General features: G+C 47.0%; 48 protein-coding genes and 1 tRNA gene (2 of these 49 running past the window's edge). 21 read left to right on the top strand and 28 right to left on the bottom strand.

All coding sequences use genetic code 11. The features are described 5' to 3' along the window. The 7 genes from HMPREF0658_RS00450 to pyrB form a co-directional block, all read right to left on the bottom strand. Nucleotides 1-395, bottom strand: partial view of an HAD family hydrolase gene (locus HMPREF0658_RS00450; RefSeq protein ID WP_006947751.1) — the 5' portion only. Its footprint begins 322 nt before the window's first position; only the first 395 of its 717 coding nucleotides appear in the window; its start codon is at nt 393-395; the stop codon falls past the left edge of the window. Nucleotides 396-417: 22 nt separating this feature from the next. Next, the gene (locus HMPREF0658_RS00455; protein WP_006947752.1) at nt 418-1,350 is read right to left on the bottom strand and encodes a CDP-alcohol phosphatidyltransferase family protein; all 933 of its coding nucleotides are present in this window, start codon (nt 1,348-1,350) and stop codon (nt 418-420) included. Then, entirely contained in the window at nt 1,313-2,158 is an 846-nt protein-coding gene (locus HMPREF0658_RS00460) for a hypothetical protein (RefSeq protein ID WP_006947753.1), read from the bottom strand. Before HMPREF0658_RS00460 ends, HMPREF0658_RS00455 begins: the two co-directional genes overlap by 38 nt. Continuing rightward, nucleotides 2,155-2,877 carry a nucleotidyltransferase family protein gene (locus HMPREF0658_RS00465; RefSeq protein ID WP_006947754.1) on the bottom strand — a complete coding sequence of 241 codons (723 nt, stop codon included), beginning with the start codon at nt 2,875-2,877 and terminating at the stop codon, nt 2,155-2,157. The genes HMPREF0658_RS00460 and HMPREF0658_RS00465 overlap by 4 nt, the downstream gene beginning before the upstream one ends. A 438-nt stretch (nt 2,878-3,315) precedes the next feature. Beyond that, on the bottom strand, nt 3,316-4,596 hold the full coding sequence (gene glyA, locus HMPREF0658_RS00470; protein ID WP_006947755.1) for a serine hydroxymethyltransferase: 1,281 nt from the start codon (nt 4,594-4,596) through the stop codon (nt 3,316-3,318). Between the two features lie 17 nt (nt 4,597-4,613). Then, the gene (pyrI, locus tag HMPREF0658_RS00475; RefSeq protein ID WP_006947756.1) at nt 4,614-5,069 is read right to left on the bottom strand and encodes an aspartate carbamoyltransferase regulatory subunit; all 456 of its coding nucleotides are present in this window, start codon (nt 5,067-5,069) and stop codon (nt 4,614-4,616) included. Nucleotides 5,070-5,083: 14 nt separating this feature from the next. After that, entirely contained in the window at nt 5,084-6,031 is a 948-nt protein-coding gene (gene pyrB, locus HMPREF0658_RS00480; protein WP_006947762.1) for an aspartate carbamoyltransferase, read from the bottom strand. Nucleotides 6,032-6,153: 122 nt separating this feature from the next. Here pyrB and HMPREF0658_RS00485 point away from each other — a divergent pair, with 122 nt between their 5' ends. The 7 genes from HMPREF0658_RS00485 (at nt 6,154) to HMPREF0658_RS00520 (ending at nt 16,433) form a co-directional block, all read left to right on the top strand. Beyond that, nucleotides 6,154-8,463, top strand: coding sequence for a transglycosylase domain-containing protein (locus tag HMPREF0658_RS00485; RefSeq protein WP_006947763.1), 2,310 nt, complete (start codon nt 6,154-6,156; stop codon nt 8,461-8,463). A gap of 448 nt (nt 8,464-8,911) precedes the next feature. Then, nucleotides 8,912-10,528, top strand: a complete 1,617-nt coding sequence (locus HMPREF0658_RS00495) for an ABC-F family ATP-binding cassette domain-containing protein (RefSeq protein ID WP_006947780.1) — start codon at nt 8,912-8,914, stop codon at nt 10,526-10,528. A gap of 51 nt (nt 10,529-10,579) precedes the next feature. After that, nucleotides 10,580-11,161, top strand: coding sequence for a nucleotide exchange factor GrpE (locus HMPREF0658_RS00500; RefSeq protein ID WP_006947781.1), 582 nt, complete (start codon nt 10,580-10,582; stop codon nt 11,159-11,161). Between the two features lie 80 nt (nt 11,162-11,241). Next, on the top strand, nt 11,242-12,405 hold the full coding sequence (gene dnaJ / locus HMPREF0658_RS00505) for a molecular chaperone DnaJ (RefSeq protein ID WP_006947782.1): 1,164 nt from the start codon (nt 11,242-11,244) through the stop codon (nt 12,403-12,405). Nucleotides 12,406-12,471: 66 nt separating this feature from the next. Beyond that, nucleotides 12,472-13,764, top strand: a complete 1,293-nt coding sequence (locus HMPREF0658_RS00510) for a bifunctional folylpolyglutamate synthase/dihydrofolate synthase (RefSeq protein WP_024990924.1) — start codon at nt 12,472-12,474, stop codon at nt 13,762-13,764. A 214-nt stretch (nt 13,765-13,978) separates the two neighbouring features. After that, complete coding sequence (locus HMPREF0658_RS00515) at nt 13,979-15,067, top strand: aldose epimerase family protein (protein WP_006947784.1); 1,089 nt, start codon at nt 13,979-13,981, stop codon at nt 15,065-15,067. A gap of 52 nt (nt 15,068-15,119) precedes the next feature. Next, nucleotides 15,120-16,433: an MFS transporter gene (locus HMPREF0658_RS00520; protein WP_024990925.1), complete on the top strand. Its 1,314-nt coding sequence runs from the start codon at nt 15,120-15,122 to the stop codon at nt 16,431-16,433. Nucleotides 16,434-17,157: 724 nt separating this feature from the next. Here the strand turns inward: HMPREF0658_RS00520 and HMPREF0658_RS00525 are convergent. The 8 genes from HMPREF0658_RS00525 to tsaB form a co-directional block, all read right to left on the bottom strand. Further along, nucleotides 17,158-18,087, bottom strand: coding sequence for a hypothetical protein (locus HMPREF0658_RS00525; RefSeq protein ID WP_006947786.1), 930 nt, complete (start codon nt 18,085-18,087; stop codon nt 17,158-17,160). A gap of 38 nt (nt 18,088-18,125) precedes the next feature. Next, nucleotides 18,126-18,590, bottom strand: coding sequence for a MaoC family dehydratase (locus tag HMPREF0658_RS00530; protein WP_006947787.1), 465 nt, complete (start codon nt 18,588-18,590; stop codon nt 18,126-18,128). A 55-nt stretch (nt 18,591-18,645) separates the two neighbouring features. Beyond that, nucleotides 18,646-20,022, bottom strand: a complete 1,377-nt coding sequence (rseP, locus tag HMPREF0658_RS00535; protein WP_006947788.1) for an RIP metalloprotease RseP — start codon at nt 20,020-20,022, stop codon at nt 18,646-18,648. 15 nt (nt 20,023-20,037) lie between these two features. Further along, nucleotides 20,038-21,201: a 1-deoxy-D-xylulose-5-phosphate reductoisomerase gene (locus HMPREF0658_RS00540; RefSeq protein WP_006947789.1), complete on the bottom strand. Its 1,164-nt coding sequence runs from the start codon at nt 21,199-21,201 to the stop codon at nt 20,038-20,040. A gap of 6 nt (nt 21,202-21,207) precedes the next feature. Beyond that, nucleotides 21,208-21,732 (bottom strand): ribosome maturation factor RimM, encoded by a 525-nt coding sequence (rimM, locus tag HMPREF0658_RS00545; protein ID WP_006947790.1) that lies wholly within the window; start codon nt 21,730-21,732, stop codon nt 21,208-21,210. Nucleotides 21,733-21,829: 97 nt separating this feature from the next. Next, nucleotides 21,830-23,140 carry a UDP-N-acetylglucosamine 1-carboxyvinyltransferase gene (murA, locus tag HMPREF0658_RS00550; RefSeq protein WP_006947791.1) on the bottom strand — a complete coding sequence of 437 codons (1,311 nt, stop codon included), beginning with the start codon at nt 23,138-23,140 and terminating at the stop codon, nt 21,830-21,832. Nucleotides 23,141-23,154: 14 nt separating this feature from the next. Continuing rightward, nucleotides 23,155-23,751: a DUF4290 domain-containing protein gene (locus HMPREF0658_RS00555; protein ID WP_024990926.1), complete on the bottom strand. Its 597-nt coding sequence runs from the start codon at nt 23,749-23,751 to the stop codon at nt 23,155-23,157. 70 nt (nt 23,752-23,821) lie between these two features. Further along, on the bottom strand, nt 23,822-24,514 hold the full coding sequence (tsaB, locus tag HMPREF0658_RS00560) for a tRNA (adenosine(37)-N6)-threonylcarbamoyltransferase complex dimerization subunit type 1 TsaB (RefSeq protein ID WP_006947793.1): 693 nt from the start codon (nt 24,512-24,514) through the stop codon (nt 23,822-23,824). Between the two features lie 90 nt (nt 24,515-24,604). On the opposite strand from tsaB, the gene HMPREF0658_RS00565 reads away from it, so the two are divergent. The 3 genes from HMPREF0658_RS00565 (at nt 24,605) to nadD (ending at nt 26,697) form a co-directional block, all read left to right on the top strand. Continuing rightward, complete coding sequence (locus tag HMPREF0658_RS00565; RefSeq protein WP_006947794.1) at nt 24,605-25,480, top strand: YicC/YloC family endoribonuclease; 876 nt, start codon at nt 24,605-24,607, stop codon at nt 25,478-25,480. 69 nt (nt 25,481-25,549) lie between these two features. Next, nucleotides 25,550-26,122 carry a guanylate kinase gene (gene gmk / locus HMPREF0658_RS00570; RefSeq protein ID WP_006947795.1) on the top strand — a complete coding sequence of 191 codons (573 nt, stop codon included), beginning with the start codon at nt 25,550-25,552 and terminating at the stop codon, nt 26,120-26,122. A 2-nt stretch (nt 26,123-26,124) separates the two neighbouring features. Further along, nucleotides 26,125-26,697, top strand: coding sequence for a nicotinate (nicotinamide) nucleotide adenylyltransferase (gene nadD / locus HMPREF0658_RS00575; RefSeq protein WP_006947796.1), 573 nt, complete (start codon nt 26,125-26,127; stop codon nt 26,695-26,697). A 125-nt stretch (nt 26,698-26,822) separates the two neighbouring features. Here the strand turns inward: nadD and nrdG are convergent, their stop codons facing one another. Next, entirely contained in the window at nt 26,823-27,332 is a 510-nt protein-coding gene (gene nrdG, locus HMPREF0658_RS00580; RefSeq protein WP_006947797.1) for an anaerobic ribonucleoside-triphosphate reductase activating protein, read from the bottom strand. Continuing rightward, a complete protein-coding gene (locus HMPREF0658_RS00585) occupies nt 27,329-29,545 on the bottom strand; it encodes an anaerobic ribonucleoside triphosphate reductase (protein ID WP_024990927.1) in 2,217 nt (738 codons plus the stop codon). The genes nrdG and HMPREF0658_RS00585 overlap by 4 nt, the downstream gene beginning before the upstream one ends. Before the next feature lie 738 nt (nt 29,546-30,283). Here HMPREF0658_RS00585 and HMPREF0658_RS00590 point away from each other — a divergent pair. Further along, nucleotides 30,284-30,778, top strand: a complete 495-nt coding sequence (locus HMPREF0658_RS00590) for a pyridoxamine 5'-phosphate oxidase family protein (RefSeq protein WP_006947800.1) — start codon at nt 30,284-30,286, stop codon at nt 30,776-30,778. Nucleotides 30,779-30,822: 44 nt separating this feature from the next. Here the strand turns inward: HMPREF0658_RS00590 and HMPREF0658_RS00595 are convergent, their stop codons facing one another. The 10 genes from HMPREF0658_RS00595 to HMPREF0658_RS00645 form a co-directional block, all read right to left on the bottom strand. Further along, nucleotides 30,823-31,575, bottom strand: coding sequence for a polyprenol monophosphomannose synthase (locus HMPREF0658_RS00595; RefSeq protein WP_006947801.1), 753 nt, complete (start codon nt 31,573-31,575; stop codon nt 30,823-30,825). A 108-nt stretch (nt 31,576-31,683) separates the two neighbouring features. After that, nucleotides 31,684-32,421, bottom strand: a complete 738-nt coding sequence (locus tag HMPREF0658_RS00600) for a lysophospholipid acyltransferase family protein (protein ID WP_024990928.1) — start codon at nt 32,419-32,421, stop codon at nt 31,684-31,686. 9 nt (nt 32,422-32,430) lie between these two features. Then, entirely contained in the window at nt 32,431-33,600 is a 1,170-nt protein-coding gene (locus tag HMPREF0658_RS00605) for a metallophosphoesterase (RefSeq protein ID WP_006947803.1), read from the bottom strand. A 59-nt stretch (nt 33,601-33,659) separates the two neighbouring features. Further along, entirely contained in the window at nt 33,660-34,982 is a 1,323-nt protein-coding gene (locus HMPREF0658_RS00610) for a dihydroorotase (RefSeq protein ID WP_006947804.1), read from the bottom strand. A 44-nt stretch (nt 34,983-35,026) separates the two neighbouring features. Beyond that, nucleotides 35,027-35,839 (bottom strand): DUF4369 domain-containing protein, encoded by an 813-nt coding sequence (locus HMPREF0658_RS00615; protein WP_006947805.1) that lies wholly within the window; start codon nt 35,837-35,839, stop codon nt 35,027-35,029. Between the two features lie 144 nt (nt 35,840-35,983). Next, the gene (locus tag HMPREF0658_RS00620) at nt 35,984-36,967 is read right to left on the bottom strand and encodes a lysylphosphatidylglycerol synthase transmembrane domain-containing protein (RefSeq protein ID WP_006947806.1); all 984 of its coding nucleotides are present in this window, start codon (nt 36,965-36,967) and stop codon (nt 35,984-35,986) included. 13 nt (nt 36,968-36,980) lie between these two features. Beyond that, nucleotides 36,981-38,099 carry a PdxA family dehydrogenase gene (locus tag HMPREF0658_RS00625; protein ID WP_006947807.1) on the bottom strand — a complete coding sequence of 373 codons (1,119 nt, stop codon included), beginning with the start codon at nt 38,097-38,099 and terminating at the stop codon, nt 36,981-36,983. Between the two features lie 48 nt (nt 38,100-38,147). Beyond that, nucleotides 38,148-39,122: a DUF4837 family protein gene (locus tag HMPREF0658_RS00630; RefSeq protein WP_006947808.1), complete on the bottom strand. Its 975-nt coding sequence runs from the start codon at nt 39,120-39,122 to the stop codon at nt 38,148-38,150. After that, the gene (gene rlmN / locus HMPREF0658_RS00635) at nt 39,109-40,149 is read right to left on the bottom strand and encodes a dual-specificity RNA methyltransferase RlmN (protein WP_006947809.1); all 1,041 of its coding nucleotides are present in this window, start codon (nt 40,147-40,149) and stop codon (nt 39,109-39,111) included. The genes HMPREF0658_RS00630 and rlmN overlap by 14 nt, the downstream gene beginning before the upstream one ends. A 1,000-nt stretch (nt 40,150-41,149) precedes the next feature. Beyond that, nucleotides 41,150-41,971 carry a DUF6261 family protein gene (locus tag HMPREF0658_RS00645; RefSeq protein WP_006947811.1) on the bottom strand — a complete coding sequence of 274 codons (822 nt, stop codon included), beginning with the start codon at nt 41,969-41,971 and terminating at the stop codon, nt 41,150-41,152. A 1,215-nt stretch (nt 41,972-43,186) separates the two neighbouring features. Here HMPREF0658_RS00645 and HMPREF0658_RS00650 point away from each other — a divergent pair. The 6 genes from HMPREF0658_RS00650 to HMPREF0658_RS00675 all read left to right on the top strand — a co-directional run bounded on the left by HMPREF0658_RS00650 (nt 43,187) and on the right by HMPREF0658_RS00675 (nt 48,986). After that, nucleotides 43,187-44,920 (top strand): bifunctional metallophosphatase/5'-nucleotidase, encoded by a 1,734-nt coding sequence (locus tag HMPREF0658_RS00650; RefSeq protein ID WP_024991112.1) that lies wholly within the window; start codon nt 43,187-43,189, stop codon nt 44,918-44,920. 33 nt (nt 44,921-44,953) lie between these two features. After that, entirely contained in the window at nt 44,954-45,736 is a 783-nt protein-coding gene (nudC, locus tag HMPREF0658_RS00655; protein WP_006947815.1) for an NAD(+) diphosphatase, read from the top strand. 12 nt (nt 45,737-45,748) lie between these two features. Continuing rightward, nucleotides 45,749-47,047, top strand: a complete 1,299-nt coding sequence (locus HMPREF0658_RS00660) for an NCS2 family permease (RefSeq protein ID WP_006947817.1) — start codon at nt 45,749-45,751, stop codon at nt 47,045-47,047. Nucleotides 47,048-47,065: 18 nt separating this feature from the next. Then, a complete protein-coding gene (locus HMPREF0658_RS11550) occupies nt 47,066-47,254 on the top strand; it encodes a FeoB-associated Cys-rich membrane protein (RefSeq protein WP_006947818.1) in 189 nt (62 codons plus the stop codon). A gap of 59 nt (nt 47,255-47,313) precedes the next feature. Continuing rightward, nucleotides 47,314-47,384 (top strand) — tRNA-Cys (locus HMPREF0658_RS00670). Nucleotides 47,385-47,477: 93 nt separating this feature from the next. Beyond that, on the top strand, nt 47,478-48,986 hold the full coding sequence (locus tag HMPREF0658_RS00675; protein WP_040557594.1) for a glycoside hydrolase family 10-like protein: 1,509 nt from the start codon (nt 47,478-47,480) through the stop codon (nt 48,984-48,986). An 81-nt stretch (nt 48,987-49,067) separates the two neighbouring features. Here HMPREF0658_RS00675 and HMPREF0658_RS00680 read toward each other — a convergent pair whose 3' ends face one another. Then, nucleotides 49,068-49,505 carry a hypothetical protein gene (locus HMPREF0658_RS00680; RefSeq protein WP_006947820.1) on the bottom strand — a complete coding sequence of 146 codons (438 nt, stop codon included), beginning with the start codon at nt 49,503-49,505 and terminating at the stop codon, nt 49,068-49,070. Between the two features lie 470 nt (nt 49,506-49,975). Between HMPREF0658_RS00680 and hflX the strand changes: the two genes are divergently transcribed. The 4 genes from hflX to HMPREF0658_RS00700 all read left to right on the top strand — a co-directional run. Then, complete coding sequence (gene hflX / locus HMPREF0658_RS00685) at nt 49,976-51,229, top strand: GTPase HflX (RefSeq protein ID WP_006947821.1); 1,254 nt, start codon at nt 49,976-49,978, stop codon at nt 51,227-51,229. A gap of 32 nt (nt 51,230-51,261) precedes the next feature. Further along, nucleotides 51,262-53,082, top strand: coding sequence for a DUF4954 family protein (locus tag HMPREF0658_RS00690; RefSeq protein WP_040557783.1), 1,821 nt, complete (start codon nt 51,262-51,264; stop codon nt 53,080-53,082). 37 nt (nt 53,083-53,119) lie between these two features. Next, nucleotides 53,120-56,023, top strand: a complete 2,904-nt coding sequence (locus HMPREF0658_RS00695) for a M16 family metallopeptidase (protein WP_006947823.1) — start codon at nt 53,120-53,122, stop codon at nt 56,021-56,023. Nucleotides 56,024-56,140: 117 nt separating this feature from the next. Further along, nucleotides 56,141-57,671 carry the 5' portion of a fumarate hydratase gene (locus HMPREF0658_RS00700; protein WP_006947824.1) on the top strand. Its footprint extends 119 nt past the window's final position, so only the first 1,531 of its 1,650 coding nucleotides appear in the window; it begins with the start codon at nt 56,141-56,143; its stop codon lies off the right edge, out of view.

The raw sequence follows: 57,671 nt of genomic DNA on the forward strand, positions 1-57,671 counted from the left end.
ACCAGCACCATGGGATACCGCGCATGTAGCGTCGTCAATACTTGTTTGCTGTGCGCCACCGTGGTTTCTACTTTCTGATACAGGTCATTCCATACGGCGAGATGTTTGGCGCGAAACTCTGCCTCGTCTGCGTCCCACGCACCGGAGGTCATAAGGTGTTCCATTTCTATGCGTATCTTCACCTCCAAGGTCTTGCGAAACGTATCGCTTGGACGTATGAGGGGGGATTGGCTTAATGTCTTTTCAGCAAACACGTATGCTGCTCTGAACTGCGCTTCGCTCACATTTACGCCCTGTCTCTGGTAAGCATGCCAGAGCATTTTCCCCCAATGACAGCCTGCGGTATCAATCGTGCCGCCGTAGTCGAAGATGTATCCTTTGATTGTTTTTCCCATTTTATGTTTTGATTGTTATAGGTCAGAGTGTTTTCGCAATATCGACACACAAATCCTCATGGCACTTGTGCATGTAGATGTATAGACAACTCATTACCGTTATTTCGATGAAGAGATATACCCACGGACAGTTGAGTAGGCAGGTGACATAGATGCATACTGCTCTGGTATTGAATGTAAGGATGTTGGTATATTTCATCAGGGGTCTGCTGCCGTTTAAGAATTGTTCTCTCACGTGCGGAGGTATGGCGGCAGACGTCCCGAATTGTTCTTTCAATAGCGCAAATAAGCGTTGGAATGCGGGGGTGCGCCGCTCTTGACTTTTACAATAACAGGCATAGTTATAATGAAAGGCTTTCGCCCAAAAGTTTCCTTTTCCGGATAACGACTTGTAGATAGAATGTTGCTCTGCGTAACTGTCTAATTCACTGCCGGCCTCTCCTTTTAAGAAGAACAGATGTATCTGCCGGTAGTAATCGCTCAGTGAACTCTGGGGTGAATGACAGAGAAAACCGGCGATGGCAGCGAGCATCCATATCCATATTCCCCAATTCGTGTGTGTATAAGGCATTGGTTGATGTTGCAACCGCAAACAGATGGCTAAATAGATGCAGAAGAACCATACGTCGCCTGCAAAACCATCGAGAATGCGTCCCCAAAGGGTTTTCTTTCCCGTCATGCGCGCTAATTGTCCGTCCGTAGAGTCACAGAAGTTGGCCAGCATGAGAAGCACTATGCCACCGAGATTGTGGCAAAGGTCGGTGAAGTAAAACATATAGCCTGCTCCCATGCCAAAAAACATTGATAAGATGGTAACGGCATTAGGGTGTACACCGAGCTTCTTCCACATGAATGCGAAAACAAGTCCGATGGGACGCGTGAAGTACACGTCGAGCCATTCTTCCGTATCATTCGATTTAAAAGAGGTCTGTAATAGCTCTTTGAATTGATTCATTGTCTTGTTTCTTTCGTCTTTCCCAATCGGCCTGCACTTTATTTGCAATGGCCTCGGCCGCCTCTTCCCTGCATCGTGAAAAACTTGGCCAGTCGTTAAAATCAATGATGCTGTATGTACCGTCTGACGCAACAATACAGTCGCCGCCGTAAACCTCGGTGTGCAGCAGGCCGGCCAGCCTTTCGGCGTCGCACTGCAAACGTTCGACGGAGAAAGCGTAGTGCAGGGGAACACCGTTGCGTGCTTCATTGCCGAATTTAGAGATACCATCGTCGCCCGGATAGAAGCAACGAAAGAATGCTGTTTTCCGCACACCGTAGAATTTCACCACATCTCCTTGTATATTCGCACTGACCACCATATCTGTTATGCCGCGGTTCCGAAAAGCCGATTTTGCCTGAGCAAGTTCTTTGTCGTTACGGCAGTACACCACATCGTCTCGGGTCTGCGCCGAGGTATCTCCCCGCTTCAACCAATAGCCATGCGTTCCTGTCGTAGGTGGCATCGGAACACCATGGCTCCGCATTATTTTATCGACATGGCTACGCTGACAGGCCTCCACACCATAACCGCTGTTTACAACCAACACACCCTCGGTTTCTTTGTCTTTCAACCATTTCACCGTGAGCGGCTGCCTGCCCATCGACAAGATGATGTTCGCAGCGAAGTCATCGTCCACTTCGGTCTCGTTCACCATTCGTTTCTCCCCCTCCATGCGTTCCATAACGGCTTTCAGGATGGCCATGTCTTGCGCTTCCGACTGAGGGGAGTATTGCGGTGCGCGTGTGATACCGAGAATACGTGTCATGTGGTCAAAAACGTTTTGGCCTTGGGTATGTCGGCCGCATGGTCTATATCTAATATCTTCGAAAAAGGGTATGCTTTCAGCTTCCGTCCGTCGGCCACAAGGGCACGTTGGAAATTTCGCATACGATTCTCGCCCCTTTCCACACACGCACGCAACGTTTGCAGCACACCGGGGGTAAACCCGTAGATACCACCCGAGATAAAACGGCAGTCGTGAGGTTCGTCATAGAATCCCGTGATATTCATGTCGGCATCCGTACCTACATAGAGTGGACTTTCGTCGTCGATGTAATCGGTTACGCCCATCACGCCTTCTGCATTGCCATTGTTCGCAAGGCCGGAGAAATATTCCACGTAACGGGCGAACTCATTTTCGTGAAATACCGTGTCTACGGTAGTCAGGCAAAAGGGTTCATTATCAAGATACTTACTTAACTCAAACAAGCTATGCATGGAGCTTTGCGTACTCTTAACGATAAATCTTAAGGGAATGGGGCGTCCCTGTAAGCCATTGTTTTGTATATCCGTAAGATGCTGCCCTGTGAGGGCTGTCCGGTCATTACAAATGACAATCATTTCATGAGCGTCATTATCGGCGAAGATGCGCAGAAGTCTGTCTATCAACATTTCGCCATTTACATTTACCAAAGGCTTGGGTACCGTAATGCCCTCTTGAGAGAGGCGCGAACCCTCGCCGGCAGCTATCACGGCATATTTCATTTGCGTTCGATTATATACTTCGCAAAGGTACGAATTTATATTTGAATGCGCGAAAACTTCTATTTTATTTTAATTCTACCATCATCAGCGAAATGACTACAAAGCGACTGATTAAATCAGGCTCCCAGAGTGTCGAACGGTGCCGGCAGAGACTAAATCCGGACTCCCGGAGCGCCGAGCAGTGCCGGCAGAGACTAAATCGGGCTTCCGGAGTGCCGAACGGTGTCGGCAGAGACTAAATCGGGCTCCTGGAGCGCCGAACAGTGTCGGCAGAGACTAAATCCGGACTCCCGGAGTGCCGAACAGTGCCGGCAGAGGCTCTGCCAAGTCCTTTAAGAAGTATGGAGTGCTCTTTTATGCCATATTCCCATAATGAATGAACCCCAAAAGTTTGGTTTAACTTTCGGGGTTCACTACAAACGGTATGGAGACCGAAGATTAATAAGCGAAGAGAGGATAGTTCTTCATCTTCTCATTTACGCGTGTGCGAACGCTGGCAATCACTTTCTCATCTTCAGGATTGTTGAGTACCTCTTCAATCAGTTCTGCAATAAGAATCATGAGGTCTTCCTTTGCACCGCGGGTGGTAATGGCGGCTGTACCGAGACGGATGCCCGAGGTCTGGAAAGCACTGCGGGTATCAAACGGCACCATGTTCTTATTGACGGTGATGTCGGCAGCTACGAGGGCGTTTTCGGCTACCTTACCTGTCAGTTCGGGATATTTAGAGCGCAGGTCTACGAGCATAGAGTGGTTGTCGGTTCCACCGCTGACGATGCCAAAGCCGCGTTTCACCAGCTCGTCTGCCAATACGGCAGCATTCTTCTTTACCTGCTTAGCCCACTCTTTGAACTCCGGTTGTAATGCCTCCTCAAAGGCTACTGCCTTGGCTGCGATGACATGCTCCAATGGACCGCCTTGAATACCGGGGAACACGGCACTGTCGAGCAATTGGCTCATCATCTTTACTACGCCTTTGGGTGTCTTCTTGCCCCATGGATTCTCAAAGTCCTGTCCCATGAGGATGATACCGCCGCGCGGACCGCGTAGCGTCTTGTGGGTTGTAGAGGTAACCACGTGGGCATATTTCACGGGGTTTTCGAGCAATCCGGCTGCAATCAGGCCGGCGGGGTGTGCCATATCTACCATGAAGATAGCACCCACTTCGTCAGCTATCTTGCGAATACGTGCATAATCCCACTCGCGACTGTAAGCCGAACCACCGGCAACAATGAGTTTAGGCTTGTGCTCGCGGGCCAATTGTTCCATCTCATCATAGTCTACACGACCTGTTTCTTTTTTCAAATTATAGCCTACCGGCTTGTAAAGAATGCCGGATGTATTGACTGCGGAACCATGAGAGAGGTGGCCGCCGTGGTCGAGGTTAAGTCCCATAAACGTGTCTCCGGGATTGAGACAAGCCAAAAATACGGCGGCATTGGCTTGTGCTCCGGAGTGAGGTTGCACATTGGCATACACAGCACCAAAGAGTTTCTTCACGCGTTCACGCGCCAAATCCTCTACTTGGTCTACCACTTGGCAGCCGCCATAGTAACGTTTTCCGGGCAGTCCTTCTGCATACTTGTTGGTGAGATAGGAGCCCATGGCTGCCATTACCTCGTCACTTACGAAGTTCTCTGATGCGATGAGCTCAATTCCTTTGAGCTGTCTCTGATGTTCTTTTTCGATAAGATCGAAAATAACCTGATCTTTTTTCATGTTGTAGATGTTAGAAGTTATATTAATTGTACATTGTTAATGTCTTGCTCTTTGTCGCAATAATGGCATTTCAGTGTGGTTTGCGTCTTGTTTATGACGTGGAATACGGTCTGCATGGGCTCGTTGTTCGTGATGCACTTTGGATTGTTGCACTTCACGATACCTCTTATTTCATCAGGTGTTTCTACCGTCTTCTTTTCAATCACTTCGTAGTCCTTGATGATATTGAGAACGATTTTGGGCGCAACAACGGAAAGTTGCGATATTTCGACCGTCGTGAAATATTTGTTTTCCACTTTGATAATACCTTTCTTGCCTAATTTTTTAGAGGTGTAATTATTGCCAATGGTAATAGGAGTTTCTAAATTCTGTAATCCTAACAATGTGGCCACTTGATAAGTTTTCTCCGCTGGTATATGGTCTATGACCGTTCCGTTCTCTATAGCGGCAACGATTCTCTCTTTTTTACTCATCGCGTTTCTTTCGTTTAATCTATGATTGTCTTATCGTTTACCACCTCGTCATATCCGATACCTAATACATAGCAGAAAATAGCTTCGCGAGCATACAATCCGTTTTGCGCCTGCTGTATGTAGTAAGCATGCGGATTCTCGTCTACGTCGTAGGCAATTTCATTGACGCGGGGTAGCGGATGCAAAATTTTCATATTCTCTTTCACATGGCCGAGCATGTCGTTTTTCAGGATATAGACGTTCTTCACGCGTTCGTATTCCATGAGATCCGAAAAGCGTTCTTTTTGAACACGCGTCATATAGATAATGTCAGCATCGGCAATCACTTTCTCATTGAATGCTGTATGCTCCTGAAATTTGATACCATGTTCCTTGCAATACATCTTATATTCATTCGGCATTGCCAATTCTTTGGGAGCGATGAAGTGGAAAGTGGGTGAAAAATGGCGCATGGCGGTAATCAACGAGTGTACGGTTCTTCCGTATTTAAGGTCTCCAACAAGGTAGATGTTGAGATTGTCGAGCGTTCCTTGCGTCTTGTAAATAGAGTATAAATCGAGTAAACACTGAGAGGGATGCATATGGGCACCGTCTCCTGCATTGATAATAGGCACGGGCGAGGTCTCAGCTGCATAGAGAGCTGCTCCTTCTATATAATGTCGCATGACAATGATATCGGCATAGTTGGATACCATTAAGATGGTGTCTTTCAGCGTTTCCCCTTTACTTACGCTGGAGACAGTGGCATCGGAGAAGCCGATGACCCGTGCTCCGAGCCGATTGGCAGCTGTTTCAAAGCTGAGACGTGTGCGGGTAGAAGGTTCGAAAAATAAGGTAGCAACCACTTTACCTTTCAATAATTCTCTGTTAGGATGTTTTTCAAACTCCTTTGCCAGCCTGAGAAGATAGAGTAAATTGTCTTTCGAAAGGTCTTCGATGGTAACAAAGTTATGTCTTTTCATGCACCCCTTTTGTGTTAATTTAGATTCAGGGTGCTAAGGTAAGCATATTTTTTAATCTATTGGTCATAATTCCGAGAATTATTGTATTTTTGCAAAGATAATTTACGATTTATCTCAGAATCATGAGAAAGGTTTTTGTTCATTTCCTCTGGGGAACGCTTGTCACTGCTGTTTTAGTTGTACTTTTGGCATTTACAGCCATTTGGTTTGGTTGGATAGGTTACATGCCGCCTATCGAAGATTTACAAAACCCCATTGACCGCTACGCTACTCAAATCTATTCGGCTGACGGAAAGGTCATCGGGACATGGAATACAAACCGTGAAAACCGTATTCGCGTAAGTTATGATAATCTATCTCCTTATCTCGTTCAAGCATTAGTTGCTACGGAAGATGCACGCTTCTATAGCCATTCGGGTATTGATTTTATCGCTCTCGGAAGAGCTTTGGTCAAGAGAGGACTGATGGGACAAGAGAGTGCAGGCGGTGGTTCTACGATTACACAACAGCTTGCCAAACAGCTTTATTCCGGTGTGGCTCACAGCACGATGGAGCGTCTTCTTCAGAAGCCTATCGAATGGGTCATAGCAGTAAAGCTGGAACGTAATTATACCAAGGAGGAAATCATTACCATGTATCTCAATTATTTCGATTTCCTTCACAATGCCGTGGGTATTAAGACAGCTGCCAATACTTACTTCAATAAAGACCCGAAGGATTTATCGTTGGATGAAGCTGCCACACTCATAGGACTTTGCAAGAACCCCTCATTCTTTAATCCTGTCCGTTATCCCGACCGTTGTCGGGAACGTAGGAATGTGGTCTTGGCACAGATGCAGAAAGCAGGATATATCTCTCCTGCTGAATACAACCGATATTGTGATTCACCCCTCACCCTCAACTTCCACCGTATCGACCACAAAGATGGTACTGCCACTTATTTCCGTGAGTTCCTGCGCCAATACCTTATGGCTAAACAACCGGAGAAGAACGATTATCCCTCATGGAATGCCCAGCAGTATTACATAGACTCTATTGCATGGGCTACCGACCCGCTCTATGGTTGGTGTAATAAGAATGTGAAGAAGGACGGCACACCTTATAATATATATACAGATGGATTGAAGGTATATACTACCATTGATTCTCGTATGCAAAAGTATGCGGAAGAGGCTGTTTACAAACATGTAGCCCGTTATCTGCAGCCCGAGTTCTCACGAGAAAACAGAACGAAGCCCAACGCGCCGTTCACCAATGCTCTAACTACCGCAGAGGTACGTACCATCCTTGACCGTTCTCTCCGTCAGAGCGACCGATACCGAGGTATGAAGGCCTCGGGAGCATCAGAAGAAGAGATACGAAAGGCATTCCGTACCCCGACGGAAATGACTATCTTTACTTATCATGGAGACATAGACACTGTGATGACGCCATTAGACTCTATCCGCTACATCAAGTCGTTTCTGCGGGCAGGTTTCATGAGCATGAGCCCTAAGACCGGCGAGGTGAAAGCGTACGTAGGTGGGCTTGATTTCTCACATTTTCAGTACGATATGGTCATGGCAGGAAGACGACAAATAGGGTCTACCATCAAACCTTTCCTGTATGCTTTGGCCATGGAAAACGGTTTCTCACCCTGCGATGAGGCACCGAACGTGCAGCGTTCTTATATTGTTGCGGGGCAACGGTGGACACCTCGTAATGCGAGCCATAGCCGCTATGGTTCGATGGTTACGCTGAAATGGGCTTTGGCACAGTCGAATAACTGGATTTCGGCATACCTTATGAGTAAGCTCAACCCACAGCAATTGGTACAACTTATCTATGAATTCGGTATCCGTACCCCCAACATTCATCCCTCAATGGCACTCTGTCTCGGTCCTTGCGACGTATCTGTGGGGGAAATGGTAAGTGCTTATACCACCTTTGTCAATCGTGGAATAAGATGCGCTCCCTTGTTTATTACCAAGATTGAGGACAATGAGGGAAACGTTATTGCACAGTTTCAACCACGTATGAACGAGGTCATCAGCGAAGAGAGTGCCAATAAGATGCTCGTATTGCTGAAAGCCGTCGTGGACGGGGGCACTGCCGGTCGATTACGCTACAAATACCACCTCACCGGAGAGATAGGCGGTAAGACCGGAACTACCAACCGAAATGCCGATGCTTGGTTTATGGGCTTTACACCCGAGTTAGTGAGTGGTTGTTGGGTTGGCGGTGAAGACCGAGACATTCACTTTGATTCCATGCGAATGGGGCAGGGGGCTACCATGGCGTTGCCCATCTGGGCATATTATATGCAGAAAGTGTATGCCGACCGTACGTTAGGCTACGATCCTAAGGCCAAATTCAAATTACCCGCAAGTTTCAATCCGTGTACGAGTGAAGAGACTGTTGAAATGAACGGAATCGACGAGGTCTACGAATAACTCTCTCATCCTTACGACCATCTATCAGAGGTGTTGCTCCTGCTATTGTAGTGTGTGCTTGCAGGACTTTTCTTGGTTACATCGGCAAATGCAATGTGGACGGAGAAAGGTTGCCGACCTTTCCCTGTACAAACCGTATCTGTACCATGCACAAACGCGATCTGTACATGGTATGAATGCCGACTTATCAATCGTAACTTTATGACCCTTAGAAGTTACAACCTCGAACTTTTGAGTATCGAATACCCAGAAACTATTACAAAAACGGAGGAAAAAGTTACGAATGAGAACCACTTGTTTCTGTGACTTCCCACCTTTTTGTTTCTCTGTCGCGTAGGCTTGTAGCGGTCCTTTATCTCTATTCACATAAATATTCCCGTTTCTTTCGGCTTTTAGCGTGATTTTATGTAATTTTGCCCCCAAAATCAATATTATAACAACGATATAAATGATAACAGTAACCAACCTCGCTATTCAGTTTGGTAAGCGAGTACTCTACAAAGACGTAAACATTAAATTCACATCAGGTAATATATATGGTGTCATCGGTGCCAATGGCGCAGGCAAGTCAACCCTGCTGAAAGCCATCAGCGGTGAACTGGAACCCAATAAAGGAACTGTAGAGCTGGGCGCAGGAGAGCGTCTTTCGGTATTAGACCAAGACCACTTTAAGTTCGACGGATACAGTGTGATGGACACCGTGCTCATGGGGCATCAGCCTCTTTGGGATAACATGAAGGAGCGCGAACAGATTTACATGAAAGAAAACTTCAGCGATGAAGATGGAAACCGTGTGGCCGAATTAGAGGAGAAGTTCGCAGAGATGGACGGTTGGAATGCCGAGAGCGATGCTGCCCAGATGCTTTCCAACCTCGGTATTAAGGAGTCACTGCACCAAAAGCAGATGAGCGAACTGTCAAACAACGAGAAAGTGAGGGTCATGTTGGCCAAAGCTCTCTTCGGTAAACCCGATAACCTGCTGCTCGACGAGCCGACCAACGACTTGGACTTAGATACGGTGAACTGGTTGGAAGAGTATCTTGGAAATGTGGAACAGACGGTTCTTGTGGTGAGCCACGACCGTCATTTCCTCGACTCGGTGAGTACCCAGACAGTAGACATCGACTTTGGAAAGGTGACGGTATTCTCCGGTAACTACTCATTCTGGTATGAGAGTTCACAGCTTGCTTTGCGTCAAGCGCAGAATCAGAAGCAGAAAGCCGATGAGAAGCGTAAGGAGTTGGAAGAGTTCATCCGCCGTTTTTCTGCCAATGTGGCAAAGAGCCGACAGACAACAAGCCGTAAGAAGATGTTGGAAAAACTGAATGTAGAGGAGATTCGTCCCTCATCCCGCAAATATCCGGGTATCATCTTTCAAATGGAACGTGAGCCGGGGAATCAGATTTTAGAGGTAAACGACCTAAAGGCTGTCGACACCGATGGCACGGTACTCTTCGACCATGTGAACTTCAATATAGAGAAAGGACAGAAAGTGGTATTCCTTAGTCGCAACCCTAAAGCCATGACGGCGCTCTTCGAGATTATTAATGGGAATCGTGAGGCACAGAGCGGAGATTACAAATGGGGCGTAACGATAACAACCGCCTATCTGCCTTTGGACAATACGGCTTTCTTTGACACTGAGAAGAATCTGGTAGATTGGCTGAGCCAGTTTGGCCCCGGCAACGAAGTACAGATGAAAGGTTATTTAGGACGTATGCTTTTCTCGGGCGAAGAAGTACTGAAAAAAGCCAATGTGTTGAGCGGAGGTGAGAAGATGCGGTGCATGATAGCACGCATGCAGTTGAAAAATGCCAACTGCCTTATCTTGGACACACCTACCAACCATCTTGATTTGGAAAGCATTCAGGCCTTCAACAACAACCTGATTACCTTTAAAGGAAACATCCTCTTTGCCAGCCATGACCATGCCTTTATTGGGTCGGTGGCCGATCGCATCATCGAATTGACCCCTAAAGGTATCATCGACAAGCTGATGGCCTACGACGATTACATCTACGACGAAGGCATCAAGGCACAGAAAGATGCCATGTATGCCCAATAACGCTTTGGCAAGCTTTTTGTAACAGGTGATACTGATTAAACGAACAAAGTGATGAAACATCAGAGTAAAAACAACGAAAAAGAAATAAATGTTGAGGACGGACGCAGGAATGAACCTGAATGTACCGACAAACAGCCGGTGGAAGAAGGACAGCCTGTTACCGATAAGAGCGACGGCAATGACGATTCATTGGAGGATATGCATGCCAAAATAGCCGATTTACAGGATAAGTATCTGCGCACAGTTGCAGAATTTGACAACTATCGAAAACGTACTATCAAGGAAAAGGCCGACCTCATATTGAGTGGATCTGAGAAAGCGGTCTCAGCCATATTACCCATTTTAGACGATATGGAACGCGCTATTGACAATGCCGGTAAGACGGAAGATGTACAAGCTTTGCGCGACGGTCTGGAACTTATCTATAAGAAATTCGAGAAAACACTCGAAGGAATGGGGGTAAAGAAGATAGAAACAGCCGGAAAAGATTTCGATACCGAGGTACACGAAGCTGTGGCCATGGTTCCCGGAATGGGGGACGAAAAGAAAGGGAAAGTAGTGGATTGTGTGCAAACAGGCTATACGTTGAATGATAAAGTGCTGCGTCACGCCAAAGTGGCAGTGGGGCAATGATTGACTAATATACATGCAAGATATGGAAAAGAGGGTACAAACTGCGGTCTGCCCCTCTTTTCTTTCATTGAAAGATTATCATGGCAAAACAAGATTATTACGAAGTTCTCGGTGTCGATAAGAATGCATCGGAAGAAGAAATTAAGATAGCTTATAGGAAAATCGCTATTAAATACCACCCCGACCGCAATCCGGGGGATGCAGAGGCCGAGGAAAAATTCAAAGCTGCGGCAGAGGCCTATGATGTGTTGCACGATGCGCAGAAGAGACAACAGTATGACCGGTTTGGCTTTGACGGCCTTTCCGGAGCGAGTGGTTTCGGAGGCTTTGGCGGTGGAGGTGGCTTCTCTATGGACGACATCTTCTCTATGTTCGGTGACGTTTTCGGAGGTCATGGCGGTTTTTCCGGTTTTGGCGGAGGAAGTGGACGCCATCAGCCACCCAAGTATCGTGGTGCCGATTTGCGTTTGAAGGTGAAACTCTCTTTGTTGGAAGTAAGTAAAGGTATTACCAAGAAGTTTAAAGTACGCAAAGATGTTCAATGTTCTCATTGTCACGGAAGCGGTGCTGAGGCCGGCAGTCATGCCGAGACCTGTCCCACGTGTCATGGCAGCGGTGTGGTTACACGCACCACGCAAAGCATATTCGGCATGATGCAAACACAAACATCCTGTCCGACATGCAATGGCGAAGGTACTGTGATTAAGGAGAAATGCCATGAATGCCACGGAACGGGTGTGGTAAAAGGAGAAGAAGTTGTGGAAATCAACATCCCCGCAGGTGTACAGGAAGGTATGGTAGTCAATGTTCCGGGTAAAGGAAATGCAGGACCTCGTAATGGAGTTAACGGCAATATTCAGGTCTTTATAGAGGAAGAAGAGAATGATACTTTTATACGCGATGGAAATGACATCATCTATAATCTATTGTTGGATTTCCCTATGGCCGCACTCGGTGGGCAAGTAGAAGTGCCTACAATAGAGGGTACAAATGTGAAGATACCGATAGAACCCGGTACACAACCCGGAAAAACACTTCGACTGAAAGATAAAGGTCTACCAGCTGTGCAAGGTTATGGCACGGGAAAGGGAGACCTTGTAGTCAATATAAGCGTATATGTTCCGAAAACACTCGACAAGGAAGAGAAGAAACAATTGGAGGAAATGCAGAAAAGCGACCACTTTAAAGGTGATAAAGCTACAAAGAAATCTATCTTCAATACGTTTAAGAACTATTTCAACTAAAGGAATTTTATGAATGAAGAATGTTGCACAGGGAGCATTCTTCATCGTTTTATAGGGGCATACGACATGACTTACCGACAAACAATTGAGTATTTGTTCAACAGTACACCCGTTTTTGAAAATGTGGGAGCGACAGCTTATAAGGAAGGATTTACGAATACGCATCTTCTGGATAGACATTTCAATCATCCGCACAGTCGGTATAAGACAATTCATGTGGCCGGAACGAACGGGAAAGGGTCATGTTCCCACACGTTAGCAGCAATTCTTCAAAGTGCGGGCTATCGGGTAGGACTCTACACGTCTCCGCATCTTGTGGATTTCAGAGAACGCATCCGTATCAACGGGAACTGTATTTCCGAACAGTATGTAGTGGATTTTGTGGAGCAGGAACGTGCTTTCTTCGAGCCTCTTCATCCTTCTTTCTTTGAACTCACTACTGCATTGGCTTTCAAATACTTTGCCGACGAACAGGTGGATATTGCCGTGATAGAAGTGGGCTTGGGCGGTCGTTTGGACTGCACAAATATCATTCATCCATTGTTCTCTGTCATTACGAATATCAGTCTTGACCATACACAGTTTCTTGGAGATACATTGGAAAAGATTGCAAGTGAGAAAGCTGGTATCATCAAACGCGATACACCTATTATAATAGGTGAATATCTTCCTGATACAAAGCCTGTTTTCCAAGCAAAGGCTCAGGAGATGAATGCGCCTCTTTCCTTTGCCGAAGACGAGAAGGAAGTGCTCGCTGCCCATCCGAATGCAGATAGGGGCATCACTTATCAGACGAAAAACTTCGGGACGGTTGATGCTGAATTGGTAGGCGATTATCAGAGGAAAAATACCAACACCGTGCTTTGTGCTGTCAGAGAGTTGCAAAAAATGCGGGTAATCAGAGATACAGACTGTGTGAAGCAAGGCTTCCGTCATGTTGTGGAATACACCGGATTGCAAGGGCGTTGGCAGAAAGTACGGTCGACTCCTACGGTTATTTGCGATACAGGGCATAATGTAGGAGGTTGGGAATACCTGAGTCGACAGTTGCAGGATGTCTCTTGTCTGGGTGTGAAGCGTATTGTTTTCGGTATGGTAGACGATAAAGACATTGACGGAGTGATGCGCATATTGCCCCATGATGCTGTTTATTATTTTACGAAAGCCTCTTCCCATCGTGCTATCTCCGAATATAAGGTTGGGGAAAAGGGTATGACATACGGGTTGAAAGGGCGTTGCTTCCCTTCGGTAAGTGCGGCGTATCGGCAGGCGTTAGCCGATGCTGTGCCCACTGATTTTATTTTTGTGGGAGGGAGTAGCTATATCGTTTCCGATTTCTTGTCGGGATTGAAAGAATAAAATATATCTTCTGTCAATTTACTGACGGGAAACGGGAGATATAAAAGTTAGGGAATCCCTTATGTTTATTGCGATTTACCCATCAATAACATGACGTTTGGATTAAAAGTTTTTAACGTCTTTGCCACAGACAATTTTTATTGTTTCATTCGTTATATTCGTTTTTTTTCGTTTACTTTGCAATACATACCAATAACTAAAAACAATTTAATCAATGAGCACTATGGAAACAGAAAACATCTGTGGTCTGAAAAGAAAGGACTTTCAGACTACAATCAACGGAAAAGATACAGATTTATTTATCTTAAGAAATGAGAGAGGTAACGAAGTAGCCATTACCAATTATGGAGGAGCTATCGTAGCTATCATGGTTCCGGACAAGAACGGGAAACGGGCTAACATCGTGCAAGGACATGATAATATTCAGGATGTTATCAACAGTCCGGAACCTTATCTCTCAACGTTGATAGGAAGATATGGAAACAGAATTAACAAAGGACGTTTCAAATTGCATGGAAAGGAGTATCAGCTTGCCACCAATAACGGTCCGAATGCACTCCACGGAGGTCCGAAAGGCTTTCACACCCGTGTTTGGGATGCCCAGAAGATGAATGACAAAAGCCTTGTTCTCAATTACATTTCTGCTTATGGCGAGGAAGGATATTCGGGCGAACTAAAAGTAACGGTAGTCTATACTTTTAACGACGACAATGAATTGGTTATCGACTATATGGCAACTACCAACAAAAAAACAATTATCAACCTCACCAATCACGCATTTTTCTCTCTCGCGGGTATTGCGAACCCCACTCCCTCTATCGATAATCTTATTTGCGAAATCAATGCAGATTTCTATCTGCCTATAGACGAGACATCCATCCCCACGGGTGAGATACGTTTTGTTAAGGGAACGCCGTTTGATTTCCGTGCACCTAAGTCTGTAGGGCAAGATATTGATGCTGCCGACGAGCAGATAAAGAACGGTTCGGGCTACGACCATTGTTTCGTATTAAACAAGGAAGAAGAGGGTGAACTTAGCTTTGCTGCCCGCATCACAGAGCCTGTAAGCGGCAGAACAATGGAAGTCTATACCACCGAACCCGGCGTTCAGCTGTATACAGACAATCATGCTGACGGTTACAAGGGACAAAATGGTGCTACATTCCCCCGCAGAAGTGCCATCTGTTTCGAGGCTCAACACTTCCCCGACTCGCCCAACCGTCCTTATTTCCCCTCTGTGTTACTGTGTCCTGAAGGAAAATACAAACAGACAACAATCTATAAATTCGGGGTAAGCGAGTAACACTATACCCGCGAATCATACCTCTCTGCCCCCTTATCATAAAGAAATGAAGATGGAAAAAACTCAAAGAAAGAATGGAAGCATGGTGGCCATCATTACGATGATGTTTCTTTACGCTATGATTTCATTTGTGACAAACTTAGCTGCTCCTATCGGCGTTATCTGGAAGAATGCCTTTCAGGGCGATAATGCCAATATGGTAGGGATGTTGGGTAATGCAATGACCTTCCTTGCTTATCTGTTTATGGGCATTCCGGCCGGTGGATTACTGATAATGATAGGCTATAAGAAGACCGCACTGACGGGTATCGCCATTGGTTTCGTCGGTGTGCTTATCCAATTCCTTTCAGGCGTCATCGGTAAAGATACGGCAGGCTTTGTGGTTTATCTGTCGGGAGCTTTCGTGTCCGGATTCTCCGTTTGTTTGCTCAATACGGTTGTTAATCCCATGCTCAATCTTCTCGGTGGAGGCGGAAACAGAGGGAATCAACTCAATCTGATAGGCGGCACGCTCAATTCGTTGGCCGGTACATTGACCCCGATGCTCGTAGGAGCACTCATTGGGCAGGTAACGGCAAGTACAGCCCTTGTAGATGTTAATTTGGTGCTCTACATTGCAATGGGCGTCTTTGCACTGACTTTTGTTATCTTGTTATTCATTCCCATAGCCGATCCGGAGATGGGAAAGGCAACAACAGCGACGGTCTTTGAGCATAGTCCATGGGCGTTCCGTCATTTAGTGTTAGGAGTTGTGGCTATCTTCGTCTATGTGGGCGTAGAGGTTGGTATCCCCGGCACGTTGAACTTCTATCTATCCGATACCACAGGAAGCGGGGGAGGACTTGATGCTGCTTCTGCTGCCCGTGTAGGTGGATTCGTGGCTGGTACGTATTGGTTGTTAATGCTTGTAGGTCGTTTCTCTGCCGGTTTCATTGCCAATAGAGTATCAAGCAAACTCATGCTGACCATTACCTGTATGATAGGCATGGTGTTTATTCTCGGTGCTATGGGCTTAGGCAAGTCTTTAACGGTAGAAATCCCCGTGTTCACCGGCTCGTCTTTCGAGATGGTGATGGTACCTATAGCCGCATTGTTGCTTGTGCTCTGTGGGCTTTGTACCTCGGTGATGTGGGCAAGCATCTTCAACCTTGCTACAGAAGGGTTGGGCAAGTATTCGGCCGCTGCATCGGGAATCTTTATGATGATGGTAGTGGGTGGCGGTATTTTGCCTCTTCTTCAAAACATGATGGCTGATAAGACGGGCTATCTGCTGTCCTACATCATTCCGCTTGTAGGCTTCGGTTACATACTCTTCTATGCTTTGATAGGATGTAAGAATGTGAATCGAGATATTCCGGTAGATTGACCGGTAGACGAAGAGCGATGGAAATAAAGGTCTGCTACTCAAATAGGGTAGCAGACCTTTTTTATGGTTTCGTGTGGCAAAGACTACGGTTACGATGAAGTGCTAAATGGACTCATCAGTCATTAAAGCATTTTCCAGCCCTCCGTAAAGTACATCCGATAGGGAATACGTGAGTTTGGGATAAGAAAATCTTATCCAATAGGCCCCCTCGGGGCTTACAGTCCGATAGCCTTATCCCGAACTCGCGTAGGGAATCGGCAAAGCCTCGCCGTCCTTTGCGGACTTGTCCGGCTTTCTTATGCCCGATTAAGGACAAATGAAGTACTTAACAGCGGGCTTGACATTATTGGATGATAACACCGATGATACTTAAGGAACCACTGTCTTTGTAGTAGGAAATATGAATTATCATCGTGATGATAAATATTTATCATCACGATGAAAAATATTTATCTCTAAGTTGAGAAATATTTATCACCACGCTGAAAAATATTTATCTCTAAGTTGATAATTCGATAATCCTTATATATCGTGACTAAGAGTCCTATTAGGAAGACAGTTGTTATCCTAATATCCTGCAATCGGTCATGAGCCTTTCCCTCGATGAATGCCTAATGGCCGATTAGAGTTAAAGCATGAGGTGGGTGTAGTTGGGCAACACTTGAGTTTTGCCTTGGTTGGGGCGTAATCATCTGATGGTATTCCTCGTATTCCTTTCTTTCCCTTATGATGCGGTCTGCTGTACTCTCCGCTCCTGCTCCTGCACAGTGATGGAACCATAAACATAGAGTAAGGGAAGGTGAATAAGGGCGTAGAGCAATAGAAGCAGGGTAAGGGAAAGCAATGTGGAGAAGCTTATCAGAATATAGGCTGAAGCATGAAGGCCTGACGGGTCGCCAGACCTAAGTATGCCCAAGGCATTGGAAAAGACAGCCAAAAAGGAAAGAATGACAGACAGGAGCGGCAGAATGGCGAGCAGAGCAGTGATTAGCACAGAGAAAAACGTTGTGGCAAAGAGTTTACCTTTGTGGCGAAAAGCTTCGCGATAGCTGTGTGGAAGGATGCGAAACAGGTTGCCGCCATCCATCATGTATATATAGGAGGTGTAGATAAGCGGCAGTGTCCCGATAACAAGAACTGCGAGCAGAAGGAGCAGGCCGGTATAAATGGCTGTCTGCACCGTCCACGGTTGCGAGAGCGGAAGCCACGAGAGAAGCTGCAAAGGGATGGGTAGCCCGGGGGCAATGATGACGAGTGGCAGAAAAAGGAACGGAATGCTACGCAATGCGATACGCACGGTATCGCTCATGGATGTAAGCAACCCTAAGCGCGGTATGCAGCCCTCGCTCTTGAAGTGGCGGAACAAGCAGAACGTCCGCCCCATAAAAAAGGCAAAGGATGCACAGAAGCATAGGTATGCTGCGAGGGCAGACCATTCGGCCATAGGCGAGGGAGTGCCTCCGATATTGCCGATTACAGCAAAGGCATAGGCTGCGAGATAGAGCGTAAGACAAAGGGCTGCCAACAAGGCATAGGGCACGAGACTGAAAAGAAGCGCTCGGCAGTTGTCGGCGGCAAGGGTGAATGCGCTTTTGATACATCCCGCATAGCTGCGCATCTTGAAAAGAGAAGTGTTTTCGTTTTGTATCTTCATTCCCTGATTGCGTTTATGTGGTACAAATATACGGCTTACTAAATGAAGTAATAGAGGAAAGAGGCGATGCCTTCGAGTGCAGGTTTTCGCTGTCCTTCTATCTCTATTTTAAAACTGATTTCAGCCTTGCAGATGCCCCTCAGATTGTTGATGTTGTGGAGTTTGGTGACCAATCTCACGCGACTTCCTGTGGTTACGGGCTGTCCGAAGCGCATCTTGTCCATGCCGTAGTTGACGAGCATCTTGATATTGTTTACCTCGATGATTTGTTCCCACAAGTAAGGGAGCAGGGAGAGGGTGAGGTAGCCGTGGGCGATAGTGCTTTTATAAGGACTTTCACGCTTAGCCCGCGCCTCATCGACGTGTATCCATTGATGGTCGAGAGTTGCATCGGCAAAGAGATTGATACGGTCTTGGTCGATCTGCAACCATTCTGATTCGCCCAATGTCTGTCCGAGGTGGGCGGCAAATTCGTCGTAAGAATTGATGATAAGTTTTCCCATTTTGTTTATTGTTTTCAGTGAAATGTCGGATAAAGAATGTGTCGGCAATGGTCTGTCAGATATATCCTAACCAGCGTAAGATGTCGTTCAGATTGGCCACTACCATGAGTAGTAGCAGCAGAGAGATTCCGATGTACTCGGCTTTCACCATGAAGTTCTCGCTTGGCTTTCGTCGGGTAATCATCTCATAAAGCAGGAAGAGCACGTGGCCGCCGTCGAGTGCCGGTATGGGGAGTATGTTCATGAAAGCGAGTATGATGCTCAAGAAAGCTGTCATGCGCCAGAATATCATCCAATCCCATACGGGGGGAAACATGCTTCCAATAGCTCCAAAACCTCCGAGCGACTTGGCACCGTCCGAAGAGAAGAGGTATTTCATGTCGCCCACGTAGCCTTTGAGGGTATGCACACCGTAGGCTATGCCGGCGGGGAAGCTCTCGAAGAAGCCGTAGGATACGTGTACAGGTTCGTAATACGTGTACAGAGTGGTCTGTTTTACACCTAATTGCAGTTCCGGAGTAAGTATGGTACGCACGGTATCTATGCTGTTGTCGGCACGATGCTTGTAAACCACTGTTACGGTGCGCAGTTTCAGGCTGTCGGAACGGTTCTGTACTGCGGTCATAGCATCGGAGAGTCGTCCTATCTCGTCGGTAAACGCGCTCCACGAGTTCACGTTCTTTCCATTAATGGCCAAGAGACGGTCGCCTTTTCGCAAGCCTATTTTCTCGGCAGGACTACCGTGGAAAACGCTGTCCACTTCTGCTGGAATGAGTGGACGCACAAAGGGAGGCACATGCTTAATCATATCCAGCAGATTGATATCTCCCGAAAGCGGGATGGAAAGCGATTTCCCGTTTCTGACAACGTCTACTCTGCGTGCCTCGGAGATGTCTCTGAAAAGGTCGGCATTGAAGTCTTTGAAAGTCTTTTTGTCTGTCCCGATCAACACATCGCCATCGCGGAACCCCATTGTTTTTGCCTCTTCATTGAATGTCATGCCCATTTTCATGTCGGCAACGCGCACATAGGAGTCTCCCCAATAGAAGAGTACCATGGAATAGATGAATAAGGCAAGGAGGAAATTTACAACCACGCCACCCAACATAATCAGGAGACGTTGCCATGCGGGCTTGCTTCTGAACTCCCAAGGTTGTACCGGTTGTTTCATCTGCTCGGTGTCCATAGATTCGTCTATCATGCCCGAAATTTTGCAATAGCCGCCAAATGGCAGCCAACCGAGGCCGTAGCGTGTATCGCTGTTTTTAGGTTTGAACTCGAAAAGGTGGAACCAAGGGTCGAAAAAGAGATAGAATTTCTCTACGCGAACCTTGAAAAGACGTGCGAAAAAGAAGTGTCCGCCCTCGTGGAGCAGCACAAGTAAGGAGATTGCCAGCATGAATTGCAGCAGTCTGATGAAAAATACTTCCATATAATAGTTCTTGTTTTAATGCGATGAATAGGTGATAAGTTCTGCTGCAATCTTGCGTGCTTCGGCATCGGAAGCAGTGTAGCTTTCGTAAGAAGGGCAGTCTATGAAAGTTGTCCGCTGCATGGTCTGCTCGATGATGTCGGCCATTTGCAGGAACGAACAGCGGCCTTGCCGAAATGCTTCGTTTGCAATCTCATTAGCAGCATTGACGATACAGGGCATGTTCCCTCCCTTTCTGACCGACTCAAAAGCAAGGTTGAGACAGCGAAATTTCTCCATGTCGGGTTCAAAAAACTCCAACGGCTGTTTGAAAAGGTCGAGGCGAGGAGAAGAAAGCGGAAGTCTGTCGGGGTAGGAAAACGCATACTGAATGGGCAGACGCATGTCGGGAATGCCTAATTGCGCCTTGACAGACCCGTCGGAAAACTGCACGGCACTATGAACGATAGACTGCGGATGCACCAGCACTTGTATTTTATCCACTTCAACGCCGAATAGCCACTTGGCTTCAATGACCTCGAAGCCCTTGTTCATCATCGTAGCGCTGTCTATGGTTATCTTTGCACCCATATCCCATGTGGGATGTTTCAGTGCGTCGGCAGCTGTTACATCCCTCAATTGTCCGGATGTGAATGTGCGAAAGGGACCTCCGCTGGCAGTGAGCAATATCTTTTCTATCTTGTTTCCGGCTTCTCCTACGAGGCATTGAAAGATGGCTGAGTGTTCGCTGTCTACCGGAAGAATGGGCGAACGGTATTCTTGTGCGAGCCGACAGATTAGTTCGCCGGCCACGACGAGTGTCTCTTTGTTAGCCAAACAAATCTTTTTATGGGCTTCGATGGCCTTGATGGTGGGTGAAAGGCCTGCAAATCCGACCATAGCGGTCAGCACCATGTCGATGGGAGCTGCCTGCACGATGTCATCAATCGCCGTTTTGCCGGCATAGACCTTGATGTCGGGACAGTCGGAGAGTAGCTCTTTCAGCGCGGTATAATGGTTTTCGTTGGCTATCACCACAGCGGCAGGTCGAAACTTGCGGGCTTGTGCGGCGAGTTCATTTACCTTGTTGTTGGCCGTTAGGCAGTAAACTTCGTATCTGTCTGCATGTTGTGCAATGACATCGAGTGCCTGCGTACCTATCGAACCTGTGGAGCCAAGTATGCAAATTTGTTGTTTCATTGTTTTCTAATCTATGTCCAGTAATCCTTCCGGTAAGCAAATGCGTATCTGTCGGTTGCGGGCATCTATTTTGTCTATTAATTCTTCGGAGGCAGGAATCAGACGTTCGTGTCCCTCTTCAGTACCGACGATGAAGAGCGTGTTGAGTGTAGCGGCATCGACCGACAGGAGTTTACCAATCAGACGACCGGTAGTCGTATCAATGAGAGTGAACCCTATCAATTCTGCCCATGTCATATTGTTTTCAGAATGGTCTGATTTCTCGCGGGAAAAGTAGACATCGCAGCCGGTCAATTCTTTGGCTTTGTCTTGTGTATCAATGTCTTGAAACTTTATGAGAGCTGTTTCGTTGTTGCGGAATCTGTATTCTTCCATGAAGAAAGGTACAAGAATACCGTCTATATCAAGAATGAGGAAGTCGGCATCTACGCGGTCGAACACGTCGTCGGTAAAGGTAAAGGATACTTCGCCCTTCACTCCGTGGGGTTTACCGAGTACTCCTATTTTATAAACGGTTTCTTTTTTTATCATTGAATTCTTGCTTGGGAGGGTGTAAGAAAGCTGTTGCAAAGTGTGTATCGGCAGCAAACAAAGCAGTTATTGCACTTCTTACGTACTTTGCGGGAAGTCAGTTCTTTACCCGTTGGATATATGCTCCGAGTTGATTTAACCGGTTTTCTATGTCTTCGTAACCACGGTCTATCTGGGCGATGTTGTCGATGCGGCTCGTCCCATTTGCACTCATGGCAGCAATCAGCAAAGCGATTCCGGCACGAATATCGGGACTTGTCATGCGACCGGCTCTGAGTTTGAGTTTATGGTTGTGCCCTACAACGACAGCGCGGTGGGGGTCGCAGAGGATAATCTGTGCACCCATATCTATGAGTTTATCAACAAAGAATAGACGGCTTTCAAACATTTTCTGATGGAAAAGGACGCTTCCGCATGCTTGTGTGGCAACAACCAGCAGCACGGAAAGCAAATCGGGGGTTAATCCAGGCCAAGGAGCATCGCTTAGAGTCATGATAGAACCGTCCATAAAAGATTCTATCTCATAGTGATTCTGTTGCGGAATAAAGAGGGAATCGTCGTCTTCTTGTATCTGAACGCCTAATTTTCGGAATGAATCGGGTATGATGCCAAGTTCAGAAGATGATATGCCTTGTATGCGAACGCCGTCTCCGACCATGGCGGCCATGCCTATGAACGAGCCAATCTCTATCATATCGGGCAACGTACAGTGGGTTGTTCCATGAAGGCGGGTCACTCCTTCGATGGTAAGAAGATTGGAGGCAATGCCACTGATGCGTGCTCCCATGCGGTTGAGCATGTGGCATAATTGCTGGATATACGGTTCACAGGCAGCATTATAAATAGTGGTAGTACCTTTGGCAAGTACCGATGCCATGATGATATTGGCCGTTCCTGTGACCGATGCCTCGTCAAGCAACATATAACTGCCATGGAGCGAATCGGCATAAACTTCATATATGCCTCTCGTTTCTATGTAACCGAATTTTGCTCCCAACTTATTGAAACCCAGAAAGTGGGTGTCTAACCGTCGTCGACCTATTTTATCGCCTCCGGGTGGAGAAACAGTAGCTTTGTGGAAACGGCCTAATAAAGGGCCAATCAACAAAACACTTCCACGAAGAGAGGCGCATTTCTTCACGAATTCGGGACTTTCCAAGAAATCGAGATTCAAGTCGTTGGCTTGGAAAATGTATTCATTTTTCGCCGTTTTCCTGATTTTTACCCCGATATCCGACATGAGTTTAATGAGGTTGTTGATATCGAGAATGTCGGGGATATTGGTGATTTTCACTTCTTCTTCTGTGAGAAGAGTTGCCGCAATGACCTGAAGCGCCTCATTTTTTGCCCCCTGCGGTGTAATTGTTCCGCAAAGTCGATGTCCTCCTTCGATGATGAATGACTCCATAAACGGGTGAGATACTATTTCTTTTTACGTTTCTTTTCTTGTAGATCTTTGACCGAAATACGCTCAAATTGGAACGTATCGAGGTCTAACTGAATGATTCCGTCGGTGAAGCGGGCTAAATCGGAAGCCACTTTCTCATCGTCATTAGAGCCATGGCTCCATTGCATTAAGCTACGTTTCATCTGATTAGCCGTGATACGAACCAACTCATCGCGCTCTTCTCCGGGCTCCATCGTCTTGAGTTTGTTGAAGATTTCAAACATCATCCTACCGTAATGGCGCACGGGTATGTCTGCATCGGGATAAGCGATAGGTTCGGGTTTTTCTGATATAGCTTGTGCATGAGACACATCACACGGATAATCTATGTCTAATTGGAAGTGGCTCATGATGGCCAGATGGTCCCAAAATTTTTGTTTATAGTCTGCTATATCGCGGTGTTGCGAGAACATGCGTGCCATAATACCAACAATCGTTTCTGCGCAACGCTGGCGTTCTTCTTTGTCGGGAAGGGTCATGGCATAATTTACCATGCGCTGTATACCCCGTCCGTATTCGGGTAATACGAGTCTTTCTCTTTGGGTGTTATAATCTAATCCTTTGATATCCATATTCAATGAGTTTCTTTTTGAGGGTTGGGAGGAAAGGGTAAAGGGCTGGATGTTGGCCGTCTGTCTCGACCTACAGTAGTTTTTTCGGTTTGATAGCGACAAAATCTTTCAAATAAAAGGGAACAAAATAAGCCACATCTTCAAATACTTCTTCGGCGAAACGTCGTTCGGCAAGGGGTTGCATATATTTGGCCAAAGGTTCGATGCCTTCTATCAGCACGGCATTGGGATGGGCAATAGCCTCCATACACTTAGCTGCGCCATTGCCGAAGAAATAAACTTTTCCCTTATCCAGAAAGGTTTTGTACGTGTTAGCATCCACAATGTCTGCTTGTATCTCCCTCTTCGGCTTTAAAGCACGGTCATATAAGCCGGCATAAACTTCCATCCGACGGGCATCCAGCATCGGACAAAGCAGGGCATTGTCCTCTTTTATTTCTTCGCGAAGCAGCACCGGAACGGACAAAAGTTCAAGTGTGGGCACGGCAATGAGCTTTACTGAGCGGCCGTAGCAGATACCTTTTGCCATGGAAACACCGATACGAAGACCGGTATAAGAACCTGGTCCGCAACTGACAGCCACTGCTTTTAACGGAATGGCATGATTGTCGATGAAGGAAAGTGCCTCGTCTACAAATACGCCGAGCTTCTCTGCATGATTTGGGCCGCTGTGGTCTTCTTCGTTGAATATAACTTCGCCTCCGTCGCTCACGGCAACCGAACATACGTTCGTGCTGGTTTCGATGTGTAAGATACAAGACATGGCTGAAATATTATTCTTAAATTAAAGTGCAAATTTACGCTTTTTCCCAGCAAAATGTGTACTTTTGCAGAAATTTAACGCGTAGAGACTATGATATATTCCATGACCGGATATGGCAAGACGGTTGTTGTTTACAAGGACAAAAAAATATGTGTGGAAATCAAATCGCTAAACAGCAAATCCATGGACCTTTCTTCCCGAATCGCTCCGCTCTATCGGGAGAAAGAGATGGAAATGCGGCAGATGATTGCCAAAGCTTTGTTACGAGGTAAAATAGATTTCTCTATCTGGATAGAACGAGAAGCCGGTGTGGATGCAACTCCTATTAATGCAACTCTTGTGGAAAACTATTACAAGCAGTTGAAAGATATATCCTGTAAGACGGGTATCCCCGAACCGGCAGATTGGTTTTCTGTTCTCATGCGCATGCCCGATATTCTTGCCAAGGTCGAAGTTGAGGTTTTGGACGACGATGAGTGGGCGTTGGTGCAAACAGCAGTTAGTGAGGCCATTGAGCAACTTGTGGAGTTTCGCCGTCAGGAAGGAGCAGCTCTACAGAGAAAATTTACAGAGAAAATAGACAATATTGCTCGCCTGTTGAGCGAAATAGAACCTTATGAGAAAGCTCGCATAGAGAAAATTAAGGCAAGGATTATTGATAGCCTGCAAGCCATTCCCGAAGCAGAATATGATAAGAACCGACTCGAACAGGAACTCATTTATTATATTGAGAAACTTGATATCAGTGAAGAAAAGCAACGCTTGTCCAATCATTTGAAATACTTCCGCGAAACGATGAACGACCTTCAGGGACAAGGTAAGAAACTCGGCTTCATTGCGCAGGAAATGGGTAGGGAAATCAACACCACAGGCAGCAAAAGCAATCAAGCAGAGATGCAGAAAATCGTGGTAAAGATGAAAGATGAACTCGAACAAATCAAGGAACAAGTGTTGAATGTATTGTAAATCGCAAGAAAGCGGCTGCTCTCGCGGCAGCGTGACGTACCATGAAGAACACCAGAAACCCTTAAGACAATGAACTCGAAAGTGATTATTTTCTCCGCACCCAGCGGCAGTGGAAAGAGTACCATCATACGTGAGTTGATGAAGCACGAAGATCTTCATCTTGCGTTTTCCGTGTCGTGTACCAGTCGTCCGCCAAGGGGGACGGAGCAAAATGGTGTGGAATATTTCTTCCTTTCTCCTGATGCGTTTCGTCAGCGCATAGCCGATGGCGATTTCCTCGAATACGAAGAGGTGTATAAAGACCGTTTCTACGGTACGCTGAAGGCGCAAGTGGAGCATCAACTGCAAAGCGGGAAGAACGTGGTCTTCGACGTAGATGTCAAGGGCGGATGTCGTATCAAAGAGCATTATGGTCATTGCGCCCTTAGCATCTTTATTCAACCGCCGTCGATAGATGCACTTCGCAATCGGTTAAAAAACCGTCATACTGACACCGATGCCGTGATAGCCGACCGCATTGCCAGAGCGGAATACGAGCTGTCGTTTGCCACGTGTTTCGACTGCGTTGTCATTAACGATGATTTAGAGACGGCCGTGGCAGAAACATGGCATGCTGTAAACGACTTTATACGTAACGATTGAACATGCTGACAGGTATCTACGGAGGCACCTTCAACCCCCTTCACAATGGTCATCTGCAAGTGGCGCGCCGTCTGCTCAATAAAGAACAGATGGGCGAAATATGGTTTGTGGTCTCACCGCTGAATCCTTTTAAGCAAGGCAAAACACTCTTGTCCGACGAACAACGTCTTGAAATGGTACGTGCGGCCTTAAAGGATGAACCGCGAATGCTGGCTAGCGATTATGAGTTCCACTTGCCCAAACCATCTTATACTTGGCAGACAATGAAAGCATTGGCTGCCGATTATCCGGACAGAGAGTTCGTTCTCATCATTGGAGCCGATAATTGGAACAGTTTTGACCAATGGTTTGCCCACGAAGAGATACTGTCCCACCATCGTATCATTGTTTATCCCCGACGTCATTGCCCTGTCGATACGGCCTTATTGCCCGCGGGCGTTACATTGCTCGATATGCCACTCATCGATATGAGTAGCACCGACATACGTCAAAAGCTCGCTGACCGTCTGCCCGTTCATGAGTTGGTACCCGATGCAGTAGCCACTCTTATTAATCGCAATGGCTATTATCGATAGTGGTTATGCTGTATGATAATGCTCTGATAGACTGTTTTCCTAAGCCAATCGTTGTTTATCATCCTATTTTGAGTATTCAGACGGCTTTCAAGTAGTTGGAAAACTGTTTTGGGAACTTCCTCATATTATATGATATCCCGTTGAGGATCATTATTCAATAGGATACCTTTCCCTGCTTTCAACGATTTCTTAACGTCTAAAATCCGTTGGTTACTGCTTCCCCTAAAAGGTAAATCTGCATCTTTCCGTGCCTCAATAAAGGGGCCGTCTACCAACACGTCGATATAATTCAGCAACGCACGTTGTTTCGGATGGTTGAGCAATTGCTCAAATACAAATCCGCTGTAACACCATATCGTCTTTCCCGTTTCATGCTTAATAGCTCGTGCAAGTGCCAAGAAACCCTCCGGTTGGAACATCGGGTCACCCCCTGTAAAAGTAACATTGGCGAAAGGGTCAGAGACGATCTCTTTCATGATCTCTTCCGTCTCTAACATCCTACCATGCCGAATATCCCACGATTGCGGATTATGACACCCCGGGCATTTATTCGGGCAGCCCGCACAGTAAATCGAAGTGCGGAACCCCGGGCCATCCACCATTGTGTCATGCACAATGTCGAGTATGCTTATCATTTCTTATCAATATGTGTCACACGATCGTTCAATTCAGCTAATTTCCCTTGGTTCCAACGGTCGGTTGTTCCAACAAGATACCCCGTAATGCGCTGCAACCTATCAATATGTTGGCTCCCACACTTCGGACAGCATTCCATTTCAGCTTCGGCATTCTCATAACCACAGTCCATGCAGCGGTTACGGTTATGATTCACACTGCCATAGCCCATATTATACTTATCCATCATATCCACTACACCGGATATGACATCTGGATTATGCGTTGCATCACCATCAATTTCTACATAGAAGATGTGTCCACCGCGCGTCAAATCATGATAAGGAGCCTCTATCTGCGCTTTATGCAGTGCAGAACACTTATAATATACAGGCACATGGTTTGAATTCGTATAATAATCGCGGTCGGTAATTCCATCGATTACACCAAAACGCTTACGGTCAAACTTTGTGAAACGCCCCGAGAGCCCCTCAGCCGGCGTAGCCAACAAACTGTAATTATGCTGATAACGCTCTGAGAAATCATTCACACGGTCACGCATATACGTTATAATCTTCAAGCCCAAGGCTTGTGCTTCTTCGCTTTCTCCGTGATGCTTGCCCACCAATGCTTTCAAACATTCGGCCAATCCAATAAAGCCAATACCCAACGTACCTTGATTAAGCACGCTTTCTATCGTGTCAGTAGGCTGAAGTTTGTCGCAGTCAATCCAAAGTTTCGTCATCAACAACGGGAATTGCTTGGCAAACGCAGTCTTTTGGAACTGGAAACGGTCGTCTAATTGCTTGGCTGTCACCTCTAAAATATGGTCGAGCTTTGCAAAGAAAGCATTGATACGCTCCTCCTTACCGGCTATTTCCATGCACTCGATGGCCAACTTGACGATGTTGATTGTCGTAAAACTCAAGTTACCACGAGCCACACTCGTCTTCGGACCGAATCGGTTCTCAAACACGCGCGTACGACATCCCATCGTAGCCACCTCCCACAGATAACGTTCCGGTTCGTCGGCTTTCCAATTGCTGTTTTGATTGAACGTGGCATCGAGATTAAGGAAGTTCGGGAAGAATCTACGGGCTGTCACCTTGCAAGCCAATTGATAAAGATCATAGTTCCTATCTTCACGAAGATAGTTTACACCCCGCTTTTTCTTCCAAATCTGAATAGGGAATATAGCGGTTTCTCCATTACCAACTCCCTCGTAAGTGGATTTCAACAACTCGCGTATGATGCAGCGTCCCTCGGCAGAAGTATCCGTTCCATAATTTATCGACGAGAAAACAACCTGATTTCCACCTCTGCTGTGAATCGTATTCATATTGTGGATAAAGGCTTCCATGGCCTGATGCACCCGGTTCACCGTCTTGTTCACAGCATGTTGGCGCAGACGTTCATCGCCTTCCAAGCCATCAAGTTCCTTCAATACATAGTCTTCCAGCTCTTGATGATACAAAGCCGAGAGGTCACGGCCCGTCAATTTCTCCAGATTTTTCAGTTCCTCGATGTAAGAACTGCGCACATAAGGAGCCAAATAGAAGTCGAAAGCCGGTATGGCCTGCCCACCATGCATCTCGTTTTGGCAGGTTTCCAACGAAATACAAGCCAAAACTGCTGCCGTTTCTATGCGCTTAGCAGGTCGTGAAGAGCCATGACCAGCCACGAAACCATACTCTAATATGTGGTCTAAAGGGTGCTGAACGCAAGTCAGACTCTTTGTCGGATAATAATCTTTGTCATGGATATGGATATAATTATGGGTCACCGCCTCACGCACTTCTTCTGACAACAGGTAGTCATCTACAAACGGCTTCGTCGTTTCCGAAGCGAATTTCATCATCATTCCCGCCGGCGTATCGGCATTCATGTTGGCATTTTCGCGCGTCACATCATTGTTCTTGATGTTCACTATCTCCATAAACACGTCGCGCGTCTTGGCCTTTCGGGCAATGCTCCGCTGGTTTCTGTAAGCGATATACTTTTGTGCTACGTCCTTACGTGCACTCTTCATCAGCTCCATTTCCACCGAATCCTGAATCTTTTCCACGGTCATTTGGCTCTTTCCGTGAATACTAATATGGTCCGTTATCTTTTGTACCAAGGCATCATCTTCACCTTTATCGGTATGCATCATGGCCTTACGAATGGCTGCCATGATTTTTTGCTCGTTAAAACCAACGATTCGTCCGTCTCGCTTTACTACTGTTTGTATCATTTTGTTGTCTGTCTTTTTGGATTTGAATTGCACTTACAAAGATAGCGGTTAATTACATAACTTTGTTCTTTTGTGATAACTTTTTGCAAGTTAATAAATATTAATCATATAATAATCAGTATGTTACAAAATGTTTTCGGAAACTTTTTCTATATAAGACTCGATGTAGTTGTCTGAAAAGGTAAACTTGTAAGATGTTAAGTCGTAAACATTCTATGGGAATATGCCTTCCTAAAACAAATCAGATGATTCAGACAAGTCTGTCTTTTTGCCCATATGTTTGATGTGAGTTCGTAATGAAACCCCAATCAGACATGAGACAGTTTATCTACTGATTGGGGTTAGAACCATGCAATCGTATGTGAGGAATCTGAAAAGATACCATTTGTCGTGAGAAAGGTTATCGACCTTTCTTTGTACAAACGGCATCTGTGCCACGTACAGATACCGACTTATCAATCATCATTTTTACTTGGATATGATGTCATATTTATCAGAACATCAGCTACGATGTGTGCCGAGGCTGTTTTTTGATTATTTTTCGGATACTTTTTCAAGAAGTTTGATGCTTGCTTGTGCAGAAAATATTATATTTGCCATGGTAAACAGACGTGTCGGTACTCATGACCAAGGTACACTTTTTCATGATGACAAAACGGTCGGAGGGATGATGAGGCAGACAGGTAACCATTGGTGAGGCGACAGGTCTGCTCTTTTGATATTCTAAAATCTGAAAAGATGAAATATATAAATGAAACGGTGCGCCGCAGAGACCGCCTGATGGACGAGGCGCGTGCACGAGAGTTGCTTGAAAGTCGTGAATATGGTGTACTTTCCATGGTAACGCCCGAGGGCGATCCTTACGGAATACCCGTGAATATGATATGGGACGGGCGAGAATCGCTCTACATCCATTGTGCGCCTGTGGGTAGGAAGTTAGACGCTTTGGCCGTAAATCCAAAAGTGTCGGTCTGCTTCGTGGGACATACGAAACCCTTGCCTGTGAAGTTTACCACCGAGTATGAAAGCGTGGTGGTGAGCGGAACGGCTCATTTCCATCTCACAGATGAGGAGAAGATGGACGCATTGCATCGGCTTGTAGATAAGTATTCACCCGATTTCAAAGCGTTGGGCGACAAGTATGCGCACAAGTCCTTTCATCGTGTGGAAGTCATCCGTATAGATATTGAAACGTTTTCGGGTAAGTGCAAGCACGTGCCTACTGCCGATTGATAGGGGAAAAGAGGGCGGTTGGATGAGGGTGTTCGGAATCTGCATCAGTCTTTCGGTAATTGTGGGTATTTTTTGAACCATCCGTCCCAACGCAGACGCATCACGCCGAAGAATGCTTCGCCGAAAATTCCGCCACTCATCTTACTTGTGCCCTCGCGCCGATTGACAAAGACAACGGGTACCTCCTTGATTCGAGAACCGATTTTATAGGCTGTGTACTTCATCTCTATCTGGAAACCATAGCCTTTGAAACGGATAGCATCGAGGGGAATGGCCTCCAACACGCGGCGACGGTAACACTTAAAGCCTGCTGTGGTATCTCTTACATGGAAGCCCGTCACCCATCTTACGTACATGGAAGCAAAGTAACTCATCAGTACGCGCCCCATAGGCCAGTTCACAACGTTTACTCCACTCACGTACCGAGACCCGATGGCCACGTCGAATCCTTCTTCATGACAGGCATGGTAGAGCCGTGGCAAGTCGGAGGGGTCGTGGCTGAAATCGGCATCCATCTCGAATACATAGGCATAATCATGTGCTAAAGCCCATTTAAAACCCGTGATATAAGCCGTCCCGAGTCCCAACTTTCCCTCACGTTCGAGCAGAAAGAGCCTGTCTGAAAGCCCGTCGTCCATGAGATGTCGCACGATATCGGCTGTACCGTCGGGGCTTCCGTCATCGATAATCAGGATATGGAAGCACTTCTCCAAGGCAAAGACTGCCCGTATAATCTTTTCAATGTTCTCTTTCTCGTTGTATGTGGGTATGATAACGATACTGTCACTTTTTGTCATTGTATTTGTTTTTTTATGTATTTGCAAGGGTAAATATATATTGAAGTATTTGTTTTAGAATATCGCTGTTCAGTCTTTTGTGGTTAGGGGTGACCTCTTTATTAGGAATTATTTGTCGTTTGTTTCGTCGAGGTCGCTCATCACAGAATAGTAACTGTCACGTAGTGTGGTGGCTATGTTGTCTGCACCTTTCCCCACAGGATAGATAGGTTGATGGATGGTGAGACTGAGCGGATGCCATGACACCCATCCACAATCTCGCATACGGGGCATGACATGAAACGACCCATTGATAGTGATGGGTACAACGGGCAACTGCAGCTCGTCGGCTAACATGAATGCACCCCGTTTAAATTCGCCCATCTTTCCGGTAAAGGTTCGTGCTCCTTCGGGGAAAACGACTAACGACATACCGTTTTGCAGCGTCTTGCGTGCCTTATCGTAAGTGGCTTTTATCTTGCTTGGTCCGCTCTTGTCTACAAAGATATGGTGTGCTGCTACGCAAGCAGCCCCTACAAAGGGTATCTTTTTCAGACTGCGTTTCATCATCCATTTGAAGTTCCGACCCAAGAAACCATATATCAGAAATATATCGAAAGCCCCCTGATGGTTGGCCACGAAGACGTAGCTTTGGCCTTTCTCTATGTGCTCGCGCCCCTTTACCGTTACCGGCAATAGTAAGGTACGTATGACGAGACGCCCCCAGCAATGTCCCGGATAGTAACCCCACAGGTGTCCGTTGCCCAATGTACATCCTGTCACTGTGATGATTGCAGTAAGGATGGTGCCGACAAACAGAATGGGCAAGGCCACACACAATTGGTAAAGTCTGTACAGATATTTCATGATCATGTGTTATTTCTGTCTATGCAACGTGATGACGACGATTTCTCCCGGCATTCCGAATCGGAATGGAATGACACCTCCTAAACCGACAGTGACGTAGATCCGACTGTCGCCGATGCGATAGAGCCCCTCGCTTTCCTTGTATTGAAGCATCACGGGCGACCACCCGAACAGTTTGAATTGTCCTCCGTGTGTGTGTCCCGACAGGGTAAGCGGTACAGCAGTATGGGGCAGGATATGGCGTTCCCATGCAGAAGGGTCGTGTTGTAGCAACACGGTGAATGCTCCTTGCGGTATTCCTCTCATCGTCTTATCCATGTCTCCTTTGGCGGGGAAGCGACCCGTACCGTCGTTTTCCTCGCCGGCAATGAATATCGAGTCGCGGCCTCTGTGTATGCATCGGTGTTCGTTTAGTAGTAAATTCCAGCCACAGCTACGTTCCATTTGTATCAGTTTCCGCTCATTGTATGCTTTCACGCTGGGTGGAGCATCCATATAGCCGGAGTAATCATGGTTTCCCAACACAGAATAGACATCATCTGGTGCACGGAGTGAAGAGAGCAGCTGCAAATGTGGGGCGAGTTCTGCCGGTTGAATGTTCTGCAAGTCTCCCGTAAAGACTATGATATCGGCATGCTGGGCTCGGATACTGTCAATGGCTTTTTCCAAGATATGCTGTCGACTACCGGTGTACGTGCCTACGTGAGCATCGGAGAAGTGTACGATACGATACCCTTCGAAACTTGGCGGCAACTGCTTATAGTATAGGTTTACATGCCTGACCTCTATCTTCTCAAAACCTATTAACGAACCATATAAAACAATATATATGGTAGCAGCGACGAGTATCCATCCCATATAGATACCGTAATTCCGACAGCCTTTAGTGCATCCTTTAAGGGCGTAACCGACGAGCGAGCATAGAGCAAAAAGAATTTTAGGTACAACCAAGATACCTAATAATAGTAGATAGGTATAGAGCCATGTAACGTTGTTGGGGATAAAATGATGCGATAAAGCCAATGCTATGGTATAAGCCATCATCAGCGTGCCCGGTAACCACCATGACAGAGACAAAACAGATTTGCCTGCCGTGTGGCGACGGATATACTGTCTGTATAAATAGAAGTCAGACAGGAATATACCTAATATGATGGGGAAGACTATTCTTGCTATCATTGTTTGTCGTTTATCTTATTTTCTTTGTTGCTCTCATCTGCATTTTGCGACTTTTCCTCTTATCGGAAAAGAACCTCTTCTCCCTTGCTGTTCTCATCGAAAACTCCCTTGTGATAGACCAGATTTCCGTTACAGAACGTAGATTCTACCTGCCATTGGAAGGTGTGTCCTGTGAGCGGACTCCATCGGCAGCGGCTTTGAATGATGTCTTCTTGTACTGTCCACGGTGTATGAGGGCGCACGATGACAAGGTCGGCTTTGTATCCTTTACGGATAAAACCCCGCTCCCGAACCTCGAACAAGCGCGACGGAGCATGTGACATCAGCTCAACCATGCGCTTGAGGGTGAGAACTCCTTCGTCTACAAGTCCTAACATAGCCACCAGCGAAAACTGTATCATAGGCATGCCGGAGGCTGCTTTGAGGCATCCACCCTGTTTTTCTTCGATACGATGGGGGGCATGGTCGGTACCTATCACGGTGATACAACCGTCTGATAAGGCACGTCGTAGGGCATCGCGATCGTGGGTTTCCTTGATGGCAGGGTTACATTTGATAAGTGCTCCCTTGGTCTTATAATCGTCTTGCGTGAATAGGAGATGGGCAACAACGGCCTCAGCAGTGATATGGGGGTCGGTTCCGAAAAATTCAAGTTCGCGTTCGGTAGTAAGATGGGCTACATGAAGACGTGCATCAAACCGTTTTGCCAACATTACAGCGAGGGAGGTAGAACGGTAGCAAGCCTCTTTAGAGCGTATCTCGGGGTGATGGATGATAGCTGGATCTTCCCCATATTTTGCCTGTGCTGCCCGTGTGTTGGCACTGATGAGCGCCGCATCTTCGCAATGGGTCATGATAAGCATGGGGGCTGTAGCAAATACTTGTTCTAATACTTGTCCACTGTCTACGAGCATGTTGCCTGTCGAAGAGCCCATGAATAGCTTAATGCCAGGGGTACGATGCACGTCGAGTTCACCAAAAAGATGGGTGTTGGTGTTAGTCGCTCCAAAGAAAAAACTGTAGTTGATGTGACTTTTCCGACGGGCGATGGCATGTTTCTCGTTCAGAGCCTCAAGCGTGGTGGTCTGCGGAATGGTGTTCGGCATCTCGAAGAAAGTGGTTACTCCGCCATAGGCTGCAGCTCGGCTCTCGCTCTCGATATCGGCTTTCTGCGTAAGCCCTGGTTCTCTGAAGTGCACATGATCGTCTATGACACCGGGTAAGACGAAACATCCCGTAGCATCTACGCGCTTGTCGTAAGTGCCACGGGGCGGAATGGGGTCGTTTATTATTTCGGAAATATACTTATTTTCTATAACTAGCGAACCGCGGAAAGTACAGCCCTCATTGACGATAGTTGCATTATATATGAGTGTCTTCATCGGCTGATGTCGTTTAAATGCCCGTTTCTGCTCGCAGCCGGTTGTCAGTCGCTATCCGCCTGTCCTTGTCTGCCCGCCTGTGAGGGCTGTGCAAGTTCGTTTGGGGTGGGAGGTGCAGTCGGTTGCGATGGCAACATCTGTGCATCCGACTCCGTAGGATTTTCCAGGCCGTTCATGATGTTTTGGTTGCGCTGAGCTGCTTCTATATATTCTTTGACGTAGGGGTCACGTTTGAAAGTGTCGGTAGCCTTGCTCATGATGTCTTCTATCCAAGGTGTCAGTTCGGGGAATCGGAAGCCGGAGGTGACCATCATGAATACACCCGGCCCCAATACGTTGTCGAAATTCTCCGTGATGAATGAGGTAACAAGTCGGTCTTCCTGTATGGCTATCTGCTGTGCTTCCTGTTCCAATTTGCTGTTTATGTCGTCCAAATCATCGCCATTCATAATGGCGCGGCTTTGTTTGTGGCTCAACTCGTTTACCTGACTTTCGAGTCTGTTATAGCTATCGAGAAATTTTGACAGCTTATCATTGAGTGGTGTACCTATGCACGAACGGTGAGTATCATCAATTTTGATATTGATACAGCCCCTTTCCAATACCACGGGCAATACGCTTTCGTTGTCCATATATAGGCCAGCCATGCGCACTGAGTCTAAGGTGCCCGAGAAAGAAAACTGCCCGTGAACCACGTCGCATGAATCAATGTTCTTCAATTCACCGTCCTTAATCACCTTCAGATATAGTTTTCTACCATCCAGATTAGATACATTGGAAGAACCCTTGATGTCGTAAGAATCGGCACAAGAGCATAATAGTGCGACAAAGAGGAACGCTGATAGCAGTTTGTTCATATAGCTGTCTTTCTTGTTCGAGGTAGACAAAAATACAATCTATTATTGAAGTGGGGAACTTTTTTTATCCTATTTAAAAGATGAACACTGTGTTTTATAGTTTTTTCAGCATTATTGGAAAAGACAGAAAACAACAGTTTGTCTTCATTTCCGATGAAATTTAATCAGCAGAAGACCGAGGGCTGTCCATAGCAACTCGCGCAGGCGAACGATGAGTGCCACGAAGTTTCCCGAACTTACTGCCAATCCTAACCCGTTGACCGACATAAGGAAGCCGCCCTCACGTCCACCTAATTGCAGGGGCATAAAGAAAAGAAGGTTGGCAAAAAGTGAGGTGAAGGCAAGGATGAGAATGCACTGTACGAAGTCGCCGCTTGGAGGCATGACGAGCAGAATAAAATAGATTTCCAAGGCAGAGACCACACGCTCACCCAATTCAAGTAATACGGCAGAGACGAAGGTGACGGGATTCTGCCGATGAAGGGCAGCTATTTGGGTGTCGATGGTATCGAGCTGCTCCTTGTGCTGTTCCACAAACCGGTGGGCACGTCGGCGCAGGAAGGGTATCCGACACAGGATGTAGAGCAAGCGGTTGGCTAATCCCTTTCGATAGCCCGCCATGAAAAACCAGAGACCTGCTATGCAGAAAACGGTAACGGCGGCGAGGAGCATGAGCATGAATGTATTGAGAGGTTGCGTAAGCACGTAGAGCACCGCGGATAGTAGCCAAAACCAAAAGTGACTGAAGATATGCGTCATGGCATGAAGGATAACCGAAGAGGTGGAGCGGGTCGTACCTATCTTAGGTGAAAGCTCCATGATACGGTAAGGCTCGCCGCCCATGAGACCACCCGGGGTGGCATAGTTGAGGGAAAAACCAGAGACCGTGACCTTGTAAAGCCATAGGAAAGAGAATGGAAGTGGCTCTTTGTGGCCGGAGCGAATGATGATATACCATGCCAATGTACTGAAGACGTAGAGCACTGCCCACAATGCCACCACGGCTAAAAGCCAGTAACCGGCGTGGCAGATATCGCGCCATACTTCGGCAAAAGGCAGGTTGGCCACCATCATGATGAGCACGGTGATGCCGAAGAGGAAGAAGAAGTTCTGGTATTTCTTGCTCATTCACGTGGGCGGATTAGGCTTTGTCAGCTGCCTTCTCACCCTTGGAACGGGATACGGCAAAGCGTACTTTCTCGCTATCATCACGTTTTTCGCGATACAGTTTCTTCAGCGGATGCGCCAAAGGTGCATCATAGTTTTCACGATGACGGTAGATATCGATGGCTAAATAGATGGCCTGACGCAGCAGGTTCTCATTGGCATGTCCTTTACCGACCTGTTCGTAGCTCACACCGATGGCGGGAGCGGTATGAACGAGGGGTAGTCCGGCAGTGACGTGTGTGCAACCCTCGTAGCAAAAGGCCTTGATGGGTGTCGTACCTTGGTCGTTATACATGGAGAGGATGCCGTCGAAATGGGTGTAGGCATCGCCGTCGAAGAAGGTCTCGGAGGCAAATGGCCCGAAAGCATATATGCCATTTTCGGCGAGTTCGGCTATAGCAGGTGCAATGATTTCCTGCTCTTCGAGACCTGCCTGTCCGCCGTTGCCCGTGTCGGGATTGAGCGCCAGCACGGCAATGCGTGGGGTGTCGATGTGGAAGTCACGGCGTAGGGTGGAGGAAAGGACGGTAGCGCGTTCTATAAGCGTTTCCTTTGTCAGGGCGGAAGGCACGTCTTTGATGGGGAGATGCCCTGTGACCGATGCCACACGCATTGCTCCGTCTACGAGCATTTCCAAGGCTTTGTGTCCTCCGCCGATACACTTTTCTATATAGTTGCCTTGACTTTTGAATCTCATGCCTTCACTTTGTATGTCCGACAGATTCATGGGCAAGGTCACGAGTACGTCGAACAGGTCATCGCGATAATCGAGTATGGCTCTGTCGAGGGCTGTCATTGCTGCGTGTGCGGCTTCGGGGGTAGACTGTCCCAAATCTACTTTCACGTCGTTTTCTACGGCAGTCAGCATGTTAAGCCGTCCCTCTCCGGCGTCCGACGCATGGGTGATGGTAGCGAAGTTACATGGCAGGTTGAATGCGTTATGGTGGTAAGCAGCCACCTTGGGCGACCCATAGATGATGGGGGTGCATAGGTCTGTCAGCCCTGCCTCGGCAAAGGTTTTAAAAATCAGTTCGTAGCCTATTCCATTTGTGTCGCCATGCGTAATAGCGACGCGTATCTTTCTATTTTCCATTGTTTCGTATTCGTTGATGGGTTATGTTTCTTTCTTTTGCAGGACGTTTTATCTGCCTTTCGCGTCTTGTCTGCAATATAGTGTGTAGAGGGCAGCCTCCAATTCCTTTACTTTATTACGTTTCTTGCCGGCCGGTGCGTAGACAAAGGCTTCGGCAACGAGTAATCGGTGTCTTATGCTGTCGGTCATGACGTGGAGCACAAAGGGGCCGCCCATCGCATCGTGCTCCATCTCCCACAGACCTCTTACGATGATTCTCTCGCCGTTTTTGCCTTTTATGCGCCACTTGTTTACGGTTGAGTTCACGGTTGTCATGCGCATGTGAGGTTCTTCCCCGGGTATGTTTGCCTGCATGATGCTATCGCGTCCGTGCAAGATATCTGTGCCTAAGGGCAGCGTATAGAGACAGAGATTGCGCATGCCGTCGTTGCCGTTGTCTGAGAACCACAGGAAATGCTTGCCTTGTTTCCATGCCGTGAGATCGGACGGTACGAGCAGTTGGCAGTGCATGACCTCTTCTATCCTGCGGTTTGCTTCAGCGTTGGATTGGTGTTTCAGATGTCGTAGGGCTGCCATCAGCTCTGCACGTTCGAGCAAAGTCGTAAGACGGGGAGCTGTTTGCGGCCATTCACGCTTGAAGGTGGCAACATCCGGTGCCGTCAGACGGACGATAACCTGCGGAGAGGCATACACATCACGTTGATGGGTGAGACGAAGATGCCCGCCGCTTTTTCTGTCAATGACGATGATAACGATATTTCTGGCCTGCCTGTTCAGGGCGTTTAGCTGTTCCGTCGCAATCGTGGAGATATCGAAAGCCGGTTCCGATTGCGGGAGCCCTTGTATCTCGGTTGTCAGTGTGGAGCGAACCAACGTCCGCAGCTGCGGTTCGTTGCCGACAAGGAGCACCTCGTATGGGCGTCCGCTGCTGCTCGGAAGCAGAGCCTTTCCTGAACGGTTGCCGCAGGACGCAAGCATCCAGACAACAGCCATGCAAACCATCCACGCGTTACTTCTGCACATCGGCCTTTTGTTTTGCTGTACTCAACAATCCGCAAGCGGCGAAGATGTCTTGCCCTCTGCTCGCACGAATGGTTGTAAATACGCCGTGTCGGGTCAGCTCATCGCGGAAACGCTCCATCGTCTCCCTGTTCGCCCCATGCAACGATATGTTGGGAATGGGATGGAAAGTGATAAGGTTCACCCGACAGTCCAATCCTTGCAACAGCCGTATGATGGCTTTGGCATGCGCCGGTGTATCGTTCAGACCGCCGAAGACGATGTATTCAAACGACAATCTTCGTTGATGACTGAAATCGTATTGGCGCAAGAGGTCTGCAATCTCTGTGATCGACATGCTGCGTTCGGCGGGCATGAGCTGTGCCCGTTGCTCCGGAAACGGGGAGTGCATGCTCACTGCCACGTGGCATTCGCTCTCATCGAGGAAACGCTTGAGGCGACCCCTCACCCCGACACTGCTCACCGTAATGCGTTTCGGGCTCCATGCGTAGCCGTAGGGAGCCGTGAGAATCTCCGTTGCCTGCAACACGTTGTCGAGGTTGTCCATCGGTTCTCCTTGTCCCATAAACACAATGTTCGTGAGCGTCTCCCGTTCGGGCAGCGAATAGATTTGGTTCAGAATATCGCACACCGTCAGATTGCCCTCGAATCCCTGCTTACCTGTCTGACAGAAAAGGCAGTTCATCTTGCATCCCACTTGACAGGATACACACAGCGTGGCGCGCTCTTTATCGGGTATATACACCGTTTCGATGCAGCGGCCGTCGAGGGTCGGAAACAGGTATTTCACCGTTCCGTCTACCGACCTTTGGCAGTCCACGGGAGCATGATTGCCGATGCAGTAGTGCATGCCCAAGCGTTCGCGATGAGCTTTAGAGATATCCGTCATCTCGGCAATCGACGACACATGCCGCGAATAGAGCCACTTCGCCATCTGCCTGCCTGTAAAAGCGGGCATTCCCAATGCGACGGCGGTCTCTGTCAGTGCAACCTGCGTCATGCCTAAAAGCGGCTTTTTCTCATCTTGCATTCGCTGTATGTCTCCTTTTTCAACGTGCAAAGATACGATTTTCAGTCGGAATAACCTTGCATTTCTGTTTGGAAAAGGAAAAACAAGCCCCGACGGGGCGAAAGACATCAGGCAGGGGTAAGCGATAGCGCAACCCCTGATAAACAAGCGTAACAGGATGAACTCCGTAGGAGTGACGGAGGATGCGGAGCAAAATCCCAAACGCGCAGGCAGTCCGAGACCCTGTGCGGAGCAAAATACCCACGCGAAAGCAGTCCCCGACCTTGCGCGGAGCAAAATCCCGGCGCGAAAGCAGTCCCCGACCCTTCGCGGAGCAAAATCCCGGCGCGAAAGCAGTTCTCAACTCTTCGCGGAGCAAAATCCCGACGCGCGGGCAGTCCGAAACCCTGCGCGGAGCAAAAATCCCGACGCGCGAGCAGTCCCCGACCCTGCGCGGAGCATTTTTCAGTATTCGACAGCTATGTCAGCGACTAAAAATAAGAGGCGGATGAACGGTCAGGAACATCAGAAACTTAAAAATAAAGACGGACGAACGGTTGGGGATGTCGAGAACTAAAAAATAAAGGCAGATGAACGGTTGGGAATATCGGGAACTAAAAATTTAAAAAAAAGAATGGGCGAGCAGATATTAATAAAATAACAACATACCATTTAAAACTTTTGAAACGTTATTACTCGCACCATTCTTATTCCGTTGATTTTTTCGATGAACTCTCAGTATTTGAAGTGAGTGACAGATGAACAATCTGAAATATCAGGAACTAAAGATGAAAAAAGAGAGAATGGGCGGGTATGACACTCTAACGATATCATTATCTAACGATTAATAACCAAAACATTACCCGCGCCATTCTCATTTCTTAGATTTTGTCGATTAGCTTTTCATATCATGATGGGATGGCGATGGATGAATCGGAGCCTCCGATGATTTCTTTTCTTCCATCAATGGTTTACTCGGCTGATCTTTTGATTCCGGCGGAATTGGTGATGTTTTTGCCGATTATTCTTTTTGCTTTTCAGCTTCCGCCTTTTTCTTTTCTTCCTCCTTTTTTTTCTCCTTTCTTTTACGAAGAGCTACGGCTCGCTGGGCTACGCTTAAGTTATGGCTGGTACAGAGGTCGGCAGTAGTCTGATTCAGAAAAAGCGAGAGGTTATATATCATTCTGCGGTCTTCTTCTTTCGTTGCTAAGATGTAGGCGGCTTGGATATAAGAGATAATATTACGAAATATAATATCGATGTTTCGGCGAACAACTTTCGCACGCGGAAGTTTCTTAGACCTGCTTTCGTCCATCCGTTTTGAGTGCAGTTCTTTATATTCTTTGTTTGTGCTGCGAAGCAAGTCGAGCGCCGGTTTCAGAGCAAGCGTTTTTACGTCTTTCGGTTGCTTATCAGCATCCCACAACAATCCATCGATATGAGCGCTTTTGGCAAGAAGGTTGGATTTATGAGTACCGAAATAGGGGCGTATATGCACATATAAGGCATTTGCAGCTTTGGTAACGGTTTCGACCGGAGAATAACGCTGGTCGCGCACTATTTTAAATATATAAAGCATCAACCGACTACGGAGCTTGTCTTTTTCTTTCATCTGCTGCGTATAGAGTGAGGCCATTGCTTCACGGTTGATATCTATCTCTATTTCCAACCACTTTTCCCATTCTTTTACAACATCTTCTGGTAAACGAAGTTTTGCAGCATCTTCATTTTTAATGGCCGTATATAGCTGACGATGGTATTCGGTGTGATGTTCAAGTCGGAACTGCATACCGGATGCCCTGATTTTTATATTTCTGGGTAATGGATTGTTGTTATTCCCCATGATAAATGAATTTTTTAGTAAGACATTGATGTTTTATTAAAAAGACAGCCGCAAGTTAATCATTTTATTTGAATGATGCAAGAAAATCATCCAAAAATTGCGTGGTGTTTTTATTATTTAACCAATAAAAACGCTATTTTATAAAATTATCCGTAAGTTTGAATAGAGATTTGCTAAATGATTGTTTGTGAAAAGTAGTGTTGAGTACTAAAAAATGCGTTTGATGTTAGTTTTCAATTTCGCAGCCTACTGTCTAATTAATGGAACTTATTTTTATATTCCGCGGCCTATCGTCCAATCAATAGAAGATGTTTTTATGTTCCGCACTCTCTTGTCCAATCAATGGAAATAATTTTTATGTTCCGCATTCTCTTGTCTAATCAATGGAAGATATTTTTATGTTTCGCAGCCTCTCGTCTAACTCTTTTTTTATTGTTTTATCATTTTGATATCTGCCGACAAACATTTTGCTTTCATTTTCCCATTTGGATAACAGCTGTCAAATGCTGAAAAGTGCTCCGCGCACGGTCGGGGACTGCTCGCGCGCCGGGATTTTTGCTCCGCGCAGGGTTGGGGACTGCCTGCGCGTTCGGGATTTTGCTCCGCGCAGGGTGGGGAACTGCTTTCGCGTGGGGATTTTGCTCCGCGCAGGGTGGGGGACTGCTTTCGCGTGGGGATTTTGCTCCGCATCCTCCGTCACTCCTACGGAGTTCATCCTGTTACGCTTGTTTATCAGGGGTTGCGCTACCGCTTACCCCTGTCTAAGGTCTTTCGCCCCGTCGGGGCTTGTTTATCAGGGATTGCGCTACCGCTTACCCCTGTCTAAGGTCTTTCGCCCCGTCGGGGCTTGTTTATCAGGGATTGCGCTACCGCTTACCCCTGTCTAAGGTCTTTCGCCCCGTCGGGGCTTGTTTATCAGGGATTGCGCTACCGCTTACCCCTGCCTAAGGTCTTTCGCTCCGTCGGGGCTTGTTTATCAGGGATTGCGCTACCGCTTATCCCTGCCTAAGGTCTTTCGCCTCGTCGGGGCTTGTTTATCAGGGATTGCGCTACCGCTTACCCCTGTCTAAGGTCTTTCGCCCCGTCGGGGCTATTCGATAGGATTCTTTTATTCCGAACTCGCGTATATATATAATAAAAGGTGAAAAGATGGAGGGATGTGTAGGGAACTCTCAAGTTTTTATTAACTTTGCATCACTAAAAAAGCGTAAAACGATGAAGAAGTTGATAGCGGTCTGTCTGACTGCACTCTGTTTTCACACACAAACAATGGCACAAACAAGTAGTATCACCCTTAAAGTTATTGAGACGAGCGACGTTCATGGCTATTTTTTCCCTTGGGATTATATCAACCGGAAGCCTCTGAAAGGCACAATGGCGCGCGTGAGTTCCTATGTCAGAAGGATGCGGGCGCAGTATGGCGATGGGGTTATCTTGCTCGACAATGGCGATATTCTGCAAGGTCAGCCCACGTCGTATTTCTATGATTATATCCGGCCGGATGAGGAGAATATCGCTGCAAGCATCATGAATTATATGGGTTATGATGCTCAGAATATGGGCAATCACGATATAGAAACGGGGCATCCTGTGTTTGACAAGTGGATGAAGGAGCTGAAGGCGCCGACGTTGGGTGCCAATGTGGTGGACGTGGGGACGGGGAGGCCTTATCTGAAGCCTTACGTGATGCTCGACAAGGGTGGCGTGCGTGTGGCTGTCGTGGGGCTTTTGACACCCGCTATCCCCAATTGGGTGAGTGAGAATCTGTGGTCTGGTCTTCGGTTTGACGAGATGGTGTCTTCTGCGCGCTACTGGATGAAACATATCCAAGCGACGGAGAAGCCGGATGTTGTTATCGGAATTTTCCATTCCGGCAAGGAGGGAGGCATTCAAACGGATGGTTATGAAGAGGATGCTTCTTTGCGTGTGGCACGCGAGGTGCCGGGATTCGACTTGATTCTCTATGGCCACGACCACACGGCACATAATGATACGGTGCATAATGCGGAGGGACGGACGGTTGTTTGCTTAGACCCCTCGTGTCACGCTCTGTTGGTGGGTGATGCGGAAATTCGTCTGACAATGGACAAGGGTAAGGTGACAGACCGGCAAGTGACGGGACGGCTCACCGATATCAGCGAGGAGCCGATAGATGAGGATTTTATGAACCACTTCAAAAGGCAAAGAGAAGCTGTTGCTGCATTTGTGGGGCGCAAAATCGGGTACTTTGAAAACGATATCTATACGCGTGACTGTTATTTCGGAAGTGCTGCCTTTACAGACTTTATCCTCAATCTTCAGTTGCAGTTGACGGGTGCCGATGTGGCTTTCAATGCCCCTCTTTCTTTTGACGAAAGCATCAGGAAAGGGGCTGTGTATGTCAGCGATATGTTTAATCTTTACCGCTATGAGAATCAGATTTACGTGATGAAACTCACGGGAAAGGAGATAAAGAATTATCTGGAAATGAGCTATGCTTTGTGGACGAACACGATGACGTCGCCTGAAGACCACATCATGTTGCTCAATGACGGTGCTAAGAGCGACCGGCAAAGGTTTGGTTTCAAGAATCTGGCATTTAACTTCGATAGTGCCGCGGGTATCGATTATGAGGTGGATGTCACAAAGCCCGAAGGCCAAAAGATACGGATTCTTCGGATGAGCAACGGGCGGCCGTTTGATGAAAATGCGTGGTACAAAGTGGCGGTTAACAGCTATCGGGGCAATGGCGGTGGCGAATTGCTGACAAAAGGCGCCGGAATCCCGCGCGAGAGTCTGAAGAGTCGTATTCTATTTCAAAGCGAGAAAGACCAACGATACTATCTGATGAAAGAGATAGAAAGGCAAGGTACGCTCCATCCACAGGCCAATCATAATTGGAAATTCGTACCGGAAGAGTGGACAAAGCCGGCTATCGAACGAGACAGGAAGCTCATTTTCGGTCGTTGAGAGCCTTCTTTATCTTTATAGAAAGAAGAAAACATGAAGATGTATTGGTTTATCTTTTGCCAATCTGCCCTCTTATTGAAAACGGAAGCAGACGGTCGCCAAACCATTCTCTTAGCAGAGAATGCTCCGATTCCCATTCCTCCGCATACGAAAATACACGCTATTGCGTCTTTTCCGGATGGTACGGAAGTGCGTGCGTTTGCCGTCGACGCCCCGATAACCCGTCTTCCACGGTATGAAATGGTAGATCTCCGGGCTTCGTATGACAGACTTGAGCCTGCATTATACAAGAAAGCGGGTAAATGTCATGAGATTCTATATTGGGACAGGCATACCCGTTATTGCGGAATATGCGGAGCCACGATGGAATATAGCACAGATATTTCCAAGAAATGCACGGCTTGCGGTCATGAGATTTGGCCGCAGTTGTCTACCGCTGTCATCGTTTTGATTCATCGGGGAGAGGAGGTTTTGCTCGTGCATGCTAAGAATTTCAGGGGCAATTTCTATGGACTTGTTGCGGGATTCGTGGAAACCGGAGAGACATTGGAAGAGGCTGTAAGGCGCGAGGTTTTGGAAGAGACAGGGTTGTCTATCAGCCATCTGCGATATTTCGGTTCCCAACCATGGCCTTACCCTTGTGGCTTGATGGTAGGCTTTTTTGCTGAATATGCCGGTGGAAGTCTCCGTTTACAGCGTTCCGAGTTAAGTGCCGGCGGCTGGTTCCATAAAGACCGCCTGCCGGAAATCCCCCGAAAGTTGTCTATTGCCAGAGCGTTGATAGACCATTGGCTTGATAATGATTGTAACATATAATACCGAATATCCATGAAGTTCTTAAAAATCTTCGGTTTTGAAGAAAGCCGTATGAAGTTGCGGACAGAGCTAATAGCCGGTGCAACCACGTTTTTAACAATGAGCTATATCCTTGCTGTTAACCCCACCATTCTGTCTACAACGGGTATGGACAAAGCCGCTTTGTTCACCGCAACGGCTTTAGCATCGGCCATTGCAACCATTTTATTGGCAGTTATGGCTAAGTTGCCTTTTGCGCAAGCCCCCAGCATGGGATTGAATGCTTTCTTTGCTTTCACTCTTTGCCAAGCAATGGGTTTTACTTGGCAACAGTCTTTGGCCGCGATGCTTATCGAAGGTATCATCTTTGTACTGATTACATTTCTCAATATCAGAGAAATCATATTGGAAAGCATTCCTCGCAACCTTCGATTTGCTATTTCCGCAGGTATTGGTATGTTTATTGCGTTTATTGGATTGAAGAATGCCGGCATCATCGTGGCTAATCCTGCTACTTATGTCTGCTTAGGTAAATTCACACCCACAGCGATTCTCGGTATTATTGCCATTATCCTAAGTGGAGTTTTGATGGCACGTAAGGTGAAAGGTGCCCTCTTTTATAGCATCATCATCGCTACGCTTGTGGGTATTCCTTTGGGTGTTACAGAGTTTCCGGAAGATTGGCTCCCTGTTTCCACCCCTCAGCCTTTGAGTCCTATCTTCTGTCAGTTCGACTTTTCCGAAGTCTTCTCATTTAAGATGATACTCGTCATTTTCTCACTTCTCATTGTCAATATCTTTGATACGATAGGTACGCTCGTGGGACTTTCAGAGAAGACAGGAATCGTAAAAAGCGATGGAACGATACCGCATGTAAAGGAAGCCATGATGAGCGATGCTATCGGAACAACCTGTGGAGCCATGTTAGGTTCATCTACCATCACCACCTATGTAGAGAGTGCATCAGGCATTGCCGAGGGCGGTCGTTCAGGAGTAACAGCTTTGTTTGTGGGCATTCTTTTTCTCGTTTCCTTGTTTCTTTCTCCCGTCTTCTTACTGATTCCGGGCGCAGCAACCAGCGGTGCACTCGTATTAGTAGGTGTTTTAATGATTGATTCGGTGAAAAACATCGATTTGAGTGATGTCTCCGAGGCCTTTCCTGCTTTCATTACAATGATTACGATGGTGCTTTGCTACTCTATTGCCGATGGTATCTGCCTCGGCATCCTTAGCTTTGTTGTGCTGAAACTCTGTATCGGTCAGTTCAAAGCCTTAAATATCACGTTGGTCATGCTCAGCATTCTCTTCATTCTCAATTTCATTTTAGGTTAAGATGTTCCGTTTCCTGTTATGACACAGCTTGTTATCGTCTTTATCATACTTGCTCTATCTGTGGCCTATATCGGCTATAAGATATACAGAACCATACGTTCCGGCAACCAACTGCATAACGGATGTGAGGGTTGCAGCTTGCATCGGAAGGGTATGAAAGACGATTTTCTTTCTGCCGGAAAAAACGTTTCACGCTCGAAAAAGTAACTTAAAAGTTTGGTGAGAATAAATAATTGTGGTATCTTTGCACACGCAAAACGCGATAGGGTACCTTGGCCGAGCGGTTAGGTAACGGTCTGCAAAACCGTGTAGAGCAGTTCGACTCTGCTAGGTACCTCATAGAAAATACGGAGACCTCTTTCTTTCAAGAGTCTCCGTTTTTTCATTGAGTGACTTAAAAAATAATGATGATATTCAATACAAACCTATCATGAGAAGATTCTTACACCTTCATCTTGTGGCCGTAGCTCTGCTGTTATGGGGCGGTAGCATGGCAAAGACTTCGGCAGCAGCCAAGAGAGAGTTTCGCGGAGCATGGATACAATGCGTAAACGGACAATTTAACGGCCTCTCAACGACCGAGATGCAGCGCACGTTGGCTTACCAATTAGACGAGTTAAGCAAAGATGGTGTCAATGCCATTCTGTTCCAAGTGCGGCCAGAATGCGATGCTTTATACGTGAGCAGCTATGAGCCGTGGAGTCGCTTCCTTACAGGCGAACAGGGAAAAGCTCCCGACCCTTATTGGGATCCCTTGCAATGGATGGTGCAACAGTGCCACCTGCGTGGCATGGAACTTCACGCATGGATTAATCCTTTCAGAGCTAAGACGAAGACAACCACGAACTTGGCAAGTTCACACGTAGCCGCATTGCATCCTGACCGCGTGTTTTCTTACGACGGAATGCTGATTCTCAATCCGGGCATTCCTGCCAACCGCGACTATATATGCCATGTAGTAGGCGACATCGTGAAACGCTATGATGTGGACGGTATTCACATCGACGACTATTTCTACCCGTATCCCACGGCAGGACAGACCATCTCCGACGAAGCCGAATACCGCGCATATAGCAACGGAATACAAGATATCGGCGACTGGAGGCGATACAACGTGAATGTGTTTATCAAGCAATTATCGGATTCCATTCATGCTATCAAACCATGGGTGAAATTCGGTGTCTCGCCGTTTGGTATCTATCGTAACAAGAAAAACGCGCCCAATATAGGAAGCGATACGGGCGGTCTGCAGAATTACGACGACCTTTATGCCGACGTTTTGTTGTGGATTAACAATGGCTGGGTAGATTATAATGTACCGCAACTTTATTGGCAGATAGGCCATAAGACCGCAGACTACAAGACACTCATCGCTTGGTGGAACCAATATGCTGCCAATCGCCCCCTTTATATCGGTGAAGATGTGGAACGAACGGTGAAGTTTCCCGATACGGAAAACCCTTCGCGCAACCAGATGGGGGAAAAGTTTGAACTGCATAAAAGCATGAAAAATGTGTCGGGCACCGTGTTATGGTATGCCAAAGCGGCAGTAGACAACATTGGAAACTATGGTACTGCCCTGCGCGAACATTATTGGAAAACACCTGCTTTGCAGCCCCTTATGCCATTCATCGACAAGAAGGCACCGAAGAAACCATTAAAAGTAAAACCCGTTTGGACAGACGATGGCTATATCTTGTTTTGGAGTAAGCCGAAAAGCAAGCATTGGGGAGACGAAGTAACCAAGTATGTCGTTTATCGCTTTGAGGCCGGCGAACCCATCAACCTTGACGATCCTTCGCATATTCTGACCATTACTCCGAAAACTTACTTCAAACTTCCTTTCCTTGATGGAAAGAAAAAGTATGTCTATGTGGTCACTTCGCTCGACAGAATGAGCAACGAGAGTAAGCCCGCTAAGAAGAAAATAAAACTTTAGAGCGGTCATCACATCCATACAAAAAGGAGATAAAAACCGTAAGAATGACGGTTTTTATCTTCTTTTCTTTGATAGAACCGGTTATTTCAACAGTTCTTCTATAAAGTTATCGAGGTCTTTATCTAAATTCTGCATAATGTTTCCACCTAATATAATCGTATCATCGTCTACCACATAAAGCTCCGACAAATGCTCCTTCTCATCGCTTTCCAGCACAAAACTATACGGCTTCATGATACCCATTGCGTCTATTTGGGAACGGATGGCCAAAAGCTGGCGGTGTAAAATCTCGCTGATAGCGGGATAAAAGTCCTCATCTTTGGCATCAATCCATTGCTCTATGACACATCGGGTTATCTCGTTGTCATCGTCGTCGAATGCCAACAATTCTCCGCTCTCCTGACTGACGCGCAGATGAATGTCGGTAAGCACATTGTCGTCTCCCTTATCAGGAAACTTCTGCACCACTTTTTTCATAAATCTGTCAAGCTGTTGAAGGGTCTGTTCGTTTGCTTTCATTATAGCCTATACTTTGGTTTTCAGTCTGCGGATGTGCTTTCACGCCATTTCGGAGCAAAGACTCTGTTGCGCGTTTGCTATCTGTGTGCAAATGTAGACAATTAAAACGACAACGCCTAAAACGAGGTTTTAATCTGTGTTAATTCCCTCTTGCTTGTACCGGTGCTCATGGTCTGTTTTCTTAAAGCATAGCTATTACCGTCTTATACCATAGCTTTTACGCGGTCAGAGCATAGCTTTGAAAGCGTCAGAGCATAGCTTTTGAAATTGCGCCTCTATTCTGTTGGTTTTCAGTATTTTATGTCTTTCGCAATCGAACCTTTTCTGCTCTTGTATCGAAGAATGGCTGTGGATGGTTTTTCTTTCTGTTTTTACCTGCTGAAAAAAATGTGAGTTTATTGATTCCGGCTATCTGATAATTCGGGAAAATTTAGTAAGTTTGCAATAAAATTACAACAAAGTACAGGTAAATGAAGGAATTTGTTATTTCCGAAGTCAAGGCAGAGACCGCTATTCTCGTGGGTCTGATAACGAAAGAACAAGATGAGGCCAAGACCAAGGAATATCTCGACGAACTGCAATTCCTTGCCGATACAGCCGGAGCGGTCACTGTGAAGCGGTTTACTCAAAAGCTGGCAGCCCCCAGTCAGGTAACTTATGTGGGCAAAGGAAAACTCGAAGAGATTAAACAATACATCATAGATAGAGAAGAAGCGGAACATCCCGTCGGTATGGTCATATTCGATGACGAGCTTTCCGCCAAGCAGATGCGCAATATTGAGAAAGAGTTGAAGGTGAAGATACTCGACCGCACATCGCTCATTCTCGACATTTTCGCCATGAGAGCACAAACGGCGAATGCAAAAACGCAGGTAGAATTAGCGCAATACCGTTATATGCTACCCCGTTTACAACGCCTTTGGACGCACTTGGAACGACAAGGCGGCGGGTCAGGCTCCGGTGGAGGAAAAGGTTCTGTGGGACTTCGCGGCCCGGGAGAGACGCAGCTTGAAATGGATAGGCGTATCATTCTGCAACGGATTACCTTGCTGAAACAACGGTTGGTAGAGATAGACCGACAGAAAACCACACAGCGGAAAAACCGCGGAAGAATGATTCGTGTGGCTTTGGTGGGCTATACCAATGTGGGAAAATCTACGCTGATGAACCTTATCAGCAAAAGCGAAGTGTTTGCAGAGAATAAACTCTTTGCCACACTCGATACCACTGTGCGCAAAGTAGTGATAGAAAACTTACCTTTTCTGCTGGCCGATACCGTGGGCTTTATCCGCAAACTGCCTACCGACTTGGTAGAGTCGTTTAAGTCTACTCTTGACGAGGTGCGTGAGGCCGACATGCTGTTGCATGTGGTAGACATATCTCATCCCGACTTCGAGGAGCAGATTCGCGTGGTGGAAAATACGCTGAAAGACCTTGGTTGCTCAGAGAAACCTTCTATCATCGTATTCAACAAGATAGATGCCTATACATGGGTAGAGAAAGAAGACGATGACCTGACACCTCCCACCAAAGAGAACATGACGCTGGAAGAACTGAAAAAGACATGGATGGCACGCTTACAGGAGAATTGTCTCTTTATATCGGCCAAAGAAAAGACGAATGTGGAGGAGTTTAAAACCACACTCTATGCTAAAGTAAAAGAACTTCATGTGCAAAAATACCCGTACAACGATTTCCTCTACAGTATGGAAGAAGAGGCGTGAAGCAGACCTATCAACCCCCGAGCAAGACCGGAATGGATAAATACAGAGCACTGACAGAAAAGGAAATACAAACCTTGGAGCACAATGGATGTACGGCCGAGGACTGGACTTCCGTATCTGTAGATACGGATTTCGCGGCTGCTTATGTGAAAAATACGACCTTTTACGGTGACGTGAATTTGGGTGTATTTGAGAAAAACATAGAGGCGGGCGAAGGAATTGTTGTGCATTCAGGCCTGCGAAACGTGGTATTGAGAGATGTGACCATAGGAGATAATTGCCTGATAGAGAATGTTTCCAATTACATATCCCTATACGACATCGGCGAAGAATGCTATATCTCGGGCGTAGGAAAGATTGCCAGCACCGGCGGTGCTACGTTCGGGCAAGGAGAGACGATTGCTGTCTTGAATGAAGCGGGTAGGGGAAACGTGAAACTCTTTGAGGGGCTGACGAGTCAGTTGGCAGCTTTCATGGTGCGTCATCATGCTGATAGAGAACTTATCGCCGCTCTCTTCGCCCTGATAGAACGTCGTATTGCAGCGAGAAAGACTGAACGAGGCGTTATTGGTTATCGGGTAAAGATTGTCAATACCAAAGAAATTGTAGATACGAACATTAGCGACGATTGCGAAATCAATGGAGCATCGTGTCTTGGAAACTGCACTTTGGAAGGCACGCAAGAGACCGGTATCTATGTGGGACACGACGTTATCTGTGAAAATACGATTGTAACAGCCGGAGCAGCGTTACTCGATGGCGCAAAGATAAAAAACTGTTTCGTAGGCGAAGCCTGCCACATCGGCAGCGGTTTTACGGCTACCGACAGCGTGTTTTTTGCCAATTCCCACATGGACAACGGAGAGGCCTGTGCTTCGTTCTGCGGTCCTTTTACCGTAAGTCACCACAAAAGTACCCTTCTTATCGGAGGAATGTTTTCATTTTATAATGCCGGTTCAGGCACAAACTACAGCAACCATGCCTACAAATTAGGACCTGTCCACTACGGAACGCTTGCCCGCGGTAGCAAGACGGCAAGTGGGGCGCACCTGCTGATGCCCGCTTCTATCGGGGCTTTCTCCATGTGTATGGGAAAGATACCTTGTCATCCCGATACACGCAAACTGCCGTTTTCCTATCTGTTAGCTTCCGGCGATGAGGTATATCTTGTGCCCGGACGCAATCTCACCACAGTGGGCACCTATCGTGATGTGGGCAAATGGCAGAAAAGAGACGTGCGTCCTCGTGGCGAAAGGAAAAGTTTGGTACATTTCGATTGGCTCAATCCCGTAACGGTAGGCGCGTGCATAGAAGGCAAAAGATTGCTGGAAAAGATGCTCTGTGAACAAGGTGTTGTGACCGATGCTTACCGATATGAGGGCTGTCTCATCACACCTCGCGCTTTGCAGCAAGGTATTGTTAGCTACGACATGGCCATTCGGCTGTTTATTGGCATGCAGCTATCGTCACGTACTACCGTATCGCCTGTAGAAACAACAGGAGCTGACACTTGGATAGACCTCTCCGGACTACTCATGCCGGAGGTAGAAGAACGCCGATTGGCAGAGGAAATAAGGCAGGGAATTGTTACTGATGTGGAGGAACTTGCCGATAGATTTCTCGACAGCTATCATCGGTATGAAGACTATCTGTGGGCGTATGCTTACGAATTGATGAAAGAATACTATCAACTCGATGCACTCGCCGGTGAAGACCTTGACCGCATACGGCAAGACTGTCGTCAGGCACACGACGAATGGTTAGCACTCATCCGTCGCGATGCCGAGAAAGAGTTTGCATTAGGTGACGTGGAAGAAGAGACCCGCTCGCGTTTCCTTGCATCATTACATTGAAAACCTATTCAACTAACAATCAAAATACGAACAAATCATGAAAATCAAATTGCTGATGATGTCGTTCTTAGCCGCAATAAGCATTCAGATGCAGGCCAAGGACTACAAGTACGAGATGGTGGCGGGCGACCCCCTGCATACACGTATCTACACCTTGCCTAACGGGTTGAAGGTGTATCTCTCGGTGAACACAGAGAAGCCGCGTATTCATACCTACATTGCCGTGAAGACAGGAAGCCGCAACGACCCCGCAGAGACGACGGGTTTGGCGCATTATTTAGAGCATCTGATGTTTAAAGGCACACAGAGCTTCGGTACGTCTGATTACTTGAAAGAACGTCCATTGCTCGATGAGATAGAGAAAAGGTATGAAACCTACCGTCTGATTACAGATCCTGCGAAGAGAAAACAGGCTTACCATGGCATAGACAGTGTGTCGCAGCTTGCTGCACAGTATAATATTCCCAACGAATACGACAAACTGATGGCTTCTATCGGCAGCGAAAAAACCAATGCCTACACATCTAATGATGTGACATGCTATACGGAAGACATCCCCGCCAATGAGGTGGACACATGGGCGAAGATACAGAGCGACCGTTTTAAAAACATGGTCATACGTGGATTTCATACAGAGTTGGAGGCCGTTTACGAAGAGTATAATATAGGATTGGCCAGCGACGGTCGTAAGATATGGAATGCCCTATCGGCTAAGCTCTGCCCCAACCACCCCTACGGCACACAGACCACTATCGGCACACAGGAGCATTTGAAGAATCCGTCGATAGTGAATATCAAGAATTATTTCAAGAAATACTATGTGCCCAACAACGTGGCCATCTGTATGGCGGGAGATTTCGACCCCGACAAGGTGATGGCTATCATTGACAAATACTTCGGGTCGTGGCAAGGCTACGGAGAGGTGAAAGCTCCGCAGTATGCTCCTCTGCCGGAAATGACGGCTCCTGTGGATACCACCGTTATGGGATTGGAGGAAGAAAGTTTAGTGATGGGATGGCGTTTCAAAGGGGCATCCGATTTGCAAACCGATACCCTCGATGTGATAGCCGAGATATTGAGCAACGGAAAAGCCGGCCTCTTCGACTTAGACCTCATCCGTAAAGCCGAGGTTCAGGATGCCGGTGCCTATTGCTACACCCTGAAAGACTATTCTTCGTTCCTTCTTCAAGCAACCCCCAAAGAGGGACAGAGCCTCGAAGAAGTGTGTACGTTGCTGCTCGGAGAGATGGATAAACTCAAAAAAGGAGACTTCTCCGATGACTTGCTGCCCTCGGTCATCAATAATGTGAAGCTCCTTTACAACCAATCTATGGATAATAATCAGTGGAGAGCCAGCCGCTTCGTAGACGCGTTTATCAATGACAAGAAGTGGGACGGCATGGTGGAAACCCTCCATCGTATGGAGAAAATGACGAAACAGCAAATCATCGACTTCGCCAACCAACACTTTAAAGATAATTATGCCATCGTCTATAAACGGCAGGGCACAGATACTACGCTCAAGAAGATTGATAAGCCGGCCATCACTGCCATTCCTTCCAACCGCGACAAGCAAAGTGCGTTTCTGAAAGAAGTGCTTGAAACCAAGGCCGAACCCATACAGCCTAAGTTTGTGAACTACCAGACAGACCTCTCGAAGTTTACCCTTAAAAATGGTACTCCTGTGCTTTATAAGCAGAATACGGAGAATGGGCTCTTCCATCTCACATTCCAATACAACTTCGGTACAGAAGACCAAAAGGCATTGAGTTTGGCACCCGCATATTTGGAGTTTATCGGCACGGACAAATACTCTGTGGAGCAAATACAGCGCATGTTCTATCGGTTGGCTTGTCACTACAGTATCTCGGTCGGTTCTTACAATACCTCCATTGAATTGGAAGGCCTTAGTGAGAACATGATACCGGCTCTTGCACTGTTGGACAATCTGTTTAACCATGCAAAACCCGACCAAGAGGCCTATAACAAGGTGGTAGACCTGTTGCTGAAAGGCCGCAAGGATGAGAAGACCAATCAGGATGCTAATTTCAAAGCCTTATTACGCTACGGTATGTACGGTTCCTACAATTCTGTAAGAAACGTGCTTAGTGAGAACGAACTGCGTGCCATGAAACCGCAGGCATTGCTTGATATGGTGAAAACGTTGAGTACCTATAAGCATACCGTATTATATTACGGTCCCGCAACAGAGAAAGAACTCGCTGCGGCCATAGCTAAGAATCGTACTACGGTGAAGAAACCAATGGATGTACCGCAAGGACATGAATATAAATTGCAGACTACTCCGCAAACCGAGGTCATCCTCGCGCCTTATGAGGCTAAGAATATACATATGACGATGTATCACAATGACGGCCGAGTATGGAATCCCGATCGTCAGGCCGTTGTCTCTTTATTCAATTCCTACTTTGGAGGCAGCATGAATGCTCTCGTCTTCCAAGAGTTGAGAGAGTCGCGTGGATTGGCTTATTCCGCCGATGCATACTATGCGACACCATGGCGCAAGCAGGAACCAACCTACTGGCGTACCAACGTCATCTCACAGAATGACAAGATGCCCGACTGTATTAAGGTATTCAACAACCTGCTCGATACCATTCCTCAGAGTGGTAAAGCCTTTGAATTGGCTAAACAGAGTCTCACAAAGCAGATTGCTACGTCGCGCACTACCAAGTATGCCATCCTCTCATCCTATTATTGGAACCAACTCAGGGGCATTGACTATGACCTCAACGAGCGCATCTATCGTGACCTCCCCAAGATTACCTTGCAGGATTTGGTGAACTTCGAGGCCGAGACCATGGCCAAGAAGCCGATACGATACATCATTTTGGGCGACGAGAAGAACCTCGATATACCCGCTTTGGAGAAGCTCGGAACCATTCACCGATTATCTACCGACGAGATTTTCGGATACTGATTAACGTGCAACAGACGGGTATGCGGAGCCCTTCTCCCGCATCCTGTCTGTTCCTCTTCCGACTATTCTTCCTTCAGCTATTAAAAGACCACATTCAAATATTTAAATACAAACATTATGGCAACAACACCAGCATTCAAGTATGCGCCCATGTTCCAGATAGGAAAGGACGATACAGAGTATTATCTGCTGACGAAAGACGGTGTCTCCGTGAGCGAATTTGAAGGTAAACAGATTCTTAAAGTGTCGTCTGAAGCATTGACCAAACTTGCCAACACGGCTTTCCGCGACGTTAATTTCCTTTTACGTAGGGCACACAACGAACAAGTGGCTAAGATTCTCCATGACCCCGAAGCCAGTGATAACGACAAGTATGTGGCACTTACTTTCCTGCGCAACGCCGAAGTAGCTGCCAAGGGCAAACTCCCTTTCTGCCAAGATACCGGCACAGCCATCATCCATGGTGAGAAAGGGCAACACGTCTGGACAGACATCTGCGATGAAGAAGCACTTTCGCTCGGTGTCTATAAGACTTACACCGAAGAAAACCTGCGTTATTCTCAGAATGCACCCCTCAACATGTATGACGAGGTGAACACCCGATGCAATCTTCCCGCACAGATAGATATCGAAGCTACAGAAGGCGACGAATATCGTTTCCTCTGCGTAGTCAAGGGCGGTGGTTCGGCCAACAAGACCTATTTCTATCAGCAGACGAAAGCTTTGTTGCAGAATCCCGGCACCCTTGTGCCTTTCCTCATCGACAAGATGAAAACCCTCGGCACTGCCGCCTGTCCGCCTTATCATATCGCATTCGTTATCGGAGGCACAAGTGCGGAGAAAAACCTCCTTACCGTGAAGCTCGCTTCGACGCACTATTACGATAATCTCCCTACCACCGGCGACGAAACAGGACGAGCTTTCCGCGACGTGGAATTAGAGAAGCTGTTGCTCGAAGAAGCCTATAAGATAGGTTTGGGTGCACAGTTTGGCGGTAAATACTTTGCCCACGACATCCGCGTCATCCGTCTGCCACGCCATGGCGCTTCTTGTCCGGTCGGACTTGGTGTAAGCTGTTCGGCCGACCGCAACATCAAGGCAAAGATTAATCGCGATGGTATCTGGATAGAGAAGCTCGACGACAATCCGGGCGAACTCATCCCGGAAGCACTGCGTAACGCTGGCGAGGGTAACGCCGTGAGGATAGATCTCGACCAACCCATGCAGCAAGTGCTCAAAGAACTCACCAAATATCCCGTTTCAACCCGCGTCAGTCTCAATGGTACTATCATCGTAGCACGCGATATTGCTCATGCTAAGCTCAAAGCACGGCTTGACGAAACGGGCGAACTGCCACAATATATCAAAGACCACCCTGTGCTTTATGCCGGTCCGGCCAAGACACCTGAGGGATTGCCTTGCGGTTCGATGGGGCCGACTACAGCCAACCGAATGGACCCCTACGTAGATGAGTTCCAAGACCATGGCGGCTCCATGATTATGATTGCTAAGGGTAATCGCACGCAGGTGGTGACCGATGCCTGCAAGAAACATGGCGGCTTCTACCTCGGTAGTATCGGTGGTCCCGCTGCCATCCTCTCCATGAACTCTATCAAGAGTATTGAGTGTGTAGAGTTCCCAGAGATTG

Source organism: Hoylesella marshii DSM 16973 = JCM 13450 (genome assembly GCF_000146675.1).
Lineage (GTDB): Bacteria > Bacteroidota > Bacteroidia > Bacteroidales > Bacteroidaceae > Prevotella > Prevotella marshii.

Excerpts from the sequence above, each read along its gene's own strand:
- HMPREF0658_RS00455 (WP_006947752.1), bottom strand. The coding sequence starts at position 1,350 with ATGAATCAATTCAAAGAGCTATTACAGACCTCTTTTAAATCGAATGAT.
- HMPREF0658_RS00460 (WP_006947753.1), bottom strand. The coding sequence starts at position 2,158 with ATGACACGTATTCTCGGTATCACACGCGCACCGCAATACTCCCCTCAG.
- HMPREF0658_RS00465 (WP_006947754.1), bottom strand. The coding sequence starts at position 2,877 with ATGAAATATGCCGTGATAGCTGCCGGCGAGGGTTCGCGCCTCTCTCAA.
- glyA (WP_006947755.1), bottom strand. The coding sequence starts at position 4,596 with ATGAAAAAAGATCAGGTTATTTTCGATCTTATCGAAAAAGAACATCAG.
- pyrI (WP_006947756.1), bottom strand. The coding sequence starts at position 5,069 with ATGAGTAAAAAAGAGAGAATCGTTGCCGCTATAGAGAACGGAACGGTC.
- pyrB (WP_006947762.1), bottom strand. The coding sequence starts at position 6,031 with ATGAAAAGACATAACTTTGTTACCATCGAAGACCTTTCGAAAGACAAT.
- HMPREF0658_RS00485 (WP_006947763.1), top strand. The coding sequence starts at position 6,154 with ATGAGAAAGGTTTTTGTTCATTTCCTCTGGGGAACGCTTGTCACTGCT.
- HMPREF0658_RS00495 (WP_006947780.1), top strand. The coding sequence starts at position 8,912 with ATGATAACAGTAACCAACCTCGCTATTCAGTTTGGTAAGCGAGTACTC.
- HMPREF0658_RS00500 (WP_006947781.1), top strand. The coding sequence starts at position 10,580 with ATGAAACATCAGAGTAAAAACAACGAAAAAGAAATAAATGTTGAGGAC.
- dnaJ (WP_006947782.1), top strand. The coding sequence starts at position 11,242 with ATGGCAAAACAAGATTATTACGAAGTTCTCGGTGTCGATAAGAATGCA.
- HMPREF0658_RS00510 (WP_024990924.1), top strand. The coding sequence starts at position 12,472 with ATGACTTACCGACAAACAATTGAGTATTTGTTCAACAGTACACCCGTT.
- HMPREF0658_RS00515 (WP_006947784.1), top strand. The coding sequence starts at position 13,979 with ATGAGCACTATGGAAACAGAAAACATCTGTGGTCTGAAAAGAAAGGAC.
- HMPREF0658_RS00520 (WP_024990925.1), top strand. The coding sequence starts at position 15,120 with ATGGAAAAAACTCAAAGAAAGAATGGAAGCATGGTGGCCATCATTACG.
- HMPREF0658_RS00525 (WP_006947786.1), bottom strand. The coding sequence starts at position 18,087 with ATGAAGATACAAAACGAAAACACTTCTCTTTTCAAGATGCGCAGCTAT.
- HMPREF0658_RS00530 (WP_006947787.1), bottom strand. The coding sequence starts at position 18,590 with ATGGGAAAACTTATCATCAATTCTTACGACGAATTTGCCGCCCACCTC.
- rseP (WP_006947788.1), bottom strand. The coding sequence starts at position 20,022 with ATGGAAGTATTTTTCATCAGACTGCTGCAATTCATGCTGGCAATCTCC.
- HMPREF0658_RS00540 (WP_006947789.1), bottom strand. The coding sequence starts at position 21,201 with ATGAAACAACAAATTTGCATACTTGGCTCCACAGGTTCGATAGGTACG.
- rimM (WP_006947790.1), bottom strand. The coding sequence starts at position 21,732 with ATGATAAAAAAAGAAACCGTTTATAAAATAGGAGTACTCGGTAAACCC.
- murA (WP_006947791.1), bottom strand. The coding sequence starts at position 23,140 with ATGGAGTCATTCATCATCGAAGGAGGACATCGACTTTGCGGAACAATT.
- HMPREF0658_RS00555 (WP_024990926.1), bottom strand. The coding sequence starts at position 23,751 with ATGGATATCAAAGGATTAGATTATAACACCCAAAGAGAAAGACTCGTA.
- tsaB (WP_006947793.1), bottom strand. The coding sequence starts at position 24,514 with ATGTCTTGTATCTTACACATCGAAACCAGCACGAACGTATGTTCGGTT.
- HMPREF0658_RS00565 (WP_006947794.1), top strand. The coding sequence starts at position 24,605 with ATGATATATTCCATGACCGGATATGGCAAGACGGTTGTTGTTTACAAG.
- gmk (WP_006947795.1), top strand. The coding sequence starts at position 25,550 with ATGAACTCGAAAGTGATTATTTTCTCCGCACCCAGCGGCAGTGGAAAG.
- nadD (WP_006947796.1), top strand. The coding sequence starts at position 26,125 with ATGCTGACAGGTATCTACGGAGGCACCTTCAACCCCCTTCACAATGGT.
- nrdG (WP_006947797.1), bottom strand. The coding sequence starts at position 27,332 with ATGATAAGCATACTCGACATTGTGCATGACACAATGGTGGATGGCCCG.
- HMPREF0658_RS00585 (WP_024990927.1), bottom strand. The coding sequence starts at position 29,545 with ATGATACAAACAGTAGTAAAGCGAGACGGACGAATCGTTGGTTTTAAC.
- HMPREF0658_RS00590 (WP_006947800.1), top strand. The coding sequence starts at position 30,284 with ATGAAATATATAAATGAAACGGTGCGCCGCAGAGACCGCCTGATGGAC.
- HMPREF0658_RS00595 (WP_006947801.1), bottom strand. The coding sequence starts at position 31,575 with ATGACAAAAAGTGACAGTATCGTTATCATACCCACATACAACGAGAAA.
- HMPREF0658_RS00600 (WP_024990928.1), bottom strand. The coding sequence starts at position 32,421 with ATGAAATATCTGTACAGACTTTACCAATTGTGTGTGGCCTTGCCCATT.
- HMPREF0658_RS00605 (WP_006947803.1), bottom strand. The coding sequence starts at position 33,600 with ATGATAGCAAGAATAGTCTTCCCCATCATATTAGGTATATTCCTGTCT.
- HMPREF0658_RS00610 (WP_006947804.1), bottom strand. The coding sequence starts at position 34,982 with ATGAAGACACTCATATATAATGCAACTATCGTCAATGAGGGCTGTACT.
- HMPREF0658_RS00615 (WP_006947805.1), bottom strand. The coding sequence starts at position 35,839 with ATGAACAAACTGCTATCAGCGTTCCTCTTTGTCGCACTATTATGCTCT.
- HMPREF0658_RS00620 (WP_006947806.1), bottom strand. The coding sequence starts at position 36,967 with ATGAGCAAGAAATACCAGAACTTCTTCTTCCTCTTCGGCATCACCGTG.
- HMPREF0658_RS00625 (WP_006947807.1), bottom strand. The coding sequence starts at position 38,099 with ATGGAAAATAGAAAGATACGCGTCGCTATTACGCATGGCGACACAAAT.
- HMPREF0658_RS00630 (WP_006947808.1), bottom strand. The coding sequence starts at position 39,122 with ATGTGCAGAAGTAACGCGTGGATGGTTTGCATGGCTGTTGTCTGGATG.
- rlmN (WP_006947809.1), bottom strand. The coding sequence starts at position 40,149 with ATGCAAGATGAGAAAAAGCCGCTTTTAGGCATGACGCAGGTTGCACTG.
- HMPREF0658_RS00645 (WP_006947811.1), bottom strand. The coding sequence starts at position 41,971 with ATGGGGAATAACAACAATCCATTACCCAGAAATATAAAAATCAGGGCA.
- HMPREF0658_RS00650 (WP_024991112.1), top strand. The coding sequence starts at position 43,187 with ATGAAGAAGTTGATAGCGGTCTGTCTGACTGCACTCTGTTTTCACACA.
- nudC (WP_006947815.1), top strand. The coding sequence starts at position 44,954 with ATGAAGATGTATTGGTTTATCTTTTGCCAATCTGCCCTCTTATTGAAA.
- HMPREF0658_RS00660 (WP_006947817.1), top strand. The coding sequence starts at position 45,749 with ATGAAGTTCTTAAAAATCTTCGGTTTTGAAGAAAGCCGTATGAAGTTG.
- HMPREF0658_RS11550 (WP_006947818.1), top strand. The coding sequence starts at position 47,066 with ATGACACAGCTTGTTATCGTCTTTATCATACTTGCTCTATCTGTGGCC.
- HMPREF0658_RS00675 (WP_040557594.1), top strand. The coding sequence starts at position 47,478 with ATGAGAAGATTCTTACACCTTCATCTTGTGGCCGTAGCTCTGCTGTTA.
- HMPREF0658_RS00680 (WP_006947820.1), bottom strand. The coding sequence starts at position 49,505 with ATGAAAGCAAACGAACAGACCCTTCAACAGCTTGACAGATTTATGAAA.
- hflX (WP_006947821.1), top strand. The coding sequence starts at position 49,976 with ATGAAGGAATTTGTTATTTCCGAAGTCAAGGCAGAGACCGCTATTCTC.
- HMPREF0658_RS00690 (WP_040557783.1), top strand. The coding sequence starts at position 51,262 with ATGGATAAATACAGAGCACTGACAGAAAAGGAAATACAAACCTTGGAG.
- HMPREF0658_RS00695 (WP_006947823.1), top strand. The coding sequence starts at position 53,120 with ATGAAAATCAAATTGCTGATGATGTCGTTCTTAGCCGCAATAAGCATT.